The organism is Pseudomonas sp. C6002 (assembly GCF_013385805.1).
GTDB lineage: Bacteria > Pseudomonadota > Gammaproteobacteria > Pseudomonadales > Pseudomonadaceae > Aquipseudomonas.
The window spans coordinates 278051-335238 of record NZ_JACAPH010000009.1 but is presented as its reverse complement, the minus strand read 5'-3'; the positions used below and the strand labels follow the sequence as shown (position 1 = coordinate 335238).

At 61.6% G+C, this 57188-nt stretch carries 54 protein-coding genes (2 of these 54 running past the window's edge); 26 read left to right on the top strand and 28 right to left on the bottom strand.

Going from position 1 to position 57188, the window contains the following annotated elements; translation table 11 throughout:
• The 13 genes from HX817_RS05335 to HX817_RS05275 form a co-directional block, all read right to left on the bottom strand.
• Window positions 1-2301 carry the 5' portion of an MdtB/MuxB family multidrug efflux RND transporter permease subunit gene (locus HX817_RS05335; protein ID WP_177039908.1) on the bottom strand. The gene continues 801 nt to the left of window position 1, outside the view, so the window shows 2301 of its 3102 coding nt (coding positions 1-2301); its start codon is at window positions 2299-2301; the stop codon falls past the left edge of the window.
• Window positions 2298-3608, bottom strand: a complete 1311-nt coding sequence (locus tag HX817_RS05330; protein WP_003207498.1) for an MdtA/MuxA family multidrug efflux RND transporter periplasmic adaptor subunit — start codon at window positions 3606-3608, stop codon at window positions 2298-2300. Before HX817_RS05330 ends, HX817_RS05335 begins: the two co-directional genes overlap by 4 nt.
• 230 nt (window positions 3609-3838) lie before the next feature.
• Complete coding sequence (gene tpx / locus HX817_RS05325) at window positions 3839-4339, bottom strand: thiol peroxidase (protein ID WP_134326424.1); 501 nt, start codon at window positions 4337-4339, stop codon at window positions 3839-3841.
• A gap of 108 nt (window positions 4340-4447) precedes the next feature.
• Window positions 4448-7162 (bottom strand): cystathionine beta-lyase, encoded by a 2715-nt coding sequence (metC, locus tag HX817_RS05320; RefSeq protein ID WP_177039907.1) that lies wholly within the window; start codon window positions 7160-7162, stop codon window positions 4448-4450.
• A 25-nt stretch (window positions 7163-7187) separates the two neighbouring features.
• On the bottom strand, window positions 7188-7835 hold the full coding sequence (locus tag HX817_RS05315) for a glutathione S-transferase family protein (protein ID WP_032899376.1): 648 nt from the start codon (window positions 7833-7835) through the stop codon (window positions 7188-7190).
• Window positions 7836-7970: 135 nt separating this feature from the next.
• The gene (locus HX817_RS05310) at window positions 7971-8567 is read right to left on the bottom strand and encodes a cysteine dioxygenase (protein WP_008435185.1); all 597 of its coding nucleotides are present in this window, start codon (window positions 8565-8567) and stop codon (window positions 7971-7973) included.
• A gap of 16 nt (window positions 8568-8583) precedes the next feature.
• The gene (locus HX817_RS05305; protein ID WP_003207489.1) at window positions 8584-9408 is read right to left on the bottom strand and encodes an amino acid ABC transporter ATP-binding protein; all 825 of its coding nucleotides are present in this window, start codon (window positions 9406-9408) and stop codon (window positions 8584-8586) included.
• Window positions 9395-10087, bottom strand: a complete 693-nt coding sequence (locus HX817_RS05300; protein ID WP_003207487.1) for an amino acid ABC transporter permease — start codon at window positions 10085-10087, stop codon at window positions 9395-9397. Before HX817_RS05300 ends, HX817_RS05305 begins: the two co-directional genes overlap by 14 nt.
• The gene (locus tag HX817_RS05295) at window positions 10077-10811 is read right to left on the bottom strand and encodes an amino acid ABC transporter permease (RefSeq protein ID WP_003207485.1); all 735 of its coding nucleotides are present in this window, start codon (window positions 10809-10811) and stop codon (window positions 10077-10079) included. Before HX817_RS05295 ends, HX817_RS05300 begins: the two co-directional genes overlap by 11 nt.
• Window positions 10808-12019 (bottom strand): aminotransferase class I/II-fold pyridoxal phosphate-dependent enzyme, encoded by a 1212-nt coding sequence (locus HX817_RS05290; RefSeq protein WP_177039906.1) that lies wholly within the window; start codon window positions 12017-12019, stop codon window positions 10808-10810. The genes HX817_RS05295 and HX817_RS05290 overlap by 4 nt, the downstream gene beginning before the upstream one ends.
• The gene (locus HX817_RS05285) at window positions 12016-13437 is read right to left on the bottom strand and encodes an FAD-binding oxidoreductase (RefSeq protein ID WP_177039905.1); all 1422 of its coding nucleotides are present in this window, start codon (window positions 13435-13437) and stop codon (window positions 12016-12018) included. Before HX817_RS05285 ends, HX817_RS05290 begins: the two co-directional genes overlap by 4 nt.
• A complete protein-coding gene (locus HX817_RS05280) occupies window positions 13430-14236 on the bottom strand; it encodes a transporter substrate-binding domain-containing protein (protein WP_003207480.1) in 807 nt (268 codons plus the stop codon). Before HX817_RS05280 ends, HX817_RS05285 begins: the two co-directional genes overlap by 8 nt.
• 3 nt (window positions 14237-14239) lie before the next feature.
• A complete protein-coding gene (locus HX817_RS05275) occupies window positions 14240-15076 on the bottom strand; it encodes a transporter substrate-binding domain-containing protein (protein ID WP_087692391.1) in 837 nt (278 codons plus the stop codon).
• A gap of 239 nt (window positions 15077-15315) precedes the next feature.
• On the opposite strand from HX817_RS05275, the gene HX817_RS05270 reads away from it, so the two are divergent.
• Window positions 15316-16176 carry a LysR substrate-binding domain-containing protein gene (locus HX817_RS05270; protein WP_003207477.1) on the top strand — a complete coding sequence of 287 codons (861 nt, stop codon included), beginning with the start codon at window positions 15316-15318 and terminating at the stop codon, window positions 16174-16176.
• Window positions 16177-16179: 3 nt separating this feature from the next.
• Here HX817_RS05270 and dnaQ read toward each other — a convergent pair whose 3' ends face one another.
• The 3 genes from dnaQ to HX817_RS05255 all read right to left on the bottom strand — a co-directional run bounded on the left by dnaQ (window position 16180) and on the right by HX817_RS05255 (window position 18303).
• Window positions 16180-16920 (bottom strand): DNA polymerase III subunit epsilon, encoded by a 741-nt coding sequence (gene dnaQ / locus HX817_RS05265; RefSeq protein WP_162835175.1) that lies wholly within the window; start codon window positions 16918-16920, stop codon window positions 16180-16182.
• A gap of 70 nt (window positions 16921-16990) precedes the next feature.
• On the bottom strand, window positions 16991-17443 hold the full coding sequence (gene rnhA / locus HX817_RS05260) for a ribonuclease HI (protein ID WP_003207474.1): 453 nt from the start codon (window positions 17441-17443) through the stop codon (window positions 16991-16993).
• Between the two features lie 101 nt (window positions 17444-17544).
• The gene (locus HX817_RS05255) at window positions 17545-18303 is read right to left on the bottom strand and encodes a class I SAM-dependent methyltransferase (protein ID WP_003207473.1); all 759 of its coding nucleotides are present in this window, start codon (window positions 18301-18303) and stop codon (window positions 17545-17547) included.
• Window positions 18304-18368: 65 nt separating this feature from the next.
• On the opposite strand from HX817_RS05255, the gene gloB reads away from it, so the two are divergent.
• From gloB to HX817_RS05220, 7 genes are all read left to right on the top strand, one after another.
• A complete protein-coding gene (gene gloB / locus HX817_RS05250) occupies window positions 18369-19136 on the top strand; it encodes a hydroxyacylglutathione hydrolase (RefSeq protein WP_003207471.1) in 768 nt (255 codons plus the stop codon).
• Window positions 19137-19234: 98 nt separating this feature from the next.
• Window positions 19235-20647 carry a lytic transglycosylase domain-containing protein gene (locus tag HX817_RS05245; RefSeq protein ID WP_008435202.1) on the top strand — a complete coding sequence of 471 codons (1413 nt, stop codon included), beginning with the start codon at window positions 19235-19237 and terminating at the stop codon, window positions 20645-20647.
• 168 nt (window positions 20648-20815) lie between these two features.
• Window positions 20816-22645 (top strand): extracellular solute-binding protein, encoded by a 1830-nt coding sequence (locus HX817_RS05240; RefSeq protein ID WP_008435204.1) that lies wholly within the window; start codon window positions 20816-20818, stop codon window positions 22643-22645.
• The gene (locus HX817_RS05235; protein ID WP_102605660.1) at window positions 22642-24480 is read left to right on the top strand and encodes an extracellular solute-binding protein; all 1839 of its coding nucleotides are present in this window, start codon (window positions 22642-22644) and stop codon (window positions 24478-24480) included. Before HX817_RS05240 ends, HX817_RS05235 begins: the two co-directional genes overlap by 4 nt.
• 1 nt (window position 24481) lies before the next feature.
• The gene (locus HX817_RS05230; RefSeq protein WP_008435207.1) at window positions 24482-25555 is read left to right on the top strand and encodes a microcin C ABC transporter permease YejB; all 1074 of its coding nucleotides are present in this window, start codon (window positions 24482-24484) and stop codon (window positions 25553-25555) included.
• Window position 25556: 1 nt separating this feature from the next.
• Window positions 25557-26576: an ABC transporter permease gene (locus HX817_RS05225; RefSeq protein WP_008435209.1), complete on the top strand. Its 1020-nt coding sequence runs from the start codon at window positions 25557-25559 to the stop codon at window positions 26574-26576.
• 1 nt (window position 26577) lies between these two features.
• Entirely contained in the window at window positions 26578-28182 is a 1605-nt protein-coding gene (locus tag HX817_RS05220; protein ID WP_177039904.1) for an ABC transporter ATP-binding protein, read from the top strand.
• Window positions 28183-28253: 71 nt separating this feature from the next.
• Here the strand turns inward: HX817_RS05220 and HX817_RS05215 are convergent, their stop codons facing one another.
• Window positions 28254-29099, bottom strand: coding sequence for an oxidoreductase (locus HX817_RS05215; RefSeq protein WP_008435212.1), 846 nt, complete (start codon window positions 29097-29099; stop codon window positions 28254-28256).
• Between the two features lie 109 nt (window positions 29100-29208).
• Here HX817_RS05215 and HX817_RS05210 point away from each other — a divergent pair, with 109 nt between their 5' ends.
• The 6 genes from HX817_RS05210 to HX817_RS05185 all read left to right on the top strand — a co-directional run bounded on the left by HX817_RS05210 (window position 29209) and on the right by HX817_RS05185 (window position 38756).
• Window positions 29209-30120, top strand: a complete 912-nt coding sequence (locus tag HX817_RS05210) for a LysR family transcriptional regulator (protein WP_177039903.1) — start codon at window positions 29209-29211, stop codon at window positions 30118-30120.
• 96 nt (window positions 30121-30216) lie between these two features.
• Window positions 30217-30747 (top strand): sigma-70 family RNA polymerase sigma factor, encoded by a 531-nt coding sequence (locus HX817_RS05205; RefSeq protein WP_177039902.1) that lies wholly within the window; start codon window positions 30217-30219, stop codon window positions 30745-30747.
• On the top strand, window positions 30744-31703 hold the full coding sequence (locus tag HX817_RS05200; RefSeq protein WP_177039901.1) for a FecR domain-containing protein: 960 nt from the start codon (window positions 30744-30746) through the stop codon (window positions 31701-31703). The genes HX817_RS05205 and HX817_RS05200 overlap by 4 nt, the downstream gene beginning before the upstream one ends.
• 96 nt (window positions 31704-31799) lie before the next feature.
• Window positions 31800-34268: a TonB-dependent siderophore receptor gene (locus tag HX817_RS05195; RefSeq protein WP_371317769.1), complete on the top strand. Its 2469-nt coding sequence runs from the start codon at window positions 31800-31802 to the stop codon at window positions 34266-34268.
• A 156-nt stretch (window positions 34269-34424) separates the two neighbouring features.
• Window positions 34425-37868, top strand: coding sequence for a hypothetical protein (locus tag HX817_RS05190; protein WP_177039899.1), 3444 nt, complete (start codon window positions 34425-34427; stop codon window positions 37866-37868).
• A 63-nt stretch (window positions 37869-37931) separates the two neighbouring features.
• Window positions 37932-38756, top strand: a complete 825-nt coding sequence (locus HX817_RS05185) for an AraC family transcriptional regulator (protein WP_003207444.1) — start codon at window positions 37932-37934, stop codon at window positions 38754-38756.
• Window position 38757: 1 nt separating this feature from the next.
• Here HX817_RS05185 and HX817_RS05180 read toward each other — a convergent pair whose 3' ends face one another.
• Window positions 38758-39345: a LysE family translocator gene (locus HX817_RS05180; RefSeq protein WP_003207442.1), complete on the bottom strand. Its 588-nt coding sequence runs from the start codon at window positions 39343-39345 to the stop codon at window positions 38758-38760.
• A gap of 288 nt (window positions 39346-39633) precedes the next feature.
• On the opposite strand from HX817_RS05180, the gene HX817_RS05175 reads away from it, so the two are divergent.
• Window positions 39634-40476, top strand: coding sequence for an alpha/beta fold hydrolase (locus tag HX817_RS05175; RefSeq protein WP_177039898.1), 843 nt, complete (start codon window positions 39634-39636; stop codon window positions 40474-40476).
• Between the two features lie 6 nt (window positions 40477-40482).
• Here the strand turns inward: HX817_RS05175 and HX817_RS05170 are convergent, their stop codons facing one another.
• Window positions 40483-41193, bottom strand: coding sequence for a FadR/GntR family transcriptional regulator (locus HX817_RS05170; protein ID WP_008435219.1), 711 nt, complete (start codon window positions 41191-41193; stop codon window positions 40483-40485).
• A 288-nt stretch (window positions 41194-41481) separates the two neighbouring features.
• Here HX817_RS05170 and HX817_RS05165 point away from each other — a divergent pair, with 288 nt between their 5' ends.
• Together HX817_RS05165 and gudD are read left to right on the top strand one after the other, a co-directional pair.
• Window positions 41482-42831, top strand: coding sequence for an MFS transporter (locus tag HX817_RS05165; RefSeq protein WP_008435222.1), 1350 nt, complete (start codon window positions 41482-41484; stop codon window positions 42829-42831).
• Window positions 42832-42841: 10 nt separating this feature from the next.
• On the top strand, window positions 42842-44191 hold the full coding sequence (gudD, locus tag HX817_RS05160; protein WP_003207434.1) for a glucarate dehydratase: 1350 nt from the start codon (window positions 42842-42844) through the stop codon (window positions 44189-44191).
• Between the two features lie 2 nt (window positions 44192-44193).
• Here gudD and HX817_RS05155 read toward each other — a convergent pair whose 3' ends face one another.
• Complete coding sequence (locus tag HX817_RS05155) at window positions 44194-45081, bottom strand: NAD(P)/FAD-dependent oxidoreductase (protein WP_177039897.1); 888 nt, start codon at window positions 45079-45081, stop codon at window positions 44194-44196.
• A 144-nt stretch (window positions 45082-45225) separates the two neighbouring features.
• Here HX817_RS05155 and HX817_RS05150 point away from each other — a divergent pair, with 144 nt between their 5' ends.
• Complete coding sequence (locus HX817_RS05150; protein WP_008435227.1) at window positions 45226-45675, top strand: Rrf2 family transcriptional regulator; 450 nt, start codon at window positions 45226-45228, stop codon at window positions 45673-45675.
• A gap of 13 nt (window positions 45676-45688) precedes the next feature.
• Here HX817_RS05150 and HX817_RS05145 read toward each other — a convergent pair whose 3' ends face one another.
• Complete coding sequence (locus HX817_RS05145; RefSeq protein WP_032899370.1) at window positions 45689-46306, bottom strand: TetR/AcrR family transcriptional regulator; 618 nt, start codon at window positions 46304-46306, stop codon at window positions 45689-45691.
• A gap of 145 nt (window positions 46307-46451) precedes the next feature.
• Here HX817_RS05145 and HX817_RS05140 point away from each other — a divergent pair, with 145 nt between their 5' ends.
• Complete coding sequence (locus HX817_RS05140) at window positions 46452-46892, top strand: hotdog fold domain-containing protein (protein ID WP_008435232.1); 441 nt, start codon at window positions 46452-46454, stop codon at window positions 46890-46892.
• A gap of 356 nt (window positions 46893-47248) precedes the next feature.
• On the opposite strand, the gene HX817_RS05135 is transcribed toward HX817_RS05140, so the two are convergent.
• Together HX817_RS05135 and nudK are read right to left on the bottom strand one after the other, a co-directional pair.
• A complete protein-coding gene (locus tag HX817_RS05135) occupies window positions 47249-48451 on the bottom strand; it encodes a lipase family protein (RefSeq protein ID WP_218182563.1) in 1203 nt (400 codons plus the stop codon).
• A complete protein-coding gene (gene nudK, locus HX817_RS05130) occupies window positions 48451-49038 on the bottom strand; it encodes a GDP-mannose pyrophosphatase NudK (RefSeq protein ID WP_003207421.1) in 588 nt (195 codons plus the stop codon). The genes HX817_RS05135 and nudK overlap by 1 nt, the downstream gene beginning before the upstream one ends.
• An 82-nt stretch (window positions 49039-49120) precedes the next feature.
• Between nudK and HX817_RS05125 the strand changes: the two genes are divergently transcribed.
• Window positions 49121-49876 carry a DeoR/GlpR family DNA-binding transcription regulator gene (locus HX817_RS05125; RefSeq protein WP_003207418.1) on the top strand — a complete coding sequence of 252 codons (756 nt, stop codon included), beginning with the start codon at window positions 49121-49123 and terminating at the stop codon, window positions 49874-49876.
• Between the two features lie 3 nt (window positions 49877-49879).
• On the opposite strand, the gene HX817_RS05120 is transcribed toward HX817_RS05125, so the two are convergent.
• Window positions 49880-50725 carry an SDR family NAD(P)-dependent oxidoreductase gene (locus HX817_RS05120; RefSeq protein WP_177008584.1) on the bottom strand — a complete coding sequence of 282 codons (846 nt, stop codon included), beginning with the start codon at window positions 50723-50725 and terminating at the stop codon, window positions 49880-49882.
• A gap of 131 nt (window positions 50726-50856) precedes the next feature.
• Here HX817_RS05120 and HX817_RS05115 point away from each other — a divergent pair, with 131 nt between their 5' ends.
• The 3 genes from HX817_RS05115 (at window position 50857) to HX817_RS05105 (ending at window position 53971) form a co-directional block, all read left to right on the top strand.
• The gene (locus tag HX817_RS05115; RefSeq protein WP_177039896.1) at window positions 50857-51744 is read left to right on the top strand and encodes a LysR family transcriptional regulator; all 888 of its coding nucleotides are present in this window, start codon (window positions 50857-50859) and stop codon (window positions 51742-51744) included.
• Between the two features lie 98 nt (window positions 51745-51842).
• Window positions 51843-52784 carry an alpha/beta hydrolase gene (locus HX817_RS05110; protein WP_177039895.1) on the top strand — a complete coding sequence of 314 codons (942 nt, stop codon included), beginning with the start codon at window positions 51843-51845 and terminating at the stop codon, window positions 52782-52784.
• 398 nt (window positions 52785-53182) lie between these two features.
• Window positions 53183-53971: a DeoR/GlpR family DNA-binding transcription regulator gene (locus tag HX817_RS05105; protein ID WP_003207411.1), complete on the top strand. Its 789-nt coding sequence runs from the start codon at window positions 53183-53185 to the stop codon at window positions 53969-53971.
• Here HX817_RS05105 and HX817_RS05100 read toward each other — a convergent pair.
• From HX817_RS05100 to HX817_RS05090, 3 genes are read right to left on the bottom strand one after another with little or no spacing between them, the layout of a single operon-like run.
• Window positions 53929-54687 (bottom strand): DUF72 domain-containing protein, encoded by a 759-nt coding sequence (locus HX817_RS05100; RefSeq protein WP_087692411.1) that lies wholly within the window; start codon window positions 54685-54687, stop codon window positions 53929-53931. The two genes, HX817_RS05105 and HX817_RS05100, sit on opposite strands and share 43 nt — an antisense overlap.
• Entirely contained in the window at window positions 54687-55118 is a 432-nt protein-coding gene (locus HX817_RS05095; RefSeq protein ID WP_003207407.1) for a hypothetical protein, read from the bottom strand. The genes HX817_RS05100 and HX817_RS05095 overlap by 1 nt, the downstream gene beginning before the upstream one ends.
• A gap of 15 nt (window positions 55119-55133) precedes the next feature.
• Window positions 55134-55358 (bottom strand): hypothetical protein, encoded by a 225-nt coding sequence (locus tag HX817_RS05090; protein ID WP_102368862.1) that lies wholly within the window; start codon window positions 55356-55358, stop codon window positions 55134-55136.
• A 196-nt stretch (window positions 55359-55554) separates the two neighbouring features.
• Between HX817_RS05090 and HX817_RS05085 the strand changes: the two genes are divergently transcribed.
• Window positions 55555-56058: a DUF4142 domain-containing protein gene (locus tag HX817_RS05085; protein ID WP_003207404.1), complete on the top strand. Its 504-nt coding sequence runs from the start codon at window positions 55555-55557 to the stop codon at window positions 56056-56058.
• A 29-nt stretch (window positions 56059-56087) separates the two neighbouring features.
• On the top strand, window positions 56088-56648 hold the full coding sequence (locus tag HX817_RS05080) for a type 1 glutamine amidotransferase domain-containing protein (RefSeq protein ID WP_003207402.1): 561 nt from the start codon (window positions 56088-56090) through the stop codon (window positions 56646-56648).
• A 53-nt stretch (window positions 56649-56701) separates the two neighbouring features.
• Here HX817_RS05080 and HX817_RS05075 read toward each other — a convergent pair whose 3' ends face one another.
• Entirely contained in the window at window positions 56702-56923 is a 222-nt protein-coding gene (locus HX817_RS05075) for a PLD nuclease N-terminal domain-containing protein (protein ID WP_010171737.1), read from the bottom strand.
• A gap of 156 nt (window positions 56924-57079) precedes the next feature.
• Here HX817_RS05075 and HX817_RS05070 point away from each other — a divergent pair, with 156 nt between their 5' ends.
• Window positions 57080-57188, top strand: partial view of an ATP-dependent Clp protease proteolytic subunit gene (locus HX817_RS05070; RefSeq protein WP_008435011.1) — the 5' end (the start) only. Its footprint extends 449 nt past the window's final position; 109 of the gene's 558 nt are visible here — the first part of the coding sequence; its start codon is at window positions 57080-57082; the stop codon falls past the right edge of the window.

Sequence of the window (57188 nt, the reverse complement as noted above, 5' to 3'; positions counted from 1 at the left end):
GTCCGGGCCGAGGGTTTCACCGGACTGGGCCTGCAATACCACGCGGTACTGGCTGGCCTGGGTGTAGATGGTGGATATCTGCCGCTGGCCGAACGCGTCGTACAGCGCGTCGGTGATGGTCGACACCGACACACCAAGGCGCGATGCGGCGTCACGGTCGATCACCAGGTACACCTGCAGGCCCTTGTCCTGCAGGTCGCTGGCGACGTCGGAGAGTTCCGGCAACTGGCTGAGGGCGTGTACCAGCTTTTCACTCCACAAGGCCAGCAGCTCGGCGTCCGGCGAGGACATGCTGAACTGGTACTGGGTACGGCTGACGCGGTCTTCGATGGTCAGGTCCTGCACCGGCTGCATGAACAGGCGAATCCCCACCAGCTTGTCCAGTTGCGGCTGCAGACGCGTGATGATCTGTGCCGCGCTCAGGTCCCGTTCGCCGTGGGGCTTGAGGTTGATCAGCAGGCGACCACTGTTGAGGGTGGCGTTATCACCGTCTACCCCGATATAGGACGACAGGCTCTCCACCGCCGGGTCTTCGAGGATGATCTTCGCCAGTTCCTGCTGGCGCTGGCTCATCGCCGCAAAGGAAATCGACTGTGGCGCTTCGGAAATGCCCTGGATCACACCGGTGTCCTGCACCGGGAAGAAGCCCTTGGGCACCACCATGTACAACACCACGGTCAGGCCCAGGGTGGCGATGGCCACCAGCAGGGTCAGCGGCTGATGCTTGAGCACCCACTGCAACTTGCGCCCGTAGGCCTCGATCAGCCAGTCGATCCAGGCGCCGCTGGCCTTGTAGAAACGGCCCTGCTCTTCCTCTTTCGGCTCACGCTTGAGCAACCGCGCGCACATCATCGGCGTCAGGGTCAGGGACACCACCAGGGAAATCAGGATCGCCACCGCCAGGGTGATCGCGAATTCACGGAACAGCCGCCCCACCACGTCCGCCATGAACAGCAGCGGGATCAATACCGCGATCAGCGACAGGGTCAGGGAAATCAGGGTGAAGCCGATCTGCTTGGCGCCCTTGAGCGCCGCATTGAGCGGTGTATCGCCTTCCTCGATGTAGCGGGAAATGTTCTCCAGCATCACGATGGCGTCGTCCACCACGAAACCGGTGGCGATGGTCAGCGCCATCAGCGTCAGGTTGTTGATGGAGAAACCGGCGAGGTACATCACGCCGAAGGTGCCCACCAGGGACAGCGGCACGGCGATGGACGGAATGATGGTCGCGCTGAAGCGGCGCAGGAACAGGAACGTCACCATCACCACCAGGGCAATGGCGATCAGCAATTCGTGTTGTACATCCTTGACCGAGGCCCGGATGGTCTGGGTACGGTCGGTAAGCACCGTCACGTCCAGGCCCGCCGGCAGGTTGTCGGTGATGCTTGGCAACAGCGCCTTGATCCGGTCCACCACCTCGATGACGTTGGCCCCGGGCTGGCGCTGGATGTTCAGCAGGACCGCCTGGTTTTCGTTGGCCCAGGCCGCGAGGCGTTCGTTCTCGGCGCCGTCGACGATCTGCGCCACATCCTTGAGCCGCAACGGCGCGCCGTTGTTGTAGGCGAGGATCAGTTCGGCGTATTCCTTGGGCGAGACCAACTGGTCGTTGGCGTCGAGCATCGACACCCGCGTGGGGCCGTCAAAGTTACCCTTGGGCTGGTTGACGTTGGAGGCGGCGATCAGGGTGCGCACGTCCGACAGGTTCAGGCCGTTGGCCGCCAGGGCCTCGGGGTTGACCTTGATCCGCACCGCCTGGCGCTGGCCGCCGGCGATGCTGACCATGCCGACGCCGCTGATCTGCGCGATCTTCTGCGCCATGCGCGTGTCGACCAGGTCATTGAGCTTGGGCAGCAACATGGTCTTGGAGGTGATGGCCAGGGTCAGCACCGGGGTATCCGCCGGGTTGACCTTGTTGTACACCGGCGGCGCCGGCAGGTCCTTGGGCAGCAGGTTGGTGGCGGCGTTGATCGCGGCCTGCACCTGTTGCTCGGCGACATCCATGTTGATGTCGAGGTTGAAACGCAGGGTCAGCACCGAGGCGCCGCCGGAGCTGGTGGACGCCATTTGGGTCAGGCCGGGCATCTGCCCGAACTGACGCTCAAGGGGCGCCGTGACCGCGCTGGTCATTACGTCCGGACTGGCGCCGGGGTACAGGGTCATCACCCGGATGGTCGGGTAATCCACCTGGGGCAAGGCCGAGACCGGCAGCAGGCGATAAGCGATCACGCCAGCCAGGACAATGGCCAGCATGCTCAGGGTAGTGGCTACCGGGCGAAGGATGAACAGCCGCGAGAGGTTCATGCGCCGCCCTTTTGCGCCTTGGCGGCATCAGCCGGGCCTTGTTGCGTCTTGGCTGCCGGTTGACCCTGGAGGTGTTCGGTCGGCGTGGTCGGCACTTCAGTGCTGTCGTTGACCACTTCAATGTCACTGCCGTCCTTCAGGCGGTCGGTGCCTTCCAGCACCACGCGGTCGCCGGCGGCCAGGCCTTGCTTGACCACGGTGTTGTCGCCGTCGGAATCACCGATCACCAGCGGACGCACCTTGACCTTCTTGTCGCCATCGAGCACGTAGACGAAGGTGCCGGTATTGCCGAACTGAATCGCCGCCGACGGCGCCAGCACCACGTTGTGCAGGGTATCGGCCAGCAGGTGCACGTTCACGAACTGGTTGGGGAACAGCGCCTGGTCCTTGTTATCGAACCGCGCCTTGAATTTCAGGGTGCCGGTGGTGACGTCGATCTGGTTATCGAGGCTCTGCAGCACGCCCGTGGCTTTCACCGCGACATCGCCACGGTCCCAGGCTTCCACCGGCAGCTTGTTGCCGGCGTGATAACGCGCCAGCACGGTTTCCAGGGTGTTTTCCGGCAACGTGAAGACCACGCTGATGGGTTGGGTCTGGGTGATCACCGCCAGGAAGGTGGTGTCGTTGGCGGCGACGAGGTTGCCCACGTCCACCTGGCGCAGGCCGACACGCCCGGTGATCGGGGCGCGGATCTTGGTGAATTCGAGGTTGAGCTTGGCGTCATCCACCGCGCCCTGGTTGGTCTTGACCGTGCCCTGGTACTGCAACACCAGCGCTTCGGCGGTGTCCAGGGTCTGCTTGGCGATACTGTCCTGGGCATACAGGTCGCGATAACGCTGCACGTCGACCTGGGCGTTTTTCAGCTGGGCCTGGTTCTGCAGCAACGTGCCCTGGGCCTGGAGCAAGGCATTCTGGTAACTGCGCGGGTCGATTTCCGCCAGCAGGTCACCGGCCTTGACCATCTGCCCCTCTTCAAAGGCGATCTTGACCAGCTCTCCGCCAACCCGGCTGCGCACATTGATGGTGTTGAGTGCCGTCACCGTACCCAGCGCCTTGTAGTACACCGGGAATTCGCCCAGCACCGCCGGCGCCACACGCACCGGCACCGGGCCAGTGGAACCCCCAAAGCCCGGGCGCATCATCCCCGACTTGCCGGCATGCCCGGCGGGCTTCTTCTCGGCGCTGTCCTTGTGGCTGGTGCCAGGCCAGAACTTCCAGCACAGGCCGGCAATGACCAGCAGTACGAGAAGGCCGAACAGCCAGCGGCGGGAGTGACGAGGGGTGGATTGCATGGAGTGATCAACCATTGGGTACGAGAGCTTCTTCTTCGGGAGGCTGAAAGATAAGCACTGGGGCGCGTTAAGAAAAGCGCCTTTACCGGCTATTTACCTTGGATTACAACTTTTAACTTCTGTGCTTAGTCCATTCGCTATCTGGCTAAGCCTCTGAAGCACAAATAAAAACGGCCTGGACTAGGCCAGGCCGTAATACTGCATCACGCGTGTTACTGCAAAACGACAGTAATGCGTAGTAACAGTTACTTCAAAACAGCCAGGGCTGCCTCGTAGTTCGGCTCTTGGCCGATTTCGCTGACCAGTTCGCTGTGCAGCACGTTGTCGTTCTCGTCCAGTACCACGACGGCACGGGCGGTCAGGCCGCGGAGCGGGCCATCAGCAAGCGCTACACCGTAGTCGACAGCAAAGGCTGCCTCACGGAAGTCCGACAGGTTCTTCACGTTTTCCAGGCCTTCGGCACCGCAGAAACGCGCCTGGGCAAATGGCAGGTCGGTGGAGATGCACAACACTACGGTGTTGTTCACGTCGTTGACCTGAGCGTTGAACTTGCGAACCGAAGTGGCGCAGGTCGGGGTATCAACGCTTGGGAAAATGTTCAGCACTTTGCGCTTGCCGGCGAAAGTCGCCAGGGTCGCGTCAGACAGGTCGCCGGCAGTCAGGGTGAAGTCTGGCGCCTTGGCGCCGACTTTCGGCAAATCGCCTTCGACCTGGACAGGGTTGCCTCGGAGGGTAACTTGAGCCATGAACGGAATCCTTCTAGTGGTGGTAGTGAAACGAATTTCAGGTGCCGAAGTTAAACACAAAGTTCGATTGGCACCTATGGGCGGACGCAAATTGTCATGGTGCGAGGCTCAACGCCCCGCCGCCACGAACCCGCGCTGCAGATCCTCGATCAACGCCTCCACATCCTCCAGCCCCACATGCAGGCGCACCACCGGGTTCAATCCACGGTCGGCGGCGCTCTGGCGATCCTGTGTATCGGCCAGGGTCACCAGGCTTTCAAAGCCGCCCCAGGATGCGCCCAGGCCAAACAGCTGCAGGCCGTCGATAAACCGTTCGACGTAGCCGGCATCCGCGCGGTCGAGTTCGAAGGACAGCAAACCGTTGCTCCCGCTGAAGTCACGCTTCCACAGCGCGTGGCCAGGATGCTCCGCCAGTGCCGGATGAAACACCCGCCTGACCTGCGGCTGCGCCTGCAACCACTGGGCAATCTTCAACGCCTGGCGCTCGTGCACGTCCAGCCGGGAAGCCAGGGTGCGTGCGCCACGCAGGATCAGGTAGGCATCGTCGGCACTCACTGCATTGCCAAAGGTATCGCTCATTTTCGCCAGGGCCGGCCATGCCGCTTCGGTGGCGCAGACGCTGCCCATCATCACGTCACTGTGGCCGCCAAGGTACTTGGTCAAGGCCATGATCGAGATGTCGGCACCCAGCGCCAGCGGGCGGTACAGGTACGCCGAGCCCCAGGTGTTGTCCACCGCCAACAGAATGCCCCGCGGCTTGCACAGTGCGGCTAGCGCGGGCAGGTCACACAGCTCATACAGCAGCGAACCCGGCACTTCGGCGTAGACCATTTTGGTGTTGGCCTGCAGTTGCGCTTCCAGGCCGCTGCCGTCCGGGGCGAAATAGCTGACTTCGATGCCGAATGGCTGGAGGAACTCCCGGGCCAGTTTGCGCACCGGCGAATAGACGGCGTCGGTGATCAACACATGGTCGCCGGGCCGCAGGTAGGCCAGGAACGTCTGCGCCGCGGCGGCGAGCCCGGTGCCATACAGCCGTGTGCGATAGCCACCCTCAAGTTCGGTGACCAGGTCTTCAAGGGCAAAAGCGGTGGGATTGCCGCGTGCGCCGTAACTCAGGACCCGCTCACTGTCGCGTCGGGAGCGGGCGTCACGCATCTGGGCCAGGTTGTCGAACAACACGGTGCTCAGGCGGGTGATCGGTACGTTCACCGCCCGACCACCATTGCCGCCTTCGGTACGCGCCGCGTGAATCAGCCGGGTGCGCACCCGTGACGCGGGCAACAACGGCTTGAGACTGGCGATTTCCGCTTCGCTCATCTGTGCCAACAGGCCAATTTCCCAGGCGAGATATTGGCGGGCAGCGTCCTTGTTGCCGCTGTGACGGTCGTGGGTGAAGAACAGGAAGTCGATGCACTGGTTGTCCGGAGGCGTTTGCGCATCCTCGATCACCGGCAAACCGGCCGCAACCCACGCGGCATAGCCGCCGTCGAGCAAACGCACATCGCCGCCCAAGCTTAACGCAGCAAAAGCGGCCAGTGCCGGATCATCAGCCAGCAGCACCAGTGGACGCCCACCCGCTGTCAACCGCGAACGAATCGACCAGCGCGAACCGACAATCCGGCCCTTGCGATGGATCATGCTCGGGCGCAGGTCCACCAGGTCCACGGTGTCGTCCTTCAGCGCATCGGCCAGCGCCTGCACCGAGATCAGCGGCAGCGCGTCAAAGGACACGGCCTTCTTGACCTCCAGCGCCAATCCACTGTGGACGCCACCCTCCAGCACATACGCCTCATGCCCCAACTGCCGCAGCCAACTGGCGACAATCGGCGCACGCACACCATCACTGTCCAACAGCACCACCCGCGCCTGACGCACGCCGATGTACAGGTCGGTGGACTGGATCAACTGCCCGCCCGGCGTGTGTTGCGCCCCCGGCAAACTGCCGGCGGCAAATTCTTCAGCGGTACGCACATCGCACAGGAACAGGCTACGGGCCGGGTCCGCCGCCCATTGCCGGACCTGCTCCGCCTTGACACTGACCACCCCTGCCCGCTCCGCCAACCGCCGGGCAGCCTCGCGCTGCCGGCCCAGATCCGTCGAGACCTCGTCGGCATAACGCCGGGTGCTGCCGTGCTCCAGCTTGAAATCCGCCAGGTACCAACCCTGGGTACCGTTTTCCAGGGCATAAACCGGGTTCTTCACCCCGAGGTTGATCAACGTCTGGGCGCCGATAATGCTGCGGGTACGCCCGGCGCAGTTGACCACGATCGGCGTGGTTTCATCCGGCACCAGGTCGTGCACGCGGTAACCCAGCTCACCATTGGGGCAGCAGATCGAACCGGGAATGGTCATCTTGCGGTATTCATCGAACGGCCGACCGTCCAGCACCACCAGCGGCTCGCCCGTGGCCTGCCAGTCCGCCAATTGCTGCGCGGTGACGTGGGGTGTGTGGCTGGCCTCTTCCACCAATTCGCCAAAGGCTTTCGACGGCACATGCACCCCGGCGAACAACTGCAAACCCGCCGCCTGCCAAGCGTTCGCCCCCCCTTCCAGTACATGCACATGGCGGTAGCCCAGCGCTTGCAAACGCAGTGCCGTGCGCGCAGCCACATCGCCGCCGTCCTGGTCGTAGATCACCAGGCGCACCCGGGAATTCGGTGCCAGGCGCTGCACCTCCAGTTCCAGGCGGCTATAGGGCAGGTTCACCCCGTGAAACAGGTGGGCCTCGCCGTATTGGCCGTGCTCGCGTACGTCGAACAGGGCGATTTCCTGGCCGTCAAACAGCCATTGTTGCAATTGCCCGGGTGTGATGGTCTGGCTCATGGAAGTCCCGCAAAAAATAGATGGGTTACTGCAAGGCCAGCGAACGCTCGCCGGCGGCCACTTCACGGCCCTTGGCATAGGCCCGCTGGACTGCCGGGCGCGCCTTGATGCGCAGACGCCAGGCCTGGATGTTCGGGTAGTCCGCCAGGTCCTGGCCTTGGCGCAGGGGCTGGATCCACGGGAAGATCGCCATGTCGGCCACCGAGTATTCGCCCGCCACATACGGCACCTCGGCCAGGCGCTGCTCCAGCACCCGATACAGGCGCGTGGCTTCGGCGTTCAGCAGGTCCAGGGCAAAGGGAATCGGTTCCGGAGCCTTCTCCTTGAACAGCTGCAACTGGCTCAGGTACGGGGTGATATGCCCTACCTGCCAGAACAGCCATTCCTGGACCTTCTGGCGCTCGGCGGTACCGGCGGGCGGCAGGAAGCGCCCGGCCTTGTCCGCCAGGTAGTTCAGGATCGCCCCGGACTCGAACAGGCTCAGGGGTGCTTCAAGGCGGTGGTCGACAATCGCCGGAATCCGCCCATTCGCACTGATGCGCTGGAAGCTTTCCTGCTTCTGCGCGCCTTCGCGGATGTTGACCGGAATCAGGCGGTACTCCGCCTCCAGCTCTTCCAGCAGGATGCCGACTTTCAGGCCGTTGCCCGTAGGCCAGTAATACAGATCAATCATAAAAAACCCTGGATGAACGCGGATCCAATTGTGGGAGCGGGCTTGCTCGCGAATGGGGTGTGTCAGCCAATGAATGCGTTTTTGACCCACCGCATTCGCGAGCAAGCCCGCTCCCACAGTTGATGTGTGTTGTGCTCAGGAATAGGCCCGGATTGAAGGCGCCATCTGCGAGGCGTTGTAGTTGAGGATCCGGCCGTCTGCTTCAACGCCATAACGGCCATTGAGGGATTCCAGCGGCAAGCCGTACAGGTGGAAATGCAAGGTCGCCTGCTCACCCTCAACGCGAATCCCGTGCAGGTCTTCACCGAGGAACGAGATAGAGGTGCCCGGCTGCACGACGACTTCTTTCTCAAGGGTCAGGGTGGTGAAGCCTTCCTCACGCCCTTCATCGTTGCGGCCATACACGTAGTTGATTTCCTGGCCTTCAACGGCACTGATGATCGCCCAGGTTTCGTGGTTGTGCGGGAGGGTGCTTTTGCCCGGCAGCAACGAGTTCAGGTACAGGGTGGGCGTGTCGCCGTCGTCGTTCAGGCGATAGCGGAACGCGGTACTGCCCTGCCCCGGCACCGGCGCGGGGAATTCGCTGAAGTTGAACAGGTCCCGGCGCTCGGCCAGGGTTTCCAGCAGCCCGACGATTTCCACCAGGGCCGCGCGGTCTACGCCACGCTGGTTGATGACGCGGATCTGCTGCAGGAAGTCTTCGATAACGGCGGCACGGTTTGCGGTACTCATGACGAGGTTCCTCTTGTTAGACGGACAGGGTGTAGCGGCTCAGGTTGGTCAACAGGTACGGATCATTGGCGATCGGTGGCCGACGGCCGGGATCGCCCAAGGCATGGCGCAGGAATTCCTGGGTCCGTTCACTGGTGGGGCGCTGGAAGATCTGCTCGGCGCTGCCGTGCTCGACGATCACGCCGTTTTCGGTGAAATAGACGATGTCGCTGATCTCTTCGGCAAAGCGCATTTCGTGGGTCACCAGCACGCAGGTCATGCCTTCTTCGGTCAGCTCGCGAATCACCGTCAGTACTTCACCGACGGTTTCCGGGTCCAGGGCCGAGGTCACTTCATCGAACAGGATCAGCTCGGGGCGCATCGCCAACGCCCGGGCAATCGCCACCCGCTGCTGCTGGCCGCCGGACAATTGGCCCGGATAGGCATCGGCCTTGTGCTCCATGCGCACCTTGGCCAACAGCGCCCGGGCATCTTTCTCGGCATCGGCACGGTTGCGACCGAGCACCTTGCGCGGGGCGATCACCAGGTTTTCCAGCACGGACAAATGCGGGAACAGGTTGTATTGCTGGAATACAAAACCCACACGCTTGCGCAACTCGATGCGCTGGGCTTCCTGGGTCAGCGTATCGACCCGGGTTTCGCCCACGCGAATGGTGCCGCGCTGGGGCTGCAACAGGCCGGTGATACAGCGCAGGATGGTCGACTTGCCCGAGCCCGACGGGCCGATGATCGACACCGCCTGGCCGCGATGCACGTCGAGGTCGATGCCCTTGAGCACCCGGTTGTCACCGAACGACAGCTGCAAATCCCGCAGGCTGACCAGGGGTTCAATAGAAGGCATAACGGCGCTCCAGGCGTTGGGTCAAACGGGAAATCGGGTAGCAGTAGGCAAAGAACAGCACCAGCAAACTCAGGTAGATCACCACGGTAAAGCCGGTCATGTTCACGGTGTTGCTGGCGATCTGTGCGGTATCGATCACGTCGTGCACGCCCACCAGCGACGCCAGGGCGGTGCCCATGGTGACCACCGCGTAGAGGTTCATCCACGGCGGCAACATGCGCTTGAAGCACTGGGGCAGAATGATCGAGCTGAATATCTGGCCGCGGGTAAATGCCAGCGAGCGCGCCGCTTCCCATTGGGTGCTGGGGATCGAGCCGATGGCGCCGCGAAAGATCTCCGCCACGTTGGCGCTGGCCGGCAATGCCAGGCCAATCGTCACCTTGACCCAGTCCGGGAACGACACGTAGCTGCTGCCGATATGGATCTCGAACGGGAACACGTAGGTGGTGAAATAGATCAGCACCAGCCACGGTGCATTGCGGAAAACCTGCACCCAGATCCGCGCGGGCAACCGCAGCAGGCGCAGGGGTGACAGGGCCAACGCGCCCACCATCAGGCCCAGCAGCGAACCAAGACCAATCGCCACCAGGCTGATCAGGATGTTCTGGCCGAAACCAGTCACCAGCGCCGGCGACCATTGCAGCAACGCCGACAGCACCGGGAATGAATCAATGGCCATAGCCGGGCATCCTCAGGCGCGCTTCCAGCCAGCGCCCCACACAATTGACGGTAAAACTCAGCAAGCCGAAAAAGCTCAGGATCAGAATCATCAGCTCCAGCACATTGTCGCTCTGGGTCCAGATCATGATCGAGGCGTAGGTGATATCGCCCACGGCGATGGCCGAGGCCACGGCGGTCATTTTCACCAGGTCGATCAGGTTGTTGATCAGCGACGGCAGCGCGAAGCGCAGGGCCAACGGCAACTGCACATTCCACAGCAATTGCCGGCTGCTGAACGCCAGGGAGCTGGCGGCTTCCAGGGTCACGGCGGGCACCGCCTCGATGCCGGCGCGCAGGGCTTCGGCGTGGAACGCGCCCTTGTGCAGCGAAATCACGATCACCACCCAGGCAAACGGCGTCAGCGGGTTGGCCGCGCCGACGGCCTGGGTCAGCAGCATGTTCAACACCAGGAATGCGCAGTACAGCTGCACCAGGGTCGGCGTGTTGCGGGTGACTTCGATAAACACCCGCGCCGGTTTGGCCAGCCACGGGTTGCCGGAAGTCAGCAGCGCTGCCAGGCTGATCCCGGCCAGCAGGCTGCCGACGATGGTGAACAGGCACAACAGCACGGTGGTCAGCGCGCCCTGCTCCAGGGTGCCGCGCTGATAGGCATCCAGCAGGAAGCTGTAGTTGAGGCCGATACCGGCGGCCCAGTGCACAAAAAGCTCCAGCCAATGACTCATTCGACGCCCCGCAGCTTGCCGCAGGCGACAGCGATACGGCGGCCGGCCTCGGCCACGCTGTCGGTCGCCGTGGCGATGGACAGGCGAAACCACGGCGACAGGCCGTAGGCACTGCCCGCTACTCCGGCGACGCCCTCCTCCAGCAAGTACGCGACGACATCGCCGTCATCGTTCAGGCGCTGACCGTCCGGGCGATAGCGGCCAAGCAAACCGGCGCAACGCACGAACACGAAAAAGCCGCCCTGGGGTTCGAGTACTTCCAGGCCCACGACGGTGCCGAGGGCCATCATCAACAGGTCCCGGCGCAGCTGATAGGCCGCTACCTGCTCGGCCAAAAAGCCCAGCCCGCCGGTGAATGCCGCCAATGCAGCAGCCTGGCCCACGGAGGAAGCACCGGAGGTGGATTGCGACTGAACAACCGCCATTGCATGGGTCAAGGCCTGCGGCCCGGCGCCGAAACCGATGCGCCAGCCCGTCATGGCGTAGGTCTTGGACACGCCGCCCACCAGCAGGCAACGGTCCTGCAAATACGGCGCAACGTTCAGCAGGCTCTGGGCCGGGCGACCGTCGAAGCGGATGTGTTCGTAGAGTTCATCCAGCAGCACCAGCACCTGGGGATGGCGACGCAGCACCTCGGCCAGCGCGTGCAGTTCAGCCTCGCTATACACCGCACCGCTCGGGTTGCCCGGGCCGTTAAGGATCAGCCAGCGCGTGCGTTGATTGATGTGTTGCTCCAGCTGGGCGGGCAGCAGTTTGCAACCCTGCTCCAGCCCGCACTCGATAAAAACCGGCTCGCCACCGTTGAAGCGCACGCTGTCGGGGAACGACGGCCAGTAAGGCGTCGGCACCAGCACTTGATCGCCGTCGTCGAGGGTTGCGGCGAAGGCGTTGAAGATGATTTGTTTCGCGCCGTTGGCGATCACGATATTCGGCAGCGAATAGTCCAGGTGGTTTTCCTCGGCCAGTTTTCGCTGCACGGCCACGCGCAAGGCTTTTACCCCGGGTGTCGGCGTGTACTTGGTGGCGCCCGCAGCAATGGCTGCGCAGGCGGCTTGCTTGATGTGCTCCGGGGTATCGAAATCCGGCTCGCCGGTGGTCAGGTCCAGAATGTCGCGGCCGGCGTCACGCAATTCCGTGGCGCGGGATTTGGCCGCCGCATTGGCCGACAGCGACACGCGCTGCACCCGCTTGGACAAGCGAACGGTCATGGCTGCACCTCAATGACTTTGCCGGGATTGAGCAGGTTTTTCGGGTCGAGGGCCCGCTTGATGCGGCGCATCAGGTCCAGTTCCACCGCGCTTTTGTAGCGGCCCAGCAGGCCGACCTTGCGCTGGCCAATCCCGTGTTCGGCGCTGATGGAGCCGCCATGGGCATGGGCGCTGTCATGTACCAGCAAGCTCAATTCGGCGTAGTTGCGCATGTGCGCGTCGACCGTTGAATCCAGCGGATGGGCCACGTTGTAATGCAGGTTGCCGTCCCCCAGGTGCCCGAACGTGAAGTTGCGAACACCGGGGAAATGCGTCTGCAACAGCGCATCGGTATGGGCGACGAAGGCGACGATTTGCGAAATGGGCACCGAGATATCGTGCTTCATATTGCGTCCGGCACGCTTCTGCGCTTCGCTCATGCTCTCCCGCAGCAGCCATAGCGCTTCGCTTTGCGCCAGGCTTTCGGCGATCAGTGCGTCGGCCAGCAGTGACTGTTCGAAGGCTTCACCGAGGACCGTTTCGAAGGCTTCGCGGGCGTGGGTTTCACCGTGGTTATCCGACAGCTCCAGCAAGGCAAACCAGGGTTGGCTGGCGTTGAGAAACGGTTGCGGGCCCTCGGGAAATTGCTCGCGCAACAACGCCAGGCAATCGGCGCTGAGCAATTCGAATGCAGTGAGGTTTGCACCAAAACCGGCGCGGGCATGGGACAGGAACGCCACCGCCTGGGCCAACTCGTCAAACGCCAGCAGCGCTGTCGCCTGGGCCTTGGGCAGCGGGAACAGCTTCAGGGTCGCGGCGGTGATAATCCCGAGGGTACCTTCGCTGCCCACGTACAAATCCCGCAGGTCGTAGCCGGTGTTGTCCTTGCGCAACCCTCGCAGGCCATTCCAGATTTCGCCTTCGGCGGTCACCACTTCCAGGCCCAGGGTCAACTCGCGGGTGTTGCCATAACGCAGCACGGCGGTGCCGCCTGCATTGGTGCCAAGGTTGCCGCCGATGGTGCAACTGCCTTCGGCGCCAAGACTCAATGGAAACAGGCGACCGGCTTCACGGGCCACGTCCTGGATGTTTTGCAGGATGCAGCCGGCTTCGACGGTCAGGGTGTCGTTGTCGGTATCGATCACGCGCACCCGGTTCATGCGGTCGAGCAGCAACAATACCGCGCGGCCGCTGGCATCCGGTGTGGCACCCGCCATCAGGCCGGTGTTGCCGCCCTGGACCACGATGGGCGCTTCCAGGGCGACACACGCACGCACCACGGCGGCCACTTCCTCGGTGTTGGCCGGGTGCACCACGGCGATCACCTGGCCGGTGTAGCGGCCCTGTTTGTCGGTCAGGTACTGGGCGGCGTCTTCGCTGCGCTGCACATGGGCGGCGCCGAGCAGTTGTTGCAGGGTGGCGAATAGCGCTTCACTCATGGCTGTACTGCTCGTGCAGATCACGCAGGGCTTGGGACGGAGCCATGCCGGTACGTTCGCCGAGGGCGATCAACCAGCCGCTGCGATGCCAGTCGCGCACGATGGCGTCGAGCCTGGCCTGGGTGTCGTGTTCGCCTTTGCGGATCCAGATCACGGATTTGGACGGGATCAAATCCCCCGGCAACGGGATCTCGTAGCCGGACCATTCGGCATCCTCCAGCAGCGCATGCATGGTCGGGCTGACGTGCACCGCCGCCACGCAGCCGTTGCCGCGCAACGACAGCAGGGATTCGGACTGGCTGCGGAACGCCTTGATCTGCGCGCCGTAGGTTTCCTGCAACGGCTTGATGAAGTTGCTGCCCTGGGACACGCACACCGGCTTGTCCTTGAGGTCGGCCCACTGGGTGATGCCGGCGCCTTTGCGGATCAACGCCGCGCCGCCGACTTCTTCATAGGGCGTGGGCACGTAGTCGAGAATCTCGGCGCGTTCGTCGGTGTACTGCATGTTGGCGATCAGCACGTCGACCTTGCCCTGTTGCAGGAACTGCACGCGGTTGGGCGCCAGCACCGAAACGGTCCTGGTCTCCACACCCAGCGCCTGGCCCAGGCCCTTGGCCAGTTCGACGTTGTAGCCCAGGTGTTCGCCGGTCTTGGGGTCGATGGTGCCAAACGGCGGACCGCTGAGGATCACGCCGACGCTGATGGCGTGGCGTTGCTGGATCTTGTCGAGGGTGGCGTCGGCGTGGACCAGGCTGGCGCACAGTGCCAGGCCCAAGGCAGTCAGGGCTCTCAATGTCATGTGTCAGGCACCCTTGAACTGTTTCTGCAACTCCACCAGCGCCGGGGACGCCGGGGTGATGTGGTTGCGGGTCTGGGCTTCGATCAGCCAGCCGCTGCGGTGCAGGTCCTTGACGATGGGGTCGAGTTTGGCCTGGGTGTCGCTCTCGCCACGGCGGGTCCAGATTACCGATGGCGCCGGGTTCAGCTCGGGACTGAGGGCGCGGTAATCTTTCCATTCGGCGCTGTCGTTGATCAGCGGGTTGACCAGGGTGGAGTCATGCACCGCAGCGACGCAGTTGTTGCCGCGCAGGGCCAGCAGGGATTCCGAAGAGCTCTTGAAGGCCTTGATCTGCGCGCCCAGTTCGGTCAGCGGCTTGACGTAGCTGCTGCCCTGGGAGGTGCACACCGGCTGGTCCTTGAGATCTTCCCAGCGGGTGATCTTGCTGTCCTTGAGTACGGCAGCAGTGCCGCCGATCTTGTAGAACGGCGTCGGCACGAACCCGAGGATCTCGCCACGCTCGGCGGTCCATTCCATATTGGCGATCAGCAGGTCGACCTTGCCCTGTTGCAGGAACTGCACACGGTTGGCCGGCAATACCGGCACCAGCTGCACCTCGGCGCCCAACTGACGACCCAGCTCGTTGGCCAGGTCGACGTTCAAGCCCCTGGGCTTCTGGGTGGTGGGGTCGATGCCGCCAAACGGCCCGCCAGACAGCAGCACGCCGACCACCAGCACATGGCGCTGCTGGATCTTGTCCAGGGTCGCATCGGCCTGAGCCACTGCGCTGCCGCCCAGGGCGATCAACGCGCCCAGGACCACAGGCAACCTTCGTTTTACCGCCGCGCGCACAAACCCCATGGAACTCCCCTCATTAGCGATCGGCGTACCCCGACCTGATGTGGGGGCATGCTAGGGAGAGTGCCGGCCTAACGGAAATTCAAATATCTAATATCGTTATAACTTCCCGTATATGGACGCGCTGACTTTTGGCCATATACTCGAATTCATTAGCCCTCGTAAAAACCCGGCGCGACAAAACATAAACATCTGTAATGTTTATCTTCGCACCCTTGATATAAAAACGCCCTGGAATGGCCATGTCGACCCTCGATCTTGAACTGCTCCGCACCTTTATCGCCGTGGTCGACCACCACAGCTTTGCCGAAGCCGGCACTCACCTGGCACGCACACAATCTTCCGTCACCCAGCATATGCAGCGTCTGGAACAACAAGTGGGCGTCAGCCTGTTTGAAAAACGTGGCCGGCAAAAACAACTGACAGAACCCGGGATGCAGCTGTTGCGGCATGCGCGGCAGATGCTCTCGCTGAATGACGATGCACTCAATTCCTTGCGGGAAAGCAGCCTCAGCGGCGTACTGCGTATCGGCTCGCCCCACGACATCGCCGACACCATCCTGCCGCCGATCCTCAGCCACATCGCCCGCTCGGCACCGCGCCTGCGCCTGGAGATCGACGTCGGGCGCAGCCCGTTCCTGATGGATGACCTGCACCGGGGCAAGGTCGACATGGTGATTTCCACCCGCGCCGATGCCAACCTGGAGGGCTTTGCACTGCGCACCTCGCCGGTGTGGTGGATTTGTTCGGCGCAATACATTCACTCGCCAAGCGAGCCGCTGCCATTGATTCTGGTGGATGAGCCGAGCATTTATCGGCGCTACGCCCTTGAGGCGCTGGAACGGGCGAATATCCCGTGGCGCCAGGCGTACCTGGCATCGAACCTGATCGGTATCAAGGCGGCAACCCGCGCAGGGCTCGGCGTGACCCCACGGAGCATGGAGATGCTCGGGCCGGATATGCGAGTATTGGGGGAAAACGATGGATTGCCGAGGATGCCGGAGGTCACGTACTACCTGTGGATCCGTCCGAACACGGCGAACCCGATTGCGCGCAAGGCATATGACCTGATCAGGGCCAGCCAGGGGCTGGCGCTGGGGTAAAGGTTATTGCTGGGTCAATTGGGTCCACAGCGCGGGTGCGCCGGCAGACTTGGCGATCGCCTCAAGGCGCGCCGCGTGTTCGGCCATGTCCTGCTCGCTGGCGCGAATGATCGTAGTGGGCTGGCGATCCGCTGGCAGGCGGCGGATTTCCGAAGGACGATTGCCCGAGCCTTCCGCCGAACCATTGCCGTCCGAGGCATTACCGGCCAGGGACAGGCTGGTCTGGCCACCGGTCATGGTCAGGTAGACGTCGGCGAGAATCTCGGAGTCGAGCAACGCGCCGTGGAGTTCACGGCCGGAGTTGTCGACGCCATAGCGTTTGCACAACGCATCGAGGCTGTTGCGCTGGCCCGGGTGACGCTCACGCGCCATCATCAAGGTGTCGAGGATCGAGCAGTGCCGGGTGATATCGGCCCGGTCGGTCTGCCCCATCAGCGCGAATTCGTTGTTGATGAAGCCAACGTCGAACGCCGCGTTATGGATGATCAGTTGCGCGCCGTTGATGAACTCGAAGAACTCATCCGCCACTTCGGCAAACCGTGGCTTGCCCACCAGGAATTCGTTGGTGATGCCGTGGACGCCAATGGCGCCTTCGTCACTTTCCCGATCCGGTTGCAGGTAGACGTGGAAGTGCCGGCCGGTGAGGCGGCGGCCCATCAGTTCGACACAGCCGATTTCAATGATCCGGTGGCCGTCGGTCACCGGCATGCCGGTGGTTTCGGTATCGAGTACAACAGATCGGATGGCCATCAGGGTTCAGCTCTCAACGGTTTGGTACATTTCAAGGGGCGGGATCTTAACACGTCAGACGGCATCAGCTCTGTTTGTAGCCGCGCACTTCATCCACACCGCGGTTGGCCAGTTGGTCGGCCCGCTCGTTGCCGGGATGGCCGATGTGCCCGCGCACCCATTTCCAGGTGATGTTGTGGCGATTGCATTGCTCATCGAGCAATTGCCACAGGTCGGCGTTTTTCACCGGCTCCTTGGCCGCAGTCTTCCAGCCGCGCTTCTTCCAGTTGACCATCCACTCGTTGATGCCCTTCATCACGTACTGGGAGTCGGTCACCAGCAATACGTCGCAACGGCGCTTGAGCTCTTCCAGGCCACGGATCGCGCCCATCAGTTCCATGCGGTTGTTGGTGGTGTTGGCTTCGCCGCCCCACAGTTCCTTCTCCACGCCCTTGCACACCAGCAAGGCGCCCCATCCGCCGGGGCCGGGGTTGCCCTTGCACGCGCCATCGGTGAAGAGTTCTACGGTATCGGTCATTTCACTGTCCATTAAAGCGGGATCCATCAAAGCGGGTTGCCGATAATCGACCGACAAGTGCCCGAGGTCGAGAGGCTCGACCTGAAATCAAAAAGGTATGTTTACTGTTCGCTCTGCTTGCGATTGACCTTGGCCATCGGCATCGGCACCAGCTTGCCCATCGGCTCGCGACGCACCTGGCGCACCGGGCGCAGGCCAACGACGATCTTGCGCGCCACCAACAGGTAGAACCCCCCGCCGGACAATTGCCAGGCACCGGCCCTGCGTTCCCAGCCGGCCAGCCGGCCTTGCCACTTGGCAGACGCAAGCGGCGGACGATAGCACCCGAAGCGGCGTTTCTCCAGCGCAAAGCCCAGCAGGTTCAACCAGTCGCCGACTCGCGACGGCGAGATGCAGCGCGCCTGGCGCAGCCCGTCATGGGCGAACACATGGCGCAAGCCCCAACTGCTCCAGGGGTTGATGCCAATGATCAGCAAATGGCCACCAGGGCGCACGCTGCTGGCCGCTTCGCGCAGCAAACCGTGGGGCGACAGGCAGAAATCCAGGCCATGCTGCATCACCACCACATCGGCCGCATGCTCGCTCAACGGCCAGGCCTGCTCCTCGCAGACGATTTCAACCCCCGGCAGCGGCGCCCCCAGGCGCACATTGCGTTGCACCTGGGGTGCCGACGGCGGGGTTTGTGCCGACGGCCCGTAATGCACCAGGTAACCACCAAAGAACCGACCCAGCTCGTCTTCGAGCATGCGCCGTTCTTCATCCAGTAAAAATTGCCCGACAGGCCCGGACAGCCATTCACGGGCGGCACTGATCAGTGCCAGCCACTCGGGATCGGCCTGGGCGAACGCTTTATCAGTCATTGCATTCTCCAACGCGCCAAGAAGCTCTAAGATGCACCAATGTGTTCAGCTTGGCGAATCAAAGAATGATACAGATCAGTGCCCTGCCCGCCTTCACCGATAACTACATCTGGTTGTTACAGGATCAGCCGAACAAGCGCTGCGCGGTGGTCGATCCCGGTGATGCCGCGCCCGTGCTGGCCTGGCTCCAGCAGCATCCCGAGTGGACCCTCAGCGACATCCTGGTGACTCACCATCACCATGATCATGTCGGCGGCGTCGAGCAACTTAAAAGTGTTTCAGGCGCCACGGTCTACGGCCCGGCAAATGAAAAGATCCCGGCGCGGGACGTGGCACTCCAGGATAACGACCGCATCAACGTGCTGGGTTGGGACTTCGAGGTGTTTGCCGTACCCGGCCATACCCTGGGGCACATCGCCTTTTATCACGAGGGCGTGCTGTTCTGTGGCGACACCCTCTTCGCCGCCGGTTGTGGCCGCCTGTTCGAAGGCACCCCGCAGCAAATGCACACCTCACTGGAGCGCCTGGCGGCCTTGCCGGCCAACACGCTGGTGTACTGCACCCACGAATACACACAAAGTAACCTGAAATTCGCCCAGGCCGTGGAACCGCATAACGCGGATATCGCCGAACGGGTGGAGAACGTGCGGCAACTGCGGGCGAACGGCCAGATAACATTGCCTTCGACTTTGGCCCTGGAAAAACGCACCAACCCTTTTCTGCGGACCTCTGAAACATCCGTTAAAGAAAAAGCGGACGAACGGAATGGCCGCGATAACCGGGCCGGGAGTGAGGTGTTTGCTAGCTTGAGGTCGTGGAAAGATACGTTCTAAGCGCGCGGAATTTAGTACGTAATTTCTGAATGGTTGACCGCAACCCACGCGCTTTCTAGAATCGCCCGACATTTTTGCCCGGAACTTACTTCCAGCCAATGTCGTCATCTATTCGTAAAACCAACCATTCAGACGCATTGACCCGCCTGGCTCAAGCCGTGGCGGTGGCTGTGTCCGCTACTCTGGCGGGCTGCCAATCGACCCATTTTGCCGCACAATCCACCGTGCAACCCAAGCCAAACCTTACCGCCAAGATCAAGCAAAAACCCCTTTGGCTATCAGAGAAGCCAAGCCCGGAAGTGCCCCAGGATGTCTGGGAACGCATGCGCCGGGGCTTTCAATTGCAGGACGGGTTAGGCGTCAACCCGCGCATTGAACAGCAACGATTGTGGTTTGCCAGCAACCCATCCTTCCTCGAGAACGCCGGCGAACGCGGCAGCCTCTATATTCATTACATCGTCGAACGCCTTGAAGAACGCAACATGCCGCTGGAGCTGGCGCTGCTGCCAGTGATTGAAAGTGCCTACAACCCAATGGCCTATTCCCGCAGCGATGCGGTCGGCCTGTGGCAGTTCGTTCCCGCCACCGGGCGCTATTTCAACCTGCGCCAGACCCGCGCCTACGACGGCCGCCGCGACATCACCGCCTCCACCACCGCTGCCCTGGACTACCTGACTCGCCTGCATGACATGTTCAACGGCGACTGGTTGCTGGCCCTGGCGGCTTACAACGCCGGTGAGGGCACGGTCAGCCGGGCCATCGAGCGTAACGAGAAGCTCGGTTTGCCGACGGACTACTGGAACCTGCCACTGCCCCAGGAAACCAAGGACTACGTGCCCAAGTTCCTGGCGCTGTCCCAGGTGGTGCTGGCCCCCGAGGCGTATGGCGTCAACCTGAACCCGATCGCCAACACGCCGTACTTCGAAGTGGTAGAAATCAAGACCAGCATGGACCTGTCACGGGTCGCCGCGCTGGCCGAGATCGACGAAGACGAGCTGTTCCAGCTCAACCCGGCCTTGAAACAGCGCACCACCCTGGACGGCCCGCAGCATTTGCTGGTGCCGACGTCCAAGGCGCAGTTGCTGGCCAGCAGCCTTTCGGCGATGAAGCCCGAAGAATTGCTGAGCATGCGGCCGAAAAAGCCGGTGTTCGACGACGTTGAGCACAAGGCCATTGCCGGTCGCACCCGCAACTACAAGGTGCGCAGCGGCGACAACCTGACGCTGATCGCCAAGGCCAACAAGGTCGATGTTCATGACCTGCAGCGCTGGAACAAGCTCAACGGGCAGGCGCTCAAGGTCGGCCAGACCCTGGTGATGCAGGACACCCGCAAGCTGGTGGCCAAGGCCGACAGCAAGAAGCCGGTGCAGTACAAGGTCAAGAAAGGCGATTCGCTGTACATCGTCGCCAAGCGCTTCAACGTCGAGATGCAACATCTCAAGCGCTGGAACCCACGCACTGGCCAGGCCCTGAAACCTGGGCAGATGCTGGTGGTTTCCGGGCCGCGCTAAGCAGCAAACACGAGGGGGAACTGGCAACAGCTCCCCCTTTGTTCTTCACCCTGCCAACCCCCATCCAAGCCTGTAGTCTCCCTCCTGCGGCGCCAGCCTTTTTCCAATCGGAACAAGCTGTTACTGTACGGTTCATAAAGCCCAAGCCGCCTGGATCGGATCCCTGACTTGAAGCGTCCCCTCCTTCTACTAATAAGTCTGGCCTTGAGCTTTTCCGCGAACGCGACCATTACCGAGAGCCACGGTTATGCGCAGTTCGGCACGCTCAAGTACCCGGCCAAATTCACCCACTTCGACTGGGTAAACCCCGCAGCGCCCAAGGGCGGCACCTTGCGGGTCATGGCGTTTGGCACTTTCGACACCCTCAACCCGTACACCTTCAAGGGTTCCAGCCCGGTTTCCACCGCCAATTTCCTGCAATATGGGGTTAACGAGCTCAATGAGCCGTTGATGGTCGGCACCGGCCAATATGCCCCTTCCGGCGATGAACCCACCTCCAGCTACGGCCTGATTGCCCAATCGGTGGAATACAGCGAGGACCGCAGCTGGGTAGTGTTCAACCTGCGCCCTGAAGCGCGGTTTCACGATGGCAAGCCGATCACCGCCTACGACGTGGCGTTTTCCTATCGCACGCTGCTGACCGAAGGTCACCCGCAGTACCGCACCAACCTGCAGGAAGTGGCCCGGGTCGACATTCTTAACCGGCATCGCATTCGTTTTGTGTTCAAGCGCGCCGGCAACCCGTTGCTGATCCTGCGCCTGGGCGAGCTACCGGTATTGCCCCAGCATTACTGGAAAAACCGCGATTTCAAGGCCACCACCTTCGAGCCGCCGCTGGGCAGTGGGCCTTACCGCATCAGCAAGGTCAGCCCCGGGCGACAACTGGTGTTCGAGCGGGTCAAGGATTACTGGGGCAAGGACCTGGCGGTCAACCGTGGTTTGTATAACTACGACAAGGTCGAGGTGGAGTTCTACCGCGACAGCGACGTGGCCTTCGAAGCGTTCAAGGCCGGCGAGTTCGATATCTATATCGAGCACCAGGCGAAGAACTGGGCCAACGGCTACAACTTCCCGGCGGTCAACCGTGGCGATGTGATCAAGGCGCAGATCGCCCACCAGATACCGACCCAGAGCCAGGGCCTGTTCATGAACAGCCGGCGCCCGGCCTTCAGCCAGGCCAAGGTCCGCGAAGCGTTGGGGCTGATGTTCGATTTCGAGTGGACCAACCGCACCCTGTTCAGCGGCGCCTATAAACGCAGCCTCAGCTATTACCCCAACAGCGAGTTCTCCGCCACCGGCGTGCCGACCGGCCATGAGTGGCTGATGCTGTCGCCCTATCGCGACCAACTGCCGGCCAACCTGTTTACCCAGCCCTTCAGCCTGCCCCAGACCGACGGTCGCGGCATTCCTCGCGACACGATGCGCCGCGCCCTCGCATTGTTGGCGGACGCCGGCTGGAAGCTGTCCGGGCAACGCTTGCTCAACAGTGACGGGCAGCCGCTGAGGCTGGAGATTCTGCTGGTGAACCCGAACCTGGAGCGCATCCTGCAGCCCTATGTCGAGAATCTGACAAGCATCGGCGTCGATGCCCGCTTGCGCACGGTAGACCGCGCACAGTACAAACAACGCCTCGATCAGTTCGACTTCGACATGATTCTGATGACCCTCAACCAGACCCTCAGCCCCGGCCTTGAGCAGTGGCAGTATTTCCACTCCAGCCAGGCGGGGATCAAGGGCAGCAAGAATTACGCAGGCATCGCCAACCCGGTGGTCGACCACCTGCTGGACCAACTGCTGGCGGCGCAAACCCGTGAAGAACAGTTGGCCGCCGGCCGGGCGCTGGATCGCGTCCTGCTGTGGCAGCACTACAGTATTCCCAACTGGTACCTCAACTATCATCGCCTGGCGTACCGCAACCGGTTCGCCTTCGTCACCACGCCGCCCTACAGCCTGGGCCTGAGCGCATGGTGGCTGAAAGCTTCGGAGAAAGCCCAATGATACCTTTGCGTACTGCGATCCTTGGCAGCCTGCTGTTTTGCGCCGCGGCCAATGCGGCCCCGCAACATGCCCTGACCCTCTACAACGAACCGCCCAAGTACCCCGCCGATTTCAAACACGTCGACTACGTAAATCCGGATGCCCCCAAGGGTGGTACCTTCCGCGTATCCAGCATGGGCAGCTTCGACAGCCTCAACCCATTCATCAGCAAGGGCGTGCCGGCAGATGATATCGGCCTGATCTACGACACCCTCGCCCAGCAAAGCCTGGACGAACCCATCACCGAATACGGCCTGGTAGCCGGCAAGATCGAAAAGGCCCCGGACAACAGTTGGGTACGCTTCTACATTCGCCCCGAAGCGCGCTTCCACGACGGCCACCCGATCCGTGCCGAAGACGTGGTGTTCAGCTTCCAGACGCTGATGAAGGACGGCTCGCCGATCTTCAAGACCTACTACGCGGATGTCGACGAAGTGATCGCCGAAGACCCGCTGCGGGTGCTGTTCAAGTTCAAGCGCACCAACAACCGCGAACTGCCGCTGATCCTTGGGCAACTGACAGTGTTGCCCAAGCATTACTGGGAGGGCCGCGACTTCTCTAAGGGCAACCTGGAGATTCCGCTGGGCAGCGGCCCGTACAAGGTGGCCGAGGTCAAGGCCGGGCGCTCGGTCCGCTACGAGCGGGTCAAGGACTACTGGGCCAAGGACCTGCCGATCAACAAGGGTTTCTACAACTTCGATTACCGGGTCACCGATTACTACCGCGACAACACCGTGGCCCTCGAAGCCCTCAAGGCCGGGCAGTTCGATTACTGGCTGGAAATCAGCGCGAAAAACTGGGCCAATGCCTACAACACCCCCGCCGTCACCCAGGGCCGCCTGATCAAGGAAGAAATCCCCAACGGCAACCCCACCGGCATGCAGGGCTTCGTGTTCAACACCCGCAAACCGATGTTCCAGGATGTGCGGGTGCGCAAGGCCATCAGCCTGTTGCTGGACTTTGAATGGAGCAACAAGCAACTGTTCAACGGCGCCTACACCCGCAGCCGCAGTTATTTCGAAAACTCCGAGATGGCCGCCACCGGCCTGCCCGGCCCGGATGAGCTGGCGATTCTTGAACCGCTGCGGGACAAGATCCCGCCCCAGGTGTTTACCGAAGCCTTCGAGCCATCGAAGACCGACGCCAGCGGCATGATCCGCACCCAGCAGCGCGAGGCCTATCAACTGCTGCAAGAGGCCGGCTGGAAGATCGTCGACGACAAGATGGTCGACACCACCGGCAAGCCCGTGACCATCGAGTTCCTGCTGGCACAGACCGAGTTCGAACGCATCCTGTTGCCGTTCAAGCGCAATCTGGCAGACCTGGGGATCGACCTGGTGATTCGCCGGGTCGACATCTCGCAGTACATCAACCGCATCCGTTCGCGGGATTTCGACATGGTGGTGGGCAGCTTCCCGCAATCCTCATCGCCCGGTAACGAGCAGCGCGAGTACTGGAAGTCATCCAGCGCCGACAAGCCCGGCAGCCGCAACTACATCGGCCTGAAAGACCCGGCCATCGACCAGTTGGTGGAAGAACTCATCGACTCCGACTCGCGCAAGAGCCTGGTGGCCCACGCCAAGGCCCTGGACCGCGTGCTGCAGTTCGGCTACTACGTGATCCCCAACTGGCACATCAAGACCTTCCGCGTGGCGTATTGGGACCACCTCGGCCATCCGAAGGTCTCGCCACGGTATGACGTCGGCACCGCCACCTGGTGGAGCAAACCCGACGTGAAACCTGCGATAACCGTGGACACCAACCAGAGCGCCGATCCGGCGAGCGGGGGCGACTGAGATGCTGGCCTATATTTTTCGTCGACTGCTGCTGATCATCCCGACCCTGTTCGGCATTTTGCTGATCAACTTTGTGATCATCCAGGCCGCCCCGGGTGGCCCGGTGGAGCAGATGATCGCCAAGCTCGAAGGCTTTGAAGGCGCCACCAGCCGGATTGCCGGGGGCGGTGCCGAAGTCTCGGTGGCCGGTTCCAGCTACCGCGGCGCCCAGGGCCTGGACCCGGCGCTGGTGAAGGAAATCGAGAAGATGTACGGCTTCGACAAGTCGGCGCCGGAACGCTTGTGGATCATGGTCAAGAACTACGCCCGGCTGGATTTTGGCGACAGCTTCTTTCGCGATGCGAAGGTCATCGACCTGATCAAGGAAAAGATGCCGGTGTCCATCTCCCTCGGGTTGTGGAGCACCCTGATCATGTACCTGGTGTCGATCCCCCTGGGGATCGCCAAGGCTACGCGGCACGGCAGCCACTTCGACGTCTGGACCAGCTCGGCGATCATCGTCGGCTACGCGATCCCGGCGTTCCTGTTTGCGATCCTGCTGATCGTGGTGTTCGCCGGCGGCAGTTACTTCGACTGGTTTCCGTTACGCGGGCTCACGTCCAACAACTTTGATGAATTGAGCTGGGGCGGCAAGGTCCTCGATTACTTCTGGCACCTTGCCCTGCCGGTGACCGCCCTGGTGATCGGCAACTTCGCCACCATGACCCTGCTGACCAAAAACAGCTTCCTCGACGAGATCAACAAGCAGTACGTGGTCACCGCCAAGGCCAAGGGCCTGACCAACCACCGCGTGCTGTACGGCCATGTGTTTCGCAACGCGATGCTGCTGGTGATTGCCGGCTTCCCGTCGGCCTTTATCGGCATCTTCTTCACCGGCTCGTTGCTGGTGGAAGTGATCTTCTCCCTCGACGGCCTGGGCCTGATGAGCTTTGAAGCGGCGATCAACCGCGACTACCCGGTGGTGTTCGGCACCCTGTTTATCTTCACCCTGCTGGGGTTGGTGGTGAAGCTGATCGGCGACCTCACCTACACCCTGGTCGATCCGCGCATCGACTTCGCCAGCCGGGAGCATTGAGATGAATCTATCCCCCCTCAATCGTCGCCGGTTCGAGCGTTTCAAGGCCAACAAGCGTGGCTGGTGGTCGCTGTGGCTGTTTTTGATCCTGTTCGGCCTGAGCCTGGGCGCCGAGTTGATCGCCAACGACAAGCCGCTGGCGGTGCACTACGACGGCGACTGGTACTTCCCGGCGCTCAAGCGCTACCCCGAGACCACCTTCGGCGGCGAATTCCCGCTGGAAGCCAACTACAAGAGCCCGTATATCCAGGAGCTGCTCAAGGCCAAGGACGCCTGGACGTTGTGGGCGCCGATTCCGTACAGCTACCAGAGCATCAACTACGACCTGAAAGTTCCGGCCCCCGCCCCGCCGTCACGGGACAACCTGCTGGGCACCGATGACCAGGGCCGCGATGTGCTGGCGCGGGTGATCTACGGCTTCAGGATTTCCGTGCTGTTTGCCCTGACGCTCACCGTGCTCAGCTCGATCATCGGCGTGATCGCCGGCGCGTTGCAGGGCTTCTACGGTGGCTGGGTCGACCTGGCCGGCCAGCGTTTCCTGGAAATCTGGTCCGGCTTGCCGGTGCTGTACCTGCTGATCATCCTCGCCAGCTTCGTGCAACCCAACTTCTGGTGGCTGCTGGGGATCATGCTGCTGTTTTCCTGGATGAGCCTGGTGGACGTGGTGCGCGCCGAGTTCCTGCGCGGGCGTAACCTGGAATATGTGCGGGCGGCCCGGGCGCTGGGAATGCAGAACGGCGCGATCATGTTCCGCCATATCCTGCCCAACGCCATGGTCTCCACCATGACCTTCATGCCGTTCATCCTGACCGGGGCGATCGGCACCCTCACTGCGCTGGACTTCCTGGGCTTTGGCCTGCCGGCCGGCTCGCCGTCCCTGGGTGAACTGGTGGCCCAGGGCAAATCCAACCTGCAGGCGCCGTGGCTGGGCATGAGTGCGTTTGCCGTGCTGGCGATCATGTTGAGTCTGCTGGTGTTTATCGGCGAGTCCGCTCGCGATGCCTTCGACCCGAGGAAATGAGATGAATCAGGACAATCTGATCGAAGTCCGCGACCTCTCCGTCGAGTTCGTCGTAGGCAACAGCCACCAGCGGGTGGTGAACAACGTCAGCTTCGATATCAAGCGCGGCGAAACCCTGGCACTGGTGGGCGAAAGCGGCTCGGGCAAGTCGGTCACGGCGCACTCGATTTTGCGCCTGCTGCCTTACCCGCTGGCACGTCACCCGTCGGGCACGATCCAGTACGCCAACCACGATTTGCTGACCCTGAAGGAAAAGACCATCCGGCATATCCGCGGCAACCGGATTGCGATGATTTTCCAGGAGCCGATGACCTCGTTGAACCCGCTGCACTCCATCGAGAAGCAGATCAACGAAGTGCTCGGCCTGCACAAGGGGCTTACCGGCAAGGTGGCCACCAAACGCACCCTGGAGTTGCTGGAACTGGTGGGCATCCCCGAGCCCCATAAACGCCTCAAGGCCCTGCCCCACGAGCTGTCCGGCGGCCAGCGCCAGCGGGTGATGATCGCCATGGCCCTGGCCAATGAGCCGGAACTGCTGATCGCCGACGAACCGACCACGGCACTCGACGTCACCGTGCAGCTGAAGATCCTGGAGCTGCTCAAGGAATTGCAGGCGCGCCTGGGCATGGCGTTGCTGTTGATCAGCCACGACTTGAACCTGGTAAGGCGCATTGCCCACCGGGTATGCGTGATGCAAAAAGGCTGCATCGTCGAGCAGGCCGAATGCGAAAGCCTGTTCCAGGCGCCGCAGCACCCTTACACCCAGGAGCTGCTGGCAGCGGAACCCAGCGGCGGCCCCGCCACCAATGAAGTCGGCCCGCCGTTGCTGGAAGTCGATGACCTGAAGGTCTGGTTCCCGATCAAGAAAGGCTTCCTGCGCAATACCGTCGATTACGTCAAGGCGGTGGATGGCATCAACTTCAGCCTGCCCCAGGGCCAGACGCTGGGCATCGTCGGTGAAAGCGGCTCGGGCAAATCCACCCTGGGCCTGGCAATTTTGCGGCTGATTGCGAGCAAGGGTGGCATTCGCTTCGAAGGCTATCAGATGGACAAGCTCAGCCAGCAACAGGTGCGCCCGCTGCGCCGGGAAATGCAGGTGGTGTTCCAGGATCCGTTTGGCAGCCTGAGCCCGCGCATGTGCGTGAGCGAGATCGTCGGCGAAGGCCTGCGTATTCACAAGATGGGCACTGCCGCCGAGCAGGAAGCGGCGATTATCGCCGCGCTGAAGGAAGTGGGCCTGGACCCGGAAACCCGCAATCGCTACCCCCACGAATTTTCCGGCGGCCAACGCCAGCGCATCGCTATTGCCCGCGCACTGGTGCTCAAGCCCCGGCTGATTCTGCTGGACGAGCCGACCTCGGCCCTCGACCGTACCGTGCAGCGCCAGGTGGTGGAACTGCTGCGCAACCTGCAGGCCAAGTACAACCTGACCTACCTGTTCATCAGCCACGACCTGGCGGTGGTCAAGGCCTTGAGTCACCAACTGATGGTGGTAAAACACGGGCAGGCGGTTGAACAGGGAGATGCACCCGCGATCTTCGCCAACCCCCAGCATGCCTACACCCGGCAACTGCTGGAGGCGGCGTTTTTGGTGCCCGGCCCCTAGCAGTAGAACCACCGTAGCAGCTGTCGAGCCCCAGCGAGGCTGCGGCTCGACAGCTGCTACGCCATTGGGTGTCAGAAATCGGTTGAGGCCGACAGTTCACGCCAGGCGGCGGTCTCTTCCTTGACGTAAGCCAGCTTGTCCTCAATCGCCTGCAACGTATCGGTGCCCAGGGCCAGGCGCATCGGCGGATGCGGCGCTTCCACCAGCTTGATCATGGCCACTGCCAGCAGCTCCGGGTTACCCGGTTGCTGCTGGTTGTAGACCTTGGCCAGCTTGCGCACCTCGCCGGACGTGGCGGCGTAATCGTCGATGATCAAGGGCGACTCCACCAGGGAGTTGCCATCCAGGAAGTCGGTGCGGAAATAACCCGGCTCCACCACCGTCACCTTGACGCCCAAGGGTGCCAGCTCTGCGTGCAGCGCCTCGCTCAACCCTTCAACGGCAAACTTGGTCGAGCAATACGTGCCGAATCCCGCCCCCGAACGGAAGCCGCCCACCGACGAAATATTGATCACGTGCCCACTGCGCGCCTGGCGCATGAACGGCAATACACCGCGAGTGACATTGAGCAGCCCGAACACGTTGGTTTCATACAAGCGGCGAACCTCATCGGCAGACGCCTCCTCCACCGCGCCCAGCAGGCCAAAACCGGCATTGTTGACCAACACATCAATGCGCCCGAAGTGCTCAATGGCGGCACGGGCAACGTCGGCAGCCTGGGATTCGTCGGTCACGTCCAGTTGCACCGCCAGCAGCCCGGGTTGCTCACCGAAGCGTTCGGTAACGGTATGGGCGTTGCGGGCCGTCGCCACCACCGCATCACCGTGGGCCAGAGCTGCCGCGACGATTTTCGCGCCGATGCCCCGGGAAGCCCCGGTTACCAGCCAAACACGCTTGAAGGAATGTGCCGTTGTCATGATCCGTACCTGATGGAGTGAATGTGGAGCCAAGGTACGCTGAGGCATTAGCCTGAAAAACCGTCTCGTGCTACAAGCACTCTGAAACAGAATTTCATAATGGCTGACCATGAACCTTGATCCCTTCAATGGCTTGACCGAATTTCTCGCCGTGGCCGAACTGAAGAGCTTCACCCAGGCCGCTGCACGCCTCGGCGTAACACCGACGGCGGTCAGCCATGCGGTGAAGACCCTGGAGAAGCGCACGGGTGTGGTGCTGTTCCAGCGCACCACGCGCCGGGTAGCGCTGACCGAGGCCGGCATGACGCTTTACAGCCGCCTGCGCCCCGCCGCCGGGGAGATTGACGAAGCGCTGGCGGCCCTTAGTGGCTACCGCGACCGGCCCATGGGCACCCTGCGCCTGACGGTGCCAAGGTTGTCGGGCACGTTGCTGATCGAGCCGTTGATTCCGCGTTTTCGCGAGGCCTTTCCGGATGTGGTACTGGATATTTCCCTCGACGATGCCACGGTGGACCTGGTCACCGAGGGCTTCGACGCCGGTATTCGCCTGGGGGAATCCATCGACAAAGACATGGTTGCCGTGCGCCTGACTCCGGACCTGAACTGGTCGGTGGTGGGCTCTCCCGCCTACTTCGCCAAGGCCGGCAAGCCGACAACGCCGGAAGCGCTCACGGCCCATCAAACCATCGGTTATCGCTTCCTGACCTCGGGCATGGCACACCGCTGGGAATTCGAGCGGGCGGGCCGGGAATTTACGGTCGGCGTTCAAGGCGGGTTGATCGTCAATGACCGCAACCTGATGATCGCCGCCGCGCGGGCCGGCCAGGGCCTGGCGTACGTGAGTGATTTCGAGGTCATGGAGGACCTGGCTTCAGGCGCACTGGAGCCCGTGCTGCAATCTTTCGTACCGCCAAGCAGCGGGCTGTACCTGTATTTCCCCGCCCGAACCCAGAGCCAACCGAAACTGCGGGCCTTTATCGACCTGGCCACCGCATGGATTGCCGAAAAGCGTGGGCGCTGACAACGCCGCAAAAGCAAACCAATATCATTTGCGCAGTGCCCGGCCCTTTGGTTTAATCGCGACCAATTCTTATTTACGCCAAGGCTTCTGCGCCACATGGATACTGTGTCGACCCCGTCCACCTCGTTCAGCGACCTCTACGGCAATCACCATTCCTGGCTGCTGGGGCTGCTGCGCCGGCGCCTGAGCAATCGCTGGGATGCGGCGGACCTGGCCCATGACACCTTCATCCGGGTACTCAAGCGCCCGCCCGCCCAAGCCGATGAGACGCGCGAGCGTTCCTACCTGGCCACCGTCGCCCGGGGGTTGTGCATTGATCACTGGCGTCGGCGCCAACTGGAACAAGCGTGGCTGCAAAGCCTCGCGGACCGGCCGCAAGCCCTGCAACCGTCGCCGGAGCAGCGGGCAATCATTGTCGAAACCCTGTACGAAGTGGACGCCATGCTCGCGCGGCTGCCCCACAAGGTGCGCGAAGCGTTCCTGCTGGCGCAGTTGCACGGTACGCCCTACAAGCAGATCGGCGAACAGCTCGGGGTAGGCGAACGGATGGTGAAAAAATACCTGGCCCAGGCGCTGCTGCATTGTGCGGTGCTGGAAGCCGAACTGGACGGGATGCTCGTGGAGTGAACAGCCCCGGAAAGCTCAGCCATGCCAGCCTTGAGCAAGCGGCCCAATGGTACGTACGCCTGCAGGATCAGCCAGAGGCTGCCCAGCACTGGCAGGCATGGCTCGGGCAAAGTCCGGAACACCAGGCCGCCTGGGGTTATGTAGAGCGGGTCAGCCAACGCTTTGCGCCGTTGGCCGAGCAATCCCACAGCGCCAGCCGTGCGTTGCGCAGCTCTCGGCGCCAGACGCTCAAGACCCTGCTGGTGCTGTGTGCCGGTTCAACGCTGGCCTGGGGCACCTGGCGCAACACCGCCCTGCCCCGGTTGGTGGGAGGCTGGAGTGCGGATTACGCAACCGCCGGCGGTGAAACCCGCGAAGCGCTGCTGGACGATGGCAGTCGCCTGTGGTTGAACGCCTTGAGCGCCCTGGATGTACGTTTTGACCGGGTCCAGCGCTTGCTGCACCTGCGTTTCGGCGAAGTGCTGATCGAGACCGCCAAGGACCCGAACCGTCCGTTCCTGGTGGAGACCCAACAGGGCCGCCTGCGCGCCCTGGGCACCCGCTTCAGCGTGTTGCAGGACGGCGACAGCACCGTGCTCAATGTGTTTGAAGGTCGGGTCGAAGTGCGCACCGCCGCCAGCCGGCAACAACGAATCACCGAGGCCGGGCAACAAGTGGCCTTCACCCGCGATGGGTTCAATCTCCATTCACCCGCATCCGCCACCCGTGAGGCCTGGAGCCGTGGCGTACTGCTGGCCGACAACCTGCCGCTTGGCCAACTGGTCGCCGAACTCAATCGTTTTCGCCCAGGCCACCTGGGCTGTGATCCAGCCGTGGCGCAATTGCCGGTAATGGGTTCGTTCCCCCTCAAAGACAGCGACCACGCACTGCGCCTGCTACAGGCCGCGCTGCCGATTCAGGTCGACACGCTCATGCCGTGGTGGGTCACGGTCAGGCCCAAACACCCAGGCACATAAAAACTTTCAGCCGTCAGTTCCCTTTTCCAAAACTCGTTCGGTTAACCCTGCAGATGCTTTCAATTCGCCGATCGATTTGATCCAAAGGGAATGTTCATGTCGCAACCCGTTCGCTTCACTTTGCGCCCACTGGCGCTGGCCGTTACTGCTACCTTGTTGTGCCTGGGCGCGCTCGACGCGCAAGCCGCCGAGTCGCCGTCGACTCAGGAAACGGCCCGCCACTACACCATCGCCGCGGGTTCGTTGGTCAACGTGCTGAACAGCTTCGCCGAGCAGTCCGGGATCTTTTTCGCCGGCCACAACAGCCTGGCCAGCGGCAAAACCAGCCCGGGCCTCAACGGCAGCTACACCCCAGCCAGCGGTTTGCAACGGCTGTTGCAAGGCAGCGGCTTGCAGGCCGTGCCCCAGGGCAACAACGGCTACGTGCTGGAGTTGGTCCCGGCCAACACCGGCGCCCTGGAACTGGGCGCCACCACCATCTCCGGCGAAGGCCTGGGCGCCACTACCGAAGACACGCACTCGTACACTACCGGCGCCATGGCCTCGGCCACCGGCCTGGCGTTGTCGATGCGCGACACGCCGCAGTCGGTAACAGTGATCACCCGCCAGCAAATGGACGACCAGGGCTCCACCAGCATCGCCGACACCCTGCGCCGTGCTCCGGGCGTGAGCGTGCAGAATTACGACAGCGAACGCTGGGAGTTTTCCAGCCGCGGCCTGCCGATCACCAACTTCCAGTACGACGGGGTCAACTCCACCTACGACGGCGTGTATGACTACGGCACCACCAGCACCGACATGGCGGTGTATGACCGCCTGGAAATCATCAAGGGCTCAGCCGGCCTGATGTCCGGCTCCGGCGATCCTTCGGCCACGGTCAACCTGATTCGCAAAAAGCCCACCCGGGATTTCAAGGCCTCGGTCACGCAGACCTTCGGCTCGTGGGACAACTACCGCACCGAAGGCGATATTTCCGGGCCTTTGACCGACTCCGGCAACGTGCGCGGGCGCTTCGTCGGCGTGTATCAGGATCGTCAGTCGTACCTGGACCACTACCAGAACACCAAGGACATTGCCTACGGCATCCTCGAAGCCGACCTGACGCCGGACACCCTGCTGACCTTCGGCATCGACCAGCAGGACACCCGCTCCCGTGGCGCCAGCTGGACCGGCTTCCCGATGTACTTCAGCAACGGTTCACGCACCGACTTCTCGCGGTCCTTCAACCCGGCCGCCGACTGGAGCCGCCGCGACTTCCAGAACCAGACCCTGTTTGCCTCGGTGCAACAAAAGCTCGCGAACGACTGGTCGCTGAAAGTCAGCCTTGACCGCAAGCGCAGCCAGCACGATACCCTGCTCGCCTCCGCCAGCGGCGGCAACCCGGACCCGGTCACAGGCGACGGGATGTACATGTTCATGGGCAAATACAAGGGTGACCAGGTGCAAAACACCCTGGACATCAACCTCAATGGCCCCTTCAGCCTGTTCGGGCGCGAGCATGAATTGATCATGGGCTTCATGGCCACCCGCTCGAAGCAGGACGTGCCGGTGTACGGCTCGATCTACCCGCCCGTGGGCGGCAGCATTTACGACTGGCGCGGCGAATACCCGAAGCCTGACATTCCCCGCAGCGGCCAGAACGACATCGTGCAACGCCAGACCGGCGCGTACCTGGCCACGCGCTTGAGACCCACCGATGACCTGTCGGTGATCCTGGGTACCCGCGTCAGCAACTTCAGCGGCACCGACAACACCGACTTCTACGACCCGACCAAGGCCGACAACCGTTTCACCTACCGCCAGACCGGCGTCGTCACGCCCTATGCCGGTATCGTCTACGACCTGAATGACATCTGGTCGGTGTACACCAGCTACACCAAGATCTACAAACCGCAAAACAGCAAGGACGCCGACCGCAAGTTGCTCGATCCGATTGAAGGCGACACCTACGAAGCCGGGCTCAAGGCAGCATTTTTCGACGGCCGCCTGAACGCCAGCTTCGCCGCATTTCGCATCGAACAGGACAACGTTGCGCAGTACGTTTCCGGGTTTGAGACCGACTCGGTGTATCGCCCGATTGCCGGCGCCACCACCAAGGGCTTTGAAGTCGAACTGGCCGGTGAAGTGCTGGACGGCTGGAACGTCTCGGCGGGCTACACCTACCAGCACAGCCGTGACGCCAACGGCGATTACGTCTATGGCTCCGTGCTGCAAACCACCACGCCCCAGCAAGTGGTGCGGTTGTTCAACACCTATCGCCTGCCCGGCGCCCTGGAGAACTTGACCGTGGGCGGCGGCGTGAATTGGCAGAGCGAGTTCTTCGGCAATGTGTTCCAGCCCGATCCCAACGACTCGGTGAATTTCGGCCACAACTCACGCATTACCCAGGACAGCTACTTCCTGGTGGACGTCATGGCGCGCTACCGCTTCAACGAGCACTTGAGCACCACGTTGAACGTGAAGAACCTGTTCGACAAAAAGTACTACACCGGCCTGGGCAACTTCGGTACCGGTTTCTACGGCGAGCCGCGCAGCCTGCAATTGGCGACCCGCTGGGATTTTTGAGCCCAAACGCCAGACTGCCGTAGCGCCCGCAACGGCAGTCGACTCGGGCTACATCCCATCAGGAAGGTACGTCTTTTGTTCTGGCCCGGCCCATCCGACGATGCAGGCTCCGGTCGCCCATAGCACGTGGGCGACCTTGCACAGAGCCTGAACGCCATGGATGACTTACCCTTTCTGTCCCACCTGTTGAAGAATATTTCTCCCTCCGCCCTGGACCTGATCAAGCACCAGGCATTGCGCCTCAAGGATGATCAAGTGCTGATCGCCGAACTGATCGCCGGTTTGATCAGACTGGTTGCCCAAGGCACCACCCCGGCAACCGAACCCATCTTGATCAGCGTGCCGGAAAATACCATGCTCGGTCGCTGGGTGCGGCTCTTCTGTGACGCCATCGGCCGCCCGGCCTTCCGTGAGTGGGCCTCACGCCATGACCTGGAACTGGCGAGCCTGGTGTTTCGGGGCGGCGATCTGCAGGCCACGATCCTGGAAGGCACGGTCAAAACACCGTACACCTTCACCCTGGACAAAGACTCTGATTGGTGGCGCGTCGCGAATCCGATCCTGGAGGTGGTGCAGATTATCGATACGGTCAACGCCGGCTTGCCATTCATGGAAAACCTCGTCGAACCTCATTCGAGGACACTGCCTCTGAACCTGGTATTGCCCTTCTATGGCTACCCGGTACCGACCAATCATTTGCAGGCTCAGGTGATTCTCGAAGAGATCCATACCCTCGACATGCTGCCCGGTGTCGATGAAAGCGGGCGGCTCAAATCCACCCTGCGCAAGCGCTTGACCGAGGAGCAGCGGGATTACCAACAACTGGCCGATGCGCTGCAGACGCTCCTGGAACAAAGTACAAACGGCAGCCCGCCTTTCGATTGGCTGCAGCTCTATCTGCAACGATGCACGCTGGACTCGGACTCAATGTTGTCGAGCACCTTAAAGTACGCGGCACAGCTGCTTTACGCCGTGACGCAGGGAGAAGAGTTCGCGAGCCTCAACCCTGCCAGTCAAGGCGCTGCCCCCACTTACCGCTATTCCGTCGACCAAAAAGTAGTGATCGCCGTGACCGACGGCCGCGAGGCCAATACCTCACCTCTGGATCGCTCCAACAACTCAGCGCTGAATCAGCAATGGGATGAGCTGGAGCGCCTGGCCAATCTCGCCCATACCGACATATTGCCGGACGCCAGCCTCAGCCTGGCCGCGCTGATGACGGCGTATCGGCTACCCCGTCCTGCCAGTGCAGGGGACGTTCAGGTCCTCGTGGAACAACTGCGCGCCACCAGCGCAGCGACGTTTCCCTATGTCAGCTCGGCCGCCCACTCGTTGGTGGCCGTCAGCAAACACATGCGCCATATCGCAGTCCTCAATGACCGTTACACCATGCAAGCAGCACTCAAGTCGATCACCCTCGATACGCAGCTCACTAGCACCCTGGACATGACGTTCAACCTGGCGGCTGACTCGCCCTTCGCCATGCTGGTGGACAAAGGGGCGCAACTGCTCGCAGGTTTGCGCCAGGAATCGGCCTTTCAACGCGTGAGCGCCACCCGCCAATTCAACCTTGCCCGGGTGTATGTACTGAACGCGGACGGCGAACTCAGTGGTTACGCGCTGGACAATGCGCCCAAGGTACTCACCCGTGCGGACACACCGCTTTCAAGCCTGACCTCGATGGCCGAACCCCTGTTGGAACTGGCCCGCCAATCCGGCGAGCGCATCAGCACCAATGGCCAGGTCAGCTTGCGCCAGTTACTCAACCTCTACCAGATGGCGCTACCGGCTACCCGTGACGAAGCCCATGCCACGGCACGCATCCTGGGCATCCCGACAACCAAACAGCCACGCCACGGCAACTACTGGCGGGCATTGCAGGTGATGCCACTGCTGGCGGCGCAACGCAAACAGGTGCTGCAGACCGTCGCCGCCTTCCTGCCCAACCAGGACGTAAAACTGTTCGACTACCTGAGCGAAACAATCGTCGGCGAAAAAAACCGTGACCAGGTGCGCGCCGAGGCTGATCTGCTGCTGCACCAACTATTGGCATCGCCCCCGGCCCAGGCACTGGCCGCGCGGCTATCGGAAACCGTGGGCTGGTACGGTGAACACGCCAGCGCTGCAAACACCCGTGCCAGCAGAAACGCACTGTTGTTTGCCGCACTGATTCTCAGCCTGGACGCGAATGCTGGTAAGCAGCGGGCCACTGTCGCCGGCTATGACCTGACCGATTCCTACAACTGGGGCCTGACCTTCCATGAAGTCCGTAACGCCGTAGAAGCCATGGTCCAGTTCAAGGTCCTGCGCACCAGCGCCGTACCCATGGCCGCGCACCTGTTGCTGGCGGGCATCGCCCCGGAATTCCTGGTGCGGGACATCCCTGATGAGGTGTCGTACATGAGTTCCCATACCTGGGTACATTTCAAGCAATACGTGGACCTGATCGAAGCTGAAACACCGGGTGCATCACGGGCCATGCGCTTCACCGACTTCATGGCGGTGATCTACTTCATCATGCCCTCCCGCCGGGTTCGCCGAGGCAGTCTGCCGATCGTCGACTGGGCCGTGGCCAACGGAGTACTGGCCAAAAACGTTGATGGGCACAGTACCACGCAGAAGAATCGCGCCATTGCCGCGTTGAACGAGCAGCTCAACCAGTTGCAGATCAGTTCCGAGTTGAAGAAGAACGGGCATACCAGCCTGTATGAGATAGCCTTGCAGGATCTTCAGCGGGTGTTTGCCGGTAGCACCGATCTGGAGCGAATGGTCATACAATGGCAGGCCAGGCCTGGTAACCGCTCGGAGCCGGATATCGCCGCCAATACCGCCGTTTCCCTGGTTCAGTTGCACATGGCAGGCAAGCTGACCAAAGGCACAACGCAATGGCGCTCGACCCTCAAGGACGTTGATTTCGCCAGCATGGCGTCACGGTTCGATGAGTTGGGGTCAATCCATTCCACTTTCGCGGCCGAGTTCGAGAAGCGCTACACGGCGGTGCGCGCCGCGCTGCTACAGTCGATCGTGTATTGGATGTCACAACTGCCCCTGCTTAGCCGTAAAGGCATGGAATATGGCAGCCTGGAATTCCATCGCCTGCAAACGTCACGCACCAGTGCTGGCGGGCAGACATCGGGCATCGGGAGATTCGGGGTGCTGGTGTTGTGCAGGTACGCCGGCGACAAGCGCTTCTACGAATTTCTCCCAAAGCAACTGAAGGTTGCCCCATTACCGGGCCTGACCCTGCAAATATTCGAACAGGCCCTGCGCACCGGCAATACCCAAGGCAGCCCGCTGCCGATCGATTGGTCAGCGTACGCGCGCGGCACCATTCCCAACGGGCAGCAACACGCGACGGTCATTGCCCAACGTTTTGCCGAGCTGCCTGCCGTCTATGGGCCGGGCCCTGTGGTACCCAACACCTTCACCTCGCCACGCAGCCTGGCCATTGCCAGCATCGTGATTGACCAGCACTTGCTGGTAGGCGCCGATGAGGCGCGAGCGGCGGCGAAGCAACCCCTTTCCCTGGCAGACGCCATCAACGGCGTAGATCCGCGGATCGGCTTCCTGCGCAGAATGGAACCCGAAACCATGAAATGAAACGTTGCAGGCCGGTTTCTGTGTAATCATTCACTGCATTGTTTCCCGGTGAGACTTGTAGTGATGCGATCGCCCCTCGAACCGACTGCCCCGTCCTTCTGGCGCGACGAACGCCTGCCGTTCATTGAGGCTCGCACCATCGCCGACGGGCGGAAGGTCTGCTACACCCGCCACGCCCACGAGCACTTTTCCATCGGCGCGATCACGGCCGGGCAGAGCCTGTACATCCATGGGGCATCGACCTTCAAGATCAGCACCGGCACCGTGGTCTTGATGAATCCCGGGGATGTCCACGCCTGCAACCCCATTGATGATCTGCCCTGGTCCTATCACATGCTGTATATCGATACGGCCTGGCTGACCGACCTGCAGCACCAGTTGGGTTTCAGCAAGGACCAGGACTTTCGTCCGTTCACCGCCACCCACACCACGGATGTCGCGCTGTACCGCGGGCTGAACGAGCTGTATGAGGTGCTGGTGGACAACCACGCCGAACACCTGCACAAGCAGAGTGCGGTGGTGAGTTTTTTCACCGAGGTGCAACAACGCCTCAACCCGTCGGAGACCCCGGTGCGCGAGGTCAATCACAAGCTGGAGCGGGCCGCCGACTATATCCGCGAACATTGCACCGAGGCCCTGAAGCTCGAAGACATTTGCCAGGCGGCTGAACTGTCGCCGTCGTACCTGATTCGTGCGTTCAAGCAGTATTACGGCATGACGCCCCACGCATTCCTGGTCAATCGCCGTATTCAGTTTGCCCGCACCCAGTTGCGCAGCGGCCAGTTGATCGCCGACGTCGCACTGGCGGCCGGCTTTTCTGATCAGGCGCATTTCCAGCGCACGTTCAAACAGCACCTGGCGGCGACGCCCGGGCAATATCGCGGCTGACTCAGGCCAGCAGCAGATACCCCACGCTGGCCACCAACAAGGCGGCCATCGAGCGATTGAACAGGCGCATGCCCTGGGGATTGCTCAGGTAGCGGCGCAGGAACGTCCCGGCGTACGCCCAGCACGCCACCGACAGGTAGCAGATCACCAGGTAGATCGTCGCAAACAGCCAGACTTGCTGCGCATCGCCATCGGCGACAAACAGCCCCATGCCTGCCACGCACGCCAACCAGGCCTTGGGGTTGAGCCATTGCATGATCGCCCCATAGAGCATCGACGGCGCCGCGGCCGTGCCTTCAGCGTCCAGGCGCCCATCGTCCACTGCCAGCTTCCAGGCCATGTACAACAGGAACGCCACCCCGCCCCATTGAATCAGTTGGGTCAGCAGCGGCCAGCGCACCAGCACCTCATGCAGCCCCAGGCCAATCAGCACCAGCAGCAAGGTGAATCCCAACGCGGCTCCAGCCACGTGCTTTTGACTGGCGGCAAACCCAAAGCGCGCCCCCGAACTGATGGCCACCACATTCACCGGTCCCGGCGTGATGGAGGTGGCCAAAGCGAAAGCGGCCATGGAAATGATCAAGCTCATTGCAATTCCTTTTTGTTGTGCGGGTATGAGCTGAACCTTAAGGAGAAGACGGATCGCGGTATTGAAGAAAATGCCCCTGCCGGGAATGACCGAAAAAACCACCAGTTGAAACCCTTAGCCCACCCGCTGCAAAAGACAAATTTATTCCATTGATATAACTGTATTTTTCTCTTTCCAAAGGGCGTTTTTGATAGGAAAAAATGCGTGTTTCCCAAGGTAGGCACGGTGCTAGAGTCGAGCGCACATCTGGCCGGATGACCTCAACCTGCTCACAAAAAAGGAATCGCCATGTCACGTCGCTTATTGGCAGCTGCCTGCCTGTTGCTGTCCTTCTCCGGGGTTCAGGCCGCGGAACGCTGGGAAACCCTTCCGCCCACCCCGGCGCCGATTGCGGGGGCCAAAACCGGCTATACCGCCGTCAATGGCATCAAGGTCTACTACACCAAGACCGGGCATGGTTCGCCGGTCATCCTGCTGCACGGTGGCCTGTCCAATTCCGATTACTGGGGCAACCAGGTCAAGGCGCTGGCCGCCAAACACACGGTCATCAGCCTCGACAGCCGTGGCCACGGGCGCAGTTCCCGGGACGAGAACCCCTTCGGTTACGACTTGATGGCCGATGATGTGGTCGCCGTACTCGACAGCCTGAAAATCCCCCGCGCCGATATCGTCGGCTGGAGCGACGGCGCAATCATCGGTATAGATCTCGCCCTGCGCCACCCCGACCGTATCGGCAAGGTGTTCGCCTTTGCCGCCAACACCCAGACGTCCGGGGTCAAGGATGGCGTAGAGAAAAACCCGACCTTCGCCGCCTTCATCGAACGCGCCGGCCAGGAGTACGCCAGGCACTCGCCGACGCCAAAAGAGTACGACGCCTTCGTCGAGCAGATCAGCCATATGTGGGCCAGCCAACCCAACTGGACCGACGCGCAACTGGCGTCCATCAAGACTCCGATCCTGATTGTCGACGGCGACCACGATGAGGCGATCAAGCGAGAACACACCGAATACATCGCGGCGACCATTCCGGGAGCGGGCCTGCTGATTCTGCCGAACACCAGCCACTTCGCATTCCTGCAGGACCCGACGCTGTTCAATGCCGCGCTGCTGGACTTCCTGGACAGCAAATAGCCCTGCCTACTCTCCTGTCATCCGCTCCAGGCTGTTGCTCAAGTGCAACAGCATGGCGGCCCGGGCCGCGTCCGGGTCCTGGCGGCGGATGGCTTTCAGGATCGCCTCGTGCTCAAGGTTCGCCAGGCGCCCCAGCTCCATCAGGTCCGCGTCGCCGCGTTCCTCGGCATTGATCCGGGTGCGTGGGATTACCGAGTGGCCCAGGTGATAAATCACGTCGGTGAAATAGGTATTGCCAGTGGCCTGGGCGATCAGGCGATGGAAGCGCACGTCAGGCTCAACGGCACTGTCGTTGTTGGCCAGCGAGTCCTGGTAATCATCCAGTGCCTGGCGCATCTGCTGCAGTTGTTCATCGGTACGGCGCAAGGCTGCCAGGGCGGCTGCCTGGGTTTCCAGGCCCATGCGCAGTTCAAGAATGCCGCGCACGCTGGCGGCGGTGTCGTGGGTCAGGTGCAGGCCGTGGCGCTCGTCGCGCTCCAGCACAAAGGTGCCGACACCGTGGCGGGTTTCCACCAACCCGGCGGCCTGCAATTTGGAAAGCGCTTCGCGCACCACCGTGCGGCTGACGCCGTACTCGCCCACGATGGCCGACTCCGACGGCAGCTTTTCACCCGGCGCCATCTGCCCCAGGAGAATCTGCTGGGTCAGCGCGGTGACGATGTCGTGGGCAAGGCCCGGGGAGCGCTTGCGATGAGGTGCCGAGCTGGGGTTTTGCATCAGGAATTCCGTTCTGGGGCGCTTGGCAATACTAGCATTCTTAGACGAGCCAACTTGTATGACAACAAACAAATACCTGTAGGAGCGAACCTGCCCGCGAAAAACCCCGTCGCAGCGCAAACATTGCACAAAACCGCGCAATCGTTGACGATTTTCGCGAGCAAGCTCGCTCCTACAGAGGGTTGCCATCTTTGAAAATGCAGTTGTATGATGTCTATCAAGTTGTCTGACATCTCTGGCAACCCAAATACGTCCCCGCACAACAATAATCAGTGGGAGTTTGACCTCGTGACCCCTTCCAGCCCTGCGACAGCTGCGCCTGCCACCGACCCGGTCCTGGCCCGCGCGATCAAGAAGGTGAAGAGCCATGTGCTCCCACTGTTCGTGATCATGTTCATCGTTAACTACATCGACCGCGTCAACATCGGCTTTGTGCGTACCCATATGGAGCACGACCTGGGCATTGGTGCGGCCGCCTACGGCTTCGGCGCCGGGTTGTTTTTCATCGGCTACGCGCTGTTCGAAGTGCCGTCCAACATGCTCCTGCAAAAAGTCGGCGCGCGCATCTGGCTGACCCGCATCATGTTCACCTGGGGCATCACCGCCACATTGATGGCCTTCATCCAGAACGAAACCCACTTCTACATCCTGCGCTTTCTGCTGGGCGTGGCCGAAGCGGGCTTCTTTCCCGGGGTGATCTACTACTTCACCCGCTGGCTGCCCGGCGTCGAACGCGGCAAGGCGATTGCAATCTTCCTCAGCGGCTCGGCCCTCGCCTCGCTGATCTCCGGCCCCTTGTCCGGCGTGCTGCTGCAAATCACCGGGCTGGGCCTGCATGGCTGGCAGTGGATGTACATCATCGAAGGCATGGCGTCGGTACTGCTGTGCTTTTTCGTGTGGTTCTGGCTGGACTCCAAACCCCACGACGCCAAGTGGCTCAGCCTTGAAGAAAAAGATGCGCTGGTGGGCGAGATCGACCGCGAACAGCGCGAGCGTGACGCCGCCACCACGGTCAAGCCGACCTTGGGCAAGCTGCTCAAGGACCGTCAGATCATGCTGTTCTGCGCCCTGTATTTCTGCATCCAGCTGACGATATATGCCGCCACTTTCTGGTTGCCGAGCATCATCAAAAAGATGGGCGACCTGAGCGACATCCAGGTGGGTTTCTACAACTCCATCCCGTGGTTGATCTCGATCATCGCGATGTACGCCTTCGCGGCACTGGCGGGCAAATTCAAGTTCCAACAAGCCTGGGTCGCTGCGGCACTGTTGATCGCCGCCGTCGGCATGTTCCTCTCCACTACCGGCGGGCCGATCTTTGCCTTTATCGCCATCTGCTTCGCGGCGATCGGCTTCAAGTCGGCGTCCTCGCTGTTCTGGCCGATTCCCCAGGGTTACCTGGATGCACGCATCGCCGCGGCGGTGATCGCATTGATCAACTCCATCGGCAACCTCGGCGGGTTTGTCGCGCCCACCACCTTTGGTTTCCTGGAACAGACCACCGGCTCGATCCAGGGCGGTTTGTATGGCCTGGCGGGCACTTCGATCCTTGCGGCCATCCTGGTGTTTTTCGCCAGGACACTGCCCGGCCCGACCACCAGCAGCGTGCTGCAACCCGCCCCCGTCTTGAGCAAATAAGGACTACACGATGAACACAGAACACCAGCACCACGCCAACAGCGCCCCGGTCGTTACCGGCCTGCAAGTCATCCCGGTGGCCGGCCACGACAGCATGCTGCTCAACCTCAGCGGCGCCCACGGGCCGTTTTTCACGCGCAACATCGTGATCCTTACCGACAGCGCCGGCCGTACCGGCGTCGGTGAGGTACCCGGCGGCGAACGCATCCGCGAGACCCTGGAAGACGCCCGCAGCCTGGTGATCGGCAAGCCCATCGGCCAGTACCAGAGCATCCTCAATGCCATGCGCCAAACCTTCGCTGCGCGGGATTCGGCGGGCCGGGGTTTGCAGACGTTTGACCTGCGCATCACCATCCATGCCGTCACAGCGATGGAAGCCGCACTGCTGGATTTGCTCGGCCAATTCCTCGAAGTCCCGGTGGCGGCCCTTCTCGGCGAAGGCCAGCAGCGCGACGCGGTGAAGATGCTCGGCTACCTGTTCTACATCGGTGATCGCCAGCAAACCGACCTGGCCTATCGCAGTGAAGACGATGCCGAAGACTGGTTCCGCCTGCGTCATGAACAGGCCATGACGCCCGAAGCCATCGTGCGTCTGGCAGAGGCGGCCAAGGCGCAATACGGCTTCAATGACTTCAAGCTCAAAGGCGGCGTACTGCGCGGCGGCGACGAAATCGAGGCGGTGACTGCACTGGCCGAACGCTTCCCCGATGCGCGCATCACCCTGGACCCCAACGGCGCCTGGTCACTGAAAGAAGCCATCGCCCTGTGCCGCGACCAGCATCATGTGCTGGCCTATGCCGAAGACCCTTGCGGCGCGGAAAACGGTTACTCCGGGCGCGAAGTCATGGCCGAATTCCGCCGTGCCACCGGACTGCCCACCGCCACCAACATGATCGCCACCGACTGGCGGGAAATGGGGCATGCGATCCAGTTGCAGTCCGTGGATATTCCCCTGGCCGACCCGCACTTCTGGACCATGCAGGGCTCGGTGCGCGTGGCGCAGATGTGCCACGAATGGGGCCTGACCTGGGGCTCGCACTCCAATAATCACTTCGACATTTCCCTGGCGATGTTCACCCAGGTGGCCGCCGCCGCGCCGGGGGAAATCACGGCCATCGACACCCACTGGATCTGGCAGGACGGCCAGCGGTTGACCAAGGCTCCGCTGAAGATTGTCGACGGCCATATCAAGGTGCCGGCCAAACCGGGCCTGGGCGTGGACATCGACATGGACGCCGTGGCCCACGCCCATGAACTGTACAAAGGCATGGGCCTGGGTGCGCGCAATGACAGCGTGGCGATGCAGTTCATGATTCCGGGCTGGACGTTCGATAACAAGCGGCCGTGCCTGGTGCGCTGACCTCAGCTGAAGATCATCGAAAAGTGCGCGCCCACCCCGGCGCGCACACCCTCGCCGACCGCCAGCGCCACCGAGCCGCCGGCCAGGTTGGCATCGCCGCAGGCAAACACACCGGGCACGGTGGTCTGGCGCGTCTCGTTGGTCAGCAGGTAGGGCCCGGTCGGCCCTTCGACAAACTCACAGCCCAACTGCTCGGCCAATGGGCTGGCCATGCGCGTACGGGACAGGGTGAAAATACCGTCCAGCACGATCATCCGCCCGTCTGCCAATTCCAAATCCGCCCGCTCACCGACAATCCGCCGCACCGCCGAGCTTTCGACGCTGACCCCACGCCGATCCAGTTGCGCCTGCTGCTCGGCATCCGGCACAAATGTACCGTTGGTAAAAAGCGTGGTGGTGCCCCAGTCCGGCAGCAGCATCGCGTGATGCATGGCCAGTGGCGACGTCGCCAGCACGCCGATGCGGCCTTGATCCAGTTCATAGCCGTGGCAATACGGGCAATGGAACACATGCTTGCCCCAGCGCTCCTTCAACCCCTCGACCTCGGGTAACTCATCCACCACGCCGGTAGCGAGAACCAAGCGTTTAGCCTTGAACTCACCCTTGCAACGGGTTTGCACCACGAAGCCATCCTGGTTTCGAGTCGCTTCAACGGCGGTGTCCTGCACCCAGGTCACCGTCGGATATTCCATCAACTGCCCTCGCCCTTCGGCAGCGATCAGCTCCGGCGGCTGGCCATCCTGGCTGAGGAAACCGTGGGAAGTGGCCGCAAACCGGTTGCGCCGCTGCCCGGCGTCAATCACCAGCACCTTGCGCCGAGCCCGCGCCAGTTGCAGCCCGGCGGACATTCCGGCGTAGCTGCCGCCGACGATAATCACGTCGTAAACCATGAAGATGACCTCTCTGGTGGCCCTTGCATCGGTTGCCGGGCACTCACGACACACCATAAGTTACATAAAAATACCTCGTCAAGTGTCTCGCAACTCCAATCGTTTCGAACGATACTTTCGGGCAGGAACTCCAGAGGCTTGCAGATGAGAAACGACACCCGGCTTTCGCGCATGCTCCATGTGCTGATCCACATGGGCCGCCACGAGGAACGCGCCACCTCGGAGACCATCGCGCAGATGCTTGGTACCAACGCGGTGGTGGTACGCCGTACCCTGGGCCTGCTCAAGGAGAAAGGTTATGTACGTTCGGAAAAAGGCCATCAGGGCGGCTGGATGCTGGGCAAGCCGCTGAGTGAAATCACCCTGCTGGACATCCACAATGCCCTTGGCACGTCGTCGATCTTTGCCGTCGGCCTGTCCACCGATCATCCGCAATGCCTGGTGGAACAGGCCGTCAATGCGGCGCTGAACCAGGCGTTTGACGATGCCCAGGCGTTGCTGCTGCAGCGTTTGGGAGAGGTGACGCTGGCACAGTTGGCGGATGATTTTGACGAGCGCTATCGGGTGGCGATAACGCCCGCACCCTGTGCGTGATGCACGCGACGCCCTAAGCGCCGCCCACCGAGCGCCACGCTGCCTCGGCCAGGGTTTCCCGGTACACCCGAGGGCTGCTGGCCGAGCGCCCGGCCAGCCAGGCACGGCAGTAGCTGTCGGCCTGGCCGATGATCAGTGATGGCAAGAGTTCGGCGGGCACCTGGCTGAGCTGATCACCCCGTCCAGGCAGCACCATCCACTCCTTCAGCAACGCGTTGCGCGCCTGGTTGCGGCTTTCCAGTTCAGCGGCGAACGGGCCCTTGGTCACCGCGAAATGCGCGTGGTACTGGAAGCGCGCCCACTGCGGTTCGCTGTCTACCCAATCGACATAGCTGTGGACCAGTGCGTACACCCCCTCCTTCGCCGTTTTGGCCGATTCAAGGTAGCGCCCACGCAATTCGGCCTGATCCTCCAGCGCGGTAAAAAACAGCGCGGCGACCAGGCCTTCCTTGTTGCCGAAGTGATGATAAATGGCGCCGACGCTGGTATCGCAGCGCGCGCGGATCATCTCGATGGTGGTGGCTTCAAGGCCCTGCTCGTTGAACAGGTCCAGGGCTGCCTTGAAGATATCGCGCTTCAATTCGGCCCTTCGGCCAGGGAAGCAACGCTGAAGCAGATCCGGGGTTTGCATGCTGAACAGGAACTCAGTCAGTGAAGAAGAACAAGCCCGGGCAGCTTGACAGATTTCCCATGGGCAGAATACTGTTCCGTTACAGAACATTATTCTGTAACGGAACAATATTCCGTAAAATTCATTTAATCAGCGAGGCAGCACCATGAGTCAGGCCCTGAGCATGTTCAACAGCGTTGGCCCCGAAGCGTTCAGCAAACTGGCGTGCCAGATGGCGCCCTACTTCAGCACCATCAATCCGTTGATGACCCAGTTGCGTCCGGGGTTTGCCTCGGTGGAAGTGCCGTTCAGCAAGGCCATCACCAACCACCTGGGAACGGTGCACGCCATTGCCATGTGCAACGCTGCGGAGTTGGCGGCGGGAACCATGACGGACGTTTCCGTGCCGGCGGGTGCGCGGTGGATTCCCAAGGGGATGACGGTGGAGTATCTGGCCAAAGCCAAGAGCAGCGTGACGGCGACGGCCAATGGCGAAGGTATCGACTGGCAAACGGCGGGTGACAAGGTGGTGCCGGTGGAGATGCTGGATGCGGAGGGGAAATTGGTGTTTACCGCGCGGATTATCATGAATGTAAAATTGGGGTGATGGGGTTGGGGGCATATCCGTTGCTGCGGTTATGGCCGCTATCGGGTTGCGCTCTCACAGCGGCCTACCAGCCGACTTGAGTGGGGTGAAGCAACCGCAAAATCAAAGGCGGACACGGTCCAAATGTGGGAGCGGGCTTGCTCGCGAAGGTCGTTAACGATGACGTGGGTATCCTGATTCAACGTGGCGCTTTCAGGTTTTTCGCGAGCAAGCCCGCTCCCACATAAAGCGGCGGAGGCAGCTCCCTTTACTTACTTTGGGTTGGGCCGGCATTCCGGCTTTTGCAAAGTGACTCGCTGTAAGAGCGAAACCATAAGTCGCCGTTACCCAAATAACGGATATACCCCCCAAAAAAGCTACCCCCCACAATTCCCACCAATCACCTCCCCCGCAAACGCCTTACGCACAAACGGCGTCGAGTCCACGAGCGAACCATTGACCGTAGCGGAGTGATCCAGCTCAGGATAAAAATGCCATTCAATCCGGTCCCCGACCTTGCACGCATCCCTGACCAGCGCCTTTTGCCCAGGCACAAACACATCCTGATCCCGCCCCCCCGTACCGACAAAAACCGGAATATCCGTCTTCAACGTCGGATACGCCGACTCACGATAAACCTTGTCGAGCGCCTCTTTCGGCGACCGCTTGAAACTGTCATTGAAGCTGAGCCCATCAGCCATCACCCGCTGCTCAATGGCATGCAAACAATCCCGCCGGCTGCTCTCAAACGCAGGCACTGCACGCTCGCTCAAGTAATCCGCAGCCACAAACCCAGGATCAAACAACGTGACAGTACTCAGCCGCAGCAAGTTATAGGCAAAGGTCGGCACCACCGAACTGCGGGCCTTTTCCAACTCGGCACCGTCTCCCGTTTTATGGGTGGCCGCGTAAGGCGTACCGGTCGCCACCACCCCCACGATATCCAACTCGGGCGCATAGTCTTTCGCATAGACCGCCGTGGCAAACGCAGCACGGCCACCCTGTGACTGCCCAAACACCACCACACGTTTGGAGAGTTCGAAACCACCCGCCCCTACCGCGCGAATACTGTCGAGCACCCCATAGGCCAGCGGACTGGTCAGCCCATACGGATGCAGGCCAGGCGTCCCAAGCCCCTGGTAATCGGTAGCGACAATCGCGTAGCCCTGAGCCAGCCAATAATTGAGATAGCGCGTATCCCGAGGGCTGCGACCGGCGAACGACGGCGCGCAGATATCGGCACTCCCCACCGTGCCGTGGGCCCACGCCATCAGCGGCCAGCCACCCGGTGGCGGTGTGCCCTTGGGCAGGAACAGCGCACCGGAAACGACAATCCGTTTATGGGTATCGAGACCGTCGGTGGACGTGTACAGGATGCGAATATTCTGCCCCGCCTCGGCCAGGCTTTGCTGTTCGGTCAACGGCTCGCTGCGCAGCATCCGCCCGGGTGACGCGGGCACCTTGTCCGCCCAGGTATAGAACGCGGGAACACCACCATCACCGACGGGCGTTTGCGCAGCACTCACACCACTGCATCCCCCCAGCAACACCGCCAACGCAAGCGATAACCGACGCGACATCACCAGCCCTCTTTCAACATCCGCAATTCAAGGTACTGCAACAACATGATGGTCTTGCCGTCGACGATCTCGGCACTGTCCACCATACCCAGGGCCTCCTCGAATCCCAACTCCAGCACTTCGATATCCTCACCTTCATCCTCCAGCCCGCCGCCATCACTGACTCGGTCGCCAGGCTGATATTCGCCGATGAAAAAGTGAATGCGCTCGGTCACCGAGCCCGGGCTCATGAAGGCCGAATAGATCTTTTCTACATGGCCCACACGGTAGCCCGTCTCTTCTTCCGCCTCCAGGCGAATGCGTTCCTCGGGGCTGGCGTTGTCCAGCAGGCCGGCGGCAGACTCGATCAGGTAACCGTGGTAGCCGTTAACGTAGGTAGGCATGCGGAACTGGCGAATCAGCAACACCGTGCGCCGCTCGCGGTTGTACAGCAGGATCGTCGCGCCATTGCCCCGGTCATAGATCTCCCGGGTCTGGGACTGCCAACTGCCGTCGCGGCGGCGCAGGTCAAAGGTGTACTTTTTCAGCACATACCAATTATCCGAGAGCAGTTCTTCGGCGTGGATGCGGACGGGACTGTTTTCCATGGCAGGACCTTTTTGTCTTGTGTTATTCAGCATGTCGTGCAAAATCGTGCACAGTCAAGAAAAAACGTGCAGGAAGCTTCCGATGCTGACCCAACAACGTAAACAACACCTGCTGGATACGCTGCGCCGCGACGGCCGGCTGATTGCCAAGGAGTTGAGCCAGGCACTGGAGGTTTCCGAGGACACGATTCGGCGTGACCTGCGGGAAATGGCCAAGGAAGGTTTGCTGCTGCGGGTGCACGGCGGCGCCTTGCCGGCATCCCCCGCGATGGCTGATTTTTCGGTACGGGAACACTTGGTACCCGAGGAAAAAATCGCCATTGGCCGGACGGCTGCACAACTTGTGCAGCCCGGCCAAGTGGTGTTTATCGATGGCGGTACCACGTGCCTGCAACTGGCCCATCACTTGCCGGCGGACCTGAATGCCACCGTGGTCACCCACAGTCCGTCGATTGCCATGGCCCTAGTGGATCATCCGCAGATTGAAGTGATCATGCTCGGCGGGCGGCTGTTTCGCCACTCACTGGTGGGGGTGGGGGCGGCCACGCTGGAGGCCATCGGCCGGGTCAATGCCGACCTGTATTTCATGGGGGTGTGCAGCGTGCACCCGAATGCCGGCCTGTCTACCGGCGATTATGAAGAGGCAGTGGTCAAGCGCGCGTTGTGTCACGCGGCCGCAGAAACCATCGTGCTGGCCACCTCGGAAAAGCTCAACACCGCGTCGCCCTACCAGGTGGTGGAGCTGGCACACGTCAGCGCGATCGTCGCATTGGCCAGTACGCCGCGTGCCCTGCTGCAACCCTACGAAGCTCAGGGCCTGACGCTTTACCTGGCGTGACCGTCAACAGTCCTTGATGGCTTGCCATGACGCGGCGACTTGCGCAGCGTCCGAGGCGTTGACCCGCGCCAGGTCAACCGGATACTCGACCCCCGGATTTTCCGCGAACCGCGTGGCGGTGAACTGGCCGTTGCTGGCACGCAGGATATAGCCGCTGTCCTGGCACGCAGCCGAAGCCAGGAAGATCACCCCAGGCGTGACCCATTCCGGCTTGAGGTTGTGCGGCTCGCCGGTCACGCCCCACATGCGGGTCTTGGCCACGGGTGAGATGGCATTGACCAGGATCCCGGCCTCCGCCCCTTCCCCGCTCAAGGCATTCATGATCCCCAGTTGCGCCATCTTCCCCGCGCTGTAGGCCGCCAGGCCCGGCTGGACGTAGCGCGTATACATCGCACGGTCGGAGGTGGTCAGCACAATGCGGGGTGCGGCAGATCGCGTGAGGTGCTGCCACGCGTGTTTGCACAGCCAGATCGGTGCATAGACATTGACGCCCATGGCCCGCCGGATGAAAGCCTCGTCGGCGGCCTCGATGGGCTGATAGCCGACCCAGCCAGCATTGTGGATCAGGATATCGAGCTGCCCGAAATGCGTGATGGCGCACTCGATCAGCGCTCGACACCCCGCTTCGCCGGACAGGTCACCCGCGTGGCCAACCACCCGCAGGCCTTCACCCTGCAGCGCCAGCGCGGCCGCCTGTACCACCTGGGGATCAGCCCCATCGCCGAGGGTGTCGGCACCGATATCACTGATTACCACCTGCGCGCCGAGTCGCGCCAACTCGCGCGCATAGCTGAACCCCAAGCCACGGGCGGCACCGGTCACGATTGCGGTTTTACCTGTAAAGTCCATCGTCGCGTTCTCCTGATAGGCACTCCACCCTAACAACCCGTGGCCGTCCTGTTTAATACTGAAAAACAGCGATATTGATACCTGCGCCGTATCAAGCCCCACACCGCCATCTACCTGAAGGAACAGCCCAGATGATCGAAACCCGCCTATTGCGCCAGTTCGTTGCCGTTGCCGAAGCGCTGCACTTTCACCAGGCTGCGGAGCGCCTGCATATGGCGCAGCCAGCGTTGAGCCAGGCGATCAATCGCCTGGAGGCAAAGTTGGGGTTTGCCCTGCTGCAGCGTGACCGTCGTGGCGTGAAGCTGCTGCCAGCCGGGGCGGCGTTTCTTCAGACGGCCTACACCGTCCTCGGGCAATTGCAGCAAGGCATTGAGCAATCCCGGCAGGTGTCCCAGGGAACCGCCGGCACGCTCACCATCACCTCGGTGTCGATCACCGGCTATCCGTGGTTGCTGGATACCCTCAGGCAGTTTCGCCTGGCGTTCCCCAGGGTTCAGTTGGTGATCAAGGAAATGCCCTCTGCCAACCAGGCCAAGGCCTTGTTGAGTGGTGATACCGATATCGCTTTTTTGCGCTACCTGCCAGGCCAGGCAGATAACATCGAATCCCGGCTGCTGCTGGATGAACCGATCCTGCTGGCGCTGCCCGCAGACCATCCGAATGCGGATGACGTCGCTATCGAGCTGAAGGACTTTGCCGGCGCCGATTTTGTGTTCACGCCCCAGGCATTGGGCAGTGGCTATCACCACCAGTTGATCGCTTTATGCGAGGCCGCGGGCTTCTCTCCAAGGGTGGTCCAGGAAGCCGATCAATTACCCACCCTGATTGGCCTGGTGGCGTGCGGGTTTGGTGTGGCGCTGGTGCCGCAGTCCATTGCCCGTTCGATGCCCCGTGACAAAGTGGCGTTTGTGCCCCTCGCCGCCGCGTCCTCCAGCATCGGGCTCTACCTCAACTGGAACACCAGCCATTCTTCCCCCTTGGCCGGGCACTTCTTTTCTCTGCTGGACGAGGCGATGTAATACTTTGCAAGCAATGTCCGGTGACGACCGTCTGAATATTTCCTGCGCGCCCAGGGCATCTGTTAAAACCCGTGCTTCGCCTGTGTCCTGGAACCTTCATGTCTTCACGTTTTCTGTCCCGTCTCGGCCTGCGCTGGTTTCCCCTGCTGTGCATGGCCGCCCTGATCATCGGCCTGCCCGTGGGTTGCGCCGTGCTGCAACACAAGGAACGCGAGTTGCTGTTTCGCGTGGAGCCAGGCACTGCCAGCTGGTACAGCGGGTTGCCGCGTGATGTGCAGGAATTCGACCTGAAACCCGCGAGTTTCAAGGCAGGGCAGAATATTCATGGCTGGTGGTGGCCAGCGGCACAGAAGGACGCGCCGGCAATTCTCTACCTGCACGGCGTGCGCTGGAACCTCACTGGCCAACTGTTTCGCATCGAACAGCTGCGGGCCCTGGGCTTTTCCGTACTGGCCATCGACTACCGCGGCTTCGGCCAGAGTCGAGGCGACCTGCCGTCGGAAACCAGCGTGTACGAAGACGCGCGCATTGCCTGGGAACGCTTCCAGGTGCTGCAACCCGATCCTGCCAAGCGCCTCATCTACGGGCACTCCCTGGGTGGCGCGGTGGCCATCGACCTCGCGGCGGAACTGGGCAAGCAAGCAGCGGATGATCATGTGCCGCCGCCAGTGCGCGGACTGGTCATCGAGTCCACCTTTACCTCCCTGGCAGATGTGGCCACGGCAGTAGCCAATACGTCATTGCCGGTGCGCTGGCTGCTGTCGCAGAAGTTCGATTCCATTGACAAGATCGCTGATATCCACATGCCGCTGCTGGTGGTTCACGGGCTCGCCGATGCCTTCGTGCCACCGCGCTTCAGCCAGCAACTGTTTGACGCCGCCCAACAGCCGAAACACCTGTTGCTGGTACCCGGTGCCACTCATAACGACAGCATGCGACTGGCCGGCAGCAGTTATCGCCAGGCGTTGGACAGCCTGATGCAATCGAAGCGCGCCACTCAGGTTGCCGGGCCCTCCACCGGGCGCCCAAACGACTCGTAAATCTGCATTTCGGCACCGGTTTCGCCGGTGCCTGTCAAGGCGCAAAGCCTGCCCATGCTTGCCATAAACAGTGACTGATCAAATATTAACCGCAGGTTAAATCGCCATACCCGCCGGGCTCAAGCGAAGTTATCCACAGAGATACCCACGGTTTTCGTGGACAACTCTTTTTACTTTTTTACGATTATTTTGCTCGGTAATGCCCTTCTGGAAAGCTTGGCGGCAGCAAAATCTCCTGCATCACTTCGCGAATCGAAACATGGGGTTCGGTACCGGACCGGGTGTGGTTTTTCCATGGTGATCAGCTCACTCGGCAGGGCATCACCGACACCCCAACCCATTGCGTTTGCGCCTAATGCTGATTAATCTCGCATAAACACGCATCAACGAGCAAAAACATGCATAACACCCATGCTGCCATCGACCTGCCCTCCCTGCGCAAACAGAAAATCCTGTTGCTGCTGGAGCGCGACGGTAAAGTCACTGCCTCGGAGTTGGTGGAGCATTTCGCCGTTTCCCAGGACACCATTCGCCGCGACCTTGGCGAACTGGCCTCCGCCGGTCTGCTGCAACGCGTGCATGGAGGTGCGCTGCCACGGCCCAAGGACACCGGCAAGGATTTCTTTACCCGGTTTGGCGAAACCACCGCGACCAAACGCCACCTGGCGCAACTCGCCGCCGATCGCGTGGAGGACGGCCAGATCGTGCTGTTCGACTCCGGTACCACCACCCTGCAAATCGCCCAGTCACTACCGCATTCCATCAAGCTGACCGCCGTCACGCACTCACCGATGATTGCCATCGCGTTGTCCGAACATCCCAATGTGACGGTGATCCTTGCCGGTGGCCAACTCAACCCGGTGACCATGGCCGCCAGCGGGCATGAAGCATTGCGGCTGATCCAGGGCATCAAGGCCGACCTGCTGTTCACGGGTGTGTGCGCACTGCATCCACAGGTCGGTATCAGCTCGTTGCACTTCGAGGAAGTGGCGGTAAAACAGGCTATGCTCGACAGCGCCTCCCACGTGGTGGCCGTCACCCTGGCCGACAAGCTGGGCGCCGTGGAGCCATTCGTGGTGGCACCGTGCAGCCGCATTCATACCCTGATTACCGAGTGGCACGTGCCGCCGGGCAGCGTCGAGGCTTATGAATGCCTGGGGCTGGAGGTGATGCAAGTGGATGCCTGAGGGGCAAGCATCGCTTGAAGGGCAAGCGCATCGACCAGCGCATGACCGCTGGCCGTATTATCGAAAATACACCAGGTCGGAATGCCCTCCTCCAGGGAGGCTCTCAATACCTCGGCCAGCGCGCACAAACGCTCGGTTTCGTAAGCGCTGTGATAGATACGCGGCGAACCATGCAGGCGCCAATAACGCACGCCTTGCCAACCTTTCGGTACATCCCCATAAGCGATCACCGGCGGGTCGGCGGCGACCCGTCCTATCTGGTAATCCTGCAAAAGCCCGCCGGCCTGCGCCCAACTGGCGTGTCGCGGCTCCAGCACCACAGGCCCAGGGAAGCGTTGACGCAAGGCTGTGAAAAAGCCGCCGGCAATGATCGGGTCGTAGCTTAAAGAAGGCGGCAATTGCACCAGCAGGCAGCCCAGGCGGTCGCCCAATTGCAGGCACTGTGCAAGGAACTCATCCAATGCCGTATCGCAGTCACGCAGACGTAATTCATGGGTGATGTACCGTGGTAGCTTGACCGAAAAACCAAAGCCCGACGGCACTGACTGCGCCCATCGTTCGTAGGTCTGCGGGCGATGGGGGCGGTAGAAGGAACTGTTGATTTCAACCGCATTCAAGCACGCGGCATAACGTTGCAGATGAGTGCCCTGCCGGGGAAACCGTGGCCATTGCTCACGAGGCAGGCTCCAACCGGCACAACCGAGAAAAATCGGCATCAGAACAACACCGACGCCGCATCCCTCATGAAAATCTCCACCGTCTTCGGCCCGACGCCCTCGAACGCATTCAAGCGTTTTTCAAACTCCCCACGGTCGGCACTGGCATCGTGGATATGGCTGATCCTGCCCGCGTACTCCGCATTCAACTTGCTGCTGAGGTCGAGCAGGCGTTGCGCGGTGCTTTCGTCGTAACGCACGTAATGCGCCTCACCGAGCATGGCCACCAGTTCGCGAGAGGTGCAGTGTTGCAGTTTGCGCGGGGTGTCCCGGCCATGCTTCACCACAATCACCTGATAGGCCTGCGCCGCGATCTGCGCCTGAATGCGCTTGCCCATCAGGAAGCTGGCGACAAACCACTTGAACAGTGCGTTGTCATCACCGGGCTTGAGCTCAATACCCAGTTCCCCGGCGCTGATGGATCGCCCCATGAATGCCTCCGTTCTTCACCGACCCAGCTTGCGCTCGGCCTTGGCGGCTTGCTCGTTGATCTGCTCGGTTTGCCGTTGTGTGTCCTTGATGGACGTCGGCGTGATCACCTTATCGATGGTTTCTGTCTTGGGATTGGGACGCTGTAAAGAGCTGTCCTGGTCGGCAGCCTGGCGACCTTTCTGCGCCTGTTCAGAGCTGATCGCATCAGGGGTTTTGTCGGCGGTTTTTTCAGTGCCCATGGGGATTCTCCTGCGGTTCAAAGGTCAGGCTCCAGCGCGGAGCCGTTATGCAGCAGAGCCCAAGGCTTTTCGATAGTTCAAGGAAATTGCCTCGGGTGTACGCGCCGAAAAATGGGGCAAATTAATTTAAACCTTTTGCGCTGCCCCCCCTCAACAGTCAGGTAACGGCATCGCGCCACTCTTCAGGAGAAGCATCATGAAGCACTTGCTGATGAAACAAATGGGACTGACCTTCGCGCTGGCCGCGGGCTCGATGGGTGTGGCCATGGCCGCCACTTCCAATGACTTCGTTGACGCCGCAGCCCAGGGCGGCATCACCGAAGTAGAAGCCGGCAAACTGGCGCTGGAAAAGAGCGGTGCCGCTGATATCAAGGCGTTTGCCCAGCACATGATCACCGACCACACCAAGGCCAACCAGGAGCTGACGGCCCTGGCGACGAAGCTCGACATCAAGGTGCCCGACGATGCCAGCCTCACCGACAAGGCCAAGAAAATGATCCTGGAAATCCGTGAAGAGTCCTTTGACAAGGCTTACGCCGACAACCAGGTAAAGGCCCACGAAGACACCGTGGCCCTGTTCAAAAAAGAAGCCGCCTCCTCGGATAACGCCGAACTGAAGGCTTTTGCCGAGAAGACCCTGCCGACTCTCGAAACCCATCTGAAGATGGCCAAGGAGTTGCAGTCCCAGCACGCCAATTAATCATTGACCCACTCAGGAGACACTCGACCATGAGTTCGCAACTGCACGGCAAGAAGATTCTGATCATCACCTCCAACACCGGTATCGAGCGCGACGAGTTGCTCAAGCCGCTGGAAGCCCTGCGTGGTTTCGGCGCCACGGTGACCCACGGCTCCAGCAAAGGTGGCAGCACCCAGACCTTTCTCAAGGACACCGAGAAAGACAGGACGGTAGAGTCCGACGCCAAGCTCTCGGACCTGCACGGCAGTGATTTCGATGCACTGGTCATCCCCGGGGGCACCGTCAATGCCGACACCCTGCGCCAGGACGCCGATGCACTGCGGCTGATCAATGACTTCGTCAAGGCCGGGAAAACCGTAGCCGCCATCTGCCATGGCCCTTGGGCCCTGATTGATGCCGGCGTGATCGGCGGCAAGACCCTCACCTCCTACAAAAGCGTGCGCACTGACCTGGTCAATGCCGGCGCAGCAAACTGGGTGGATACGCAGGTGAAGGAATGCCCGGCCAATGGCTGGACTCTGATTACCTCGCGCACGCCCGACGACTTGCCGGCGTTCAATGAGGCCATTGCCAAGACACTGGCGGCTTGACGCCCGCCAATGCAAACAGGCGCCCTCGGGCGCCTGTTTTTTTCGATTCTGTCTTAGCCTTTGCCATGCCCAGTGGCATGTGTCGCCCGGTTCACACCCTTGGGTCCAAACAGCGCCCAGAGGATCAGCCCCAACAGCGGCATGAAGATCAGTACCACCAGCCATAACCCCTTGGTCTCCCAGCCACTGCCACTGCGCAGAACGCTGTTGATCGCCCACAGTTCCAGCAGCACCAGAATCACCGCCAAGCCAATCCAGACATATTCGATTTGCATGATTCATCCTCCTGAGGTCGTATGCGTTAGGTCAAGCAACGCGCCCGAGGGTTCATTAAAATTGCAACGGATGGCTCTCGCCCAACGGTTGCGGCACACGGGCCGTAACCTTCTAGACTCAGATGGACACTACCTTTTACCCCTCGGAGGCCCGGGATGACCGAGCACATCATCCACTTTCACTGCCAGATCGATCAGGGCACCACCGAGCGCTTTCGTGATTGCTGCCTGGACGCGATCGATCAAGGCGCCAGTTCGTTGCTGT

Coding starts and splice junctions, on each gene's coding strand:
- HX817_RS05330 (WP_003207498.1), bottom strand. CDS start 3,608: ATGGTTGATCACTCCATGCAATCCACCCCTCGTCACTCCCGCCGCTGG.
- tpx (WP_134326424.1), bottom strand. CDS start 4,339: ATGGCTCAAGTTACCCTCCGAGGCAACCCTGTCCAGGTCGAAGGCGAT.
- metC (WP_177039907.1), bottom strand. CDS start 7,162: ATGAGCCAGACCATCACACCCGGGCAATTGCAACAATGGCTGTTTGAC.
- HX817_RS05315 (WP_032899376.1), bottom strand. CDS start 7,835: ATGATTGATCTGTATTACTGGCCTACGGGCAACGGCCTGAAAGTCGGC.
- HX817_RS05310 (WP_008435185.1), bottom strand. CDS start 8,567: ATGAGTACCGCAAACCGTGCCGCCGTTATCGAAGACTTCCTGCAGCAG.
- HX817_RS05305 (WP_003207489.1), bottom strand. CDS start 9,408: ATGCCTTCTATTGAACCCCTGGTCAGCCTGCGGGATTTGCAGCTGTCG.
- HX817_RS05300 (WP_003207487.1), bottom strand. CDS start 10,087: ATGGCCATTGATTCATTCCCGGTGCTGTCGGCGTTGCTGCAATGGTCG.
- HX817_RS05295 (WP_003207485.1), bottom strand. CDS start 10,811: ATGAGTCATTGGCTGGAGCTTTTTGTGCACTGGGCCGCCGGTATCGGC.
- HX817_RS05290 (WP_177039906.1), bottom strand. CDS start 12,019: ATGACCGTTCGCTTGTCCAAGCGGGTGCAGCGCGTGTCGCTGTCGGCC.
- HX817_RS05285 (WP_177039905.1), bottom strand. CDS start 13,437: ATGAGTGAAGCGCTATTCGCCACCCTGCAACAACTGCTCGGCGCCGCC.
- HX817_RS05280 (WP_003207480.1), bottom strand. CDS start 14,236: ATGACATTGAGAGCCCTGACTGCCTTGGGCCTGGCACTGTGCGCCAGC.
- HX817_RS05275 (WP_087692391.1), bottom strand. CDS start 15,076: ATGGGGTTTGTGCGCGCGGCGGTAAAACGAAGGTTGCCTGTGGTCCTG.
- HX817_RS05270 (WP_003207477.1), top strand. CDS start 15,316: ATGTCGACCCTCGATCTTGAACTGCTCCGCACCTTTATCGCCGTGGTC.
- rnhA (WP_003207474.1), bottom strand. CDS start 17,443: ATGACCGATACCGTAGAACTCTTCACCGATGGCGCGTGCAAGGGCAAC.
- HX817_RS05255 (WP_003207473.1), bottom strand. CDS start 18,303: ATGACTGATAAAGCGTTCGCCCAGGCCGATCCCGAGTGGCTGGCACTG.
- gloB (WP_003207471.1), top strand. CDS start 18,369: ATGATACAGATCAGTGCCCTGCCCGCCTTCACCGATAACTACATCTGG.
- HX817_RS05245 (WP_008435202.1), top strand. CDS start 19,235: ATGTCGTCATCTATTCGTAAAACCAACCATTCAGACGCATTGACCCGC.
- HX817_RS05235 (WP_102605660.1), top strand. CDS start 22,642: ATGATACCTTTGCGTACTGCGATCCTTGGCAGCCTGCTGTTTTGCGCC.
- HX817_RS05230 (WP_008435207.1), top strand. CDS start 24,482: ATGCTGGCCTATATTTTTCGTCGACTGCTGCTGATCATCCCGACCCTG.
- HX817_RS05225 (WP_008435209.1), top strand. CDS start 25,557: ATGAATCTATCCCCCCTCAATCGTCGCCGGTTCGAGCGTTTCAAGGCC.
- HX817_RS05220 (WP_177039904.1), top strand. CDS start 26,578: ATGAATCAGGACAATCTGATCGAAGTCCGCGACCTCTCCGTCGAGTTC.
- HX817_RS05215 (WP_008435212.1), bottom strand. CDS start 29,099: ATGACAACGGCACATTCCTTCAAGCGTGTTTGGCTGGTAACCGGGGCT.
- HX817_RS05210 (WP_177039903.1), top strand. CDS start 29,209: ATGAACCTTGATCCCTTCAATGGCTTGACCGAATTTCTCGCCGTGGCC.
- HX817_RS05205 (WP_177039902.1), top strand. CDS start 30,217: ATGGATACTGTGTCGACCCCGTCCACCTCGTTCAGCGACCTCTACGGC.
- HX817_RS05195 (WP_371317769.1), top strand. CDS start 31,800: ATGTCGCAACCCGTTCGCTTCACTTTGCGCCCACTGGCGCTGGCCGTT.
- HX817_RS05190 (WP_177039899.1), top strand. CDS start 34,425: ATGGATGACTTACCCTTTCTGTCCCACCTGTTGAAGAATATTTCTCCC.
- HX817_RS05185 (WP_003207444.1), top strand. CDS start 37,932: ATGCGATCGCCCCTCGAACCGACTGCCCCGTCCTTCTGGCGCGACGAA.
- HX817_RS05180 (WP_003207442.1), bottom strand. CDS start 39,345: ATGAGCTTGATCATTTCCATGGCCGCTTTCGCTTTGGCCACCTCCATC.
- HX817_RS05175 (WP_177039898.1), top strand. CDS start 39,634: ATGTCACGTCGCTTATTGGCAGCTGCCTGCCTGTTGCTGTCCTTCTCC.
- HX817_RS05170 (WP_008435219.1), bottom strand. CDS start 41,193: ATGCAAAACCCCAGCTCGGCACCTCATCGCAAGCGCTCCCCGGGCCTT.
- gudD (WP_003207434.1), top strand. CDS start 42,842: ATGAACACAGAACACCAGCACCACGCCAACAGCGCCCCGGTCGTTACC.
- HX817_RS05155 (WP_177039897.1), bottom strand. CDS start 45,081: ATGGTTTACGACGTGATTATCGTCGGCGGCAGCTACGCCGGAATGTCC.
- HX817_RS05150 (WP_008435227.1), top strand. CDS start 45,226: ATGAGAAACGACACCCGGCTTTCGCGCATGCTCCATGTGCTGATCCAC.
- HX817_RS05145 (WP_032899370.1), bottom strand. CDS start 46,306: ATGCAAACCCCGGATCTGCTTCAGCGTTGCTTCCCTGGCCGAAGGGCC.
- HX817_RS05140 (WP_008435232.1), top strand. CDS start 46,452: ATGAGTCAGGCCCTGAGCATGTTCAACAGCGTTGGCCCCGAAGCGTTC.
- HX817_RS05135 (WP_218182563.1), bottom strand. CDS start 48,451: ATGTCGCGTCGGTTATCGCTTGCGTTGGCGGTGTTGCTGGGGGGATGC.
- nudK (WP_003207421.1), bottom strand. CDS start 49,038: ATGGAAAACAGTCCCGTCCGCATCCACGCCGAAGAACTGCTCTCGGAT.
- HX817_RS05125 (WP_003207418.1), top strand. CDS start 49,121: ATGCTGACCCAACAACGTAAACAACACCTGCTGGATACGCTGCGCCGC.
- HX817_RS05120 (WP_177008584.1), bottom strand. CDS start 50,725: ATGGACTTTACAGGTAAAACCGCAATCGTGACCGGTGCCGCCCGTGGC.
- HX817_RS05115 (WP_177039896.1), top strand. CDS start 50,857: ATGATCGAAACCCGCCTATTGCGCCAGTTCGTTGCCGTTGCCGAAGCG.
- HX817_RS05110 (WP_177039895.1), top strand. CDS start 51,843: ATGTCTTCACGTTTTCTGTCCCGTCTCGGCCTGCGCTGGTTTCCCCTG.
- HX817_RS05105 (WP_003207411.1), top strand. CDS start 53,183: ATGCATAACACCCATGCTGCCATCGACCTGCCCTCCCTGCGCAAACAG.
- HX817_RS05100 (WP_087692411.1), bottom strand. CDS start 54,687: ATGCCGATTTTTCTCGGTTGTGCCGGTTGGAGCCTGCCTCGTGAGCAA.
- HX817_RS05095 (WP_003207407.1), bottom strand. CDS start 55,118: ATGGGGCGATCCATCAGCGCCGGGGAACTGGGTATTGAGCTCAAGCCC.
- HX817_RS05090 (WP_102368862.1), bottom strand. CDS start 55,358: ATGGGCACTGAAAAAACCGCCGACAAAACCCCTGATGCGATCAGCTCT.
- HX817_RS05085 (WP_003207404.1), top strand. CDS start 55,555: ATGAAGCACTTGCTGATGAAACAAATGGGACTGACCTTCGCGCTGGCC.
- HX817_RS05080 (WP_003207402.1), top strand. CDS start 56,088: ATGAGTTCGCAACTGCACGGCAAGAAGATTCTGATCATCACCTCCAAC.
- HX817_RS05075 (WP_010171737.1), bottom strand. CDS start 56,923: ATGCAAATCGAATATGTCTGGATTGGCTTGGCGGTGATTCTGGTGCTG.